This window comes from Acidocella sp. (assembly GCF_027352905.1).
Taxonomy (GTDB): domain Bacteria; phylum Pseudomonadota; class Alphaproteobacteria; order Acetobacterales; family Acetobacteraceae; genus Acidocella.
Genome location: NZ_DAIEIF010000037.1, coordinates 56,054 through 102,424 on the forward strand (window position 1 = coordinate 56,054; position 46,371 = coordinate 102,424).

The window sequence follows — 46,371 nt, forward strand, 5'->3', positions numbered from 1 at the left end:
GCTGGCGCAGCATCGTCAGCAGCGTCTCCGCCGGAGGGGCGGGGTCCAGCCCCGCCATCTCGGCCTGGGAGGGGGTCGGCACATAGTGATCCGTGACGTTCACCTGACTCACCTTGAGCAGGATCGGCGGAAGATAAGAATAATTCAAGGGCTGAAAGGTCTGCGCGGGCGGGGTCGAGCCGCAGGCGGAGAGCGCCAGCAAAGGCAGAGCAAAGACGAGATTTCTTGGTTTCATGTCAGGCTCCTGCCTCGGTCGGGTTGGGCCGCCCGGTCACGTCGTCACGGGCGAACCGGAAATCGAAATTGCAGAATTCACAGGTCATCACGATCTCTCCCTCCACCGCCATATGGTCGAGATCATCCGGGGGGAAACCCTCCAATATGCCACCCAGGCGCTGGCGCGAGCAACGGCAGCCAAAGCTCAGCGCCCGGGGACGCGCCGCCGCCACCCCCTCGCCATGGAACAGGCGGTAGAGCAGCCGCTCGGGCGGCAAGGCATCGTCCAGCAACTCCGCCCGGCTCAAGGTCGCGGCCAACATGCAGGCGGTGCGCCAGGCCTCCTCCTGCCCGGCCTCGGAAAGCTCCGGCGCCACCCCGCCTGCGCCCGCCACCCGCTCCAGCAGCAGGGCGGAGGCGCGCCAGCCCGCGGAGGTTTCCTCCGCCGCGAGAAAAACGCGGGCCGGCATTTGCTCAGAGGTGGCAAAATAAAACTCGGCGATTTCCGCCAGGGTTTCCCCCTCGATGGCGACGATGCCCTGACTGGGCTCCCGCTCCAGACCCTGATCGACGGTAAAGGCGATGAAACCCTTCCCCAGCATCTGGCGCGCGGTTGCGTTTTCCGGGATCTCCGCGTCCCCGGCCACTCTTGCATAGCCGCGCAGCGCCCCGGCCTCGGTGCAATCGGTCAGCAGCGTCGGCACGGGGCCGTCGCCGCGAATTTGGACCGAGAAAGAGCCTTTGAATTTCAGCGCGGTGGAAAGTCCGGCCGTCAGCGCCAGCGCCTCGCCCAGCAAACGGCGCACCGGCGGCGGATGCTCCTCGTGACGGGAAAGCAAGGTGGCGGCGAGCGGCCCGAGCCGCACCAGCCGTCCCCGCACCGGGCGGTCGGGCAGGTAGAAAGGCGTCACGCCGCGCGGCACGGAAAGGTCGGGCACTCGCGGCCGGTTGGAATCGAGAAAAGCCGGCAACTCTGTCATGGTGACTCTCAGATAAGCATGTTTTGCCGCCGTTGCCATAAGCGTTCCGGCGGTCTAGCGGTTTTCCATGCCGCAAACCTCCGCCCGCGCCGCTTTGTCCGATTCCACCGCCGATCTCAGCGCTCATCTGCGCCGGTTCTCCCGCGCCAGCGTGCTGGTGGTCGGGGACGCGATGCTCGACCGTTATGTCTATGGCGAGGTTTCGCGCGTCAGCCCGGAGGCGCCGGTGCCCATCGTCACCGTCACCCGCGAGGTGGCGATGCCGGGCGGTGCCGGCAATGTCGTGCGCAACCTCACCGCGCTGGGCGCCTCGGCCGCCTTCGTCTCGGTGGTGGGAGATGATCAGGCCGGGTCCGACCTCACCGGCCTCATCGGCGGGCAGGCGCGGGTCGAGCCCTGGCTCCTCGTGCAGAACGGCCGTACCACCACGCTGAAAACCCGCTATATCTCCCAAGGCCAGCACCTTATCCGCGCCGACCGGGAGGAAACCCTCTCTCTACCGGAGAAGCTTGGCGAGCGCCTTATCCGCATCGCCTTGGACGCGATGGCCGCCACCACCGTCACCGTGCTCTCCGACTACCGCAAAGGCCTGCTCAGCGAGCATGTTTGCGCGGCGCTGATCGCGGGGGCGCGCCAGCTTGGCCGCCGCCTGGTCGTGGACCCCAAGGGGCGCGATTATACCCGTTATCACGGCGCGGATCTCGTCACGCCCAACCGGCGCGAACTCGCGGAGGCCACCGGCCTGCCGGTGGAGACGGAGGCGGAGATCACCGTGGCCGCGCGCGCTCTGCTCGCCCAGCATGAATTTGGCGCGGTGCTGGTCACCCGCTCCGAGGATGGGATGACCCTCGTCACGCCGGGGGATGTACGGCATTACCCTGGCGAGGCGCGGGAGGTGTACGATGTCTCCGGGGCGGGAGACACGGTGGTGGCAACCCTGGCCGCCGCCCTCGCCGCCGAGACGCCGCTCCCCGAGGCCGCCCGCCTCGCCAACATCGCGGCGGGTATCGTCGTCGGCAAGGTGGGCACCGCCGTGGCCCGCCCGGCGGAAATCCTGGATGCCATCGCCCCCGCCACCGGGGCTTTGCGCAAGGTCGTCTCCCCCGCCGCCGCCGCCGAGGCCGCCGAGCGCTGGCGTCTGCGCGGCTACCGCGTGGGCTTCACCAATGGCTGTTTCGACCTGCTGCACCCAGGCCACGTGCATTTGCTGGAGCAATGCCGCGCCTTGTGCGACCGGCTGATCGTCGGCATCAATTCAGATGCCTCGGTGAAGCGGCTGAAAGGCCCTTCCCGCCCGGCCCAGGGCGAGGCCGCGCGCGCCGCCGTGCTCGCCTCCCTCGCCTCGGTGGATCTCGTCTGCCTGTTCGAGGAGGATACGCCGCTCGATCTGATCCGGCTCATCCGTCCGGACGTGCTGATCAAAGGCGCGGATTACACGCGCGAGACAGTGGTGGGCGCGGATCTGGTGGAAGGCTGGGGCGGCACGGTGGCGCTGGCGGAGCTGTTGCCGGGCCATTCCACCACCGCCACGCTGGCGCGGCTGCGGGGATGAGCGCCTTCCTGCCGATTGGTCCCGAAGTGGATGGCTGGCCCCGGCCCCCGCCCTCACGCCAAAAATTCCAGGGGGGCCGCGTGGTGCTGGAGCCGCTCGCGCGCCGCCACGCTGCTGAGCTGTTTGCCGCGCAAGGCGAGGATGATGCGGGTTTCACCTATCTCTCCTTTGGCCCCTGGCGGAGCGTGGCTGAGGTGGAGGTTTTCATCGCCGAACATTACGCCGACCCGGCCACCGCCTTCTGGGCGGTGCGTCCGCTCGCCACAGGGCGGGCGAGCGGCTTTCTCTCGCTGCTGAACATCGAGCCGCGCCACGCCGCCATCGAGCTCGGCAATATCTGGTTCGGGCCGGAGTTGCGCCGCACCCGCGCCGCGACCGAGGCGATGTATCTGCTCCTGCGCCACGCCGCGGATGATCTCGGCTATCGCCGCCTCGTCTGGAAATGCAATGCGCTGAATGAGCCTTCCCGCCGCGCCGCGCAACGGCTCGGTTTCACCCATGAGGGCACACTGCGCGCGCATATGGTGGTGAAGGGCCGCTCCCGCGACACGGCGATGTTTTCCATCCTCGCCGGGGAATGGCCGCCCCGGCGCGACGCCATCCTCGCCTGGCTGGAAGAGACGAATTTCGACGCGGAGGGGAATTCGGTCAGACCTCTGGCTTCGTTTCGGCCAGGTTGAGGGCGGTGGTCAGACTGCCGCGCCTGACCGCTTGAGGCGCTGTCACCTCACGAAACCACTGTGAATGAAGCGGTTTCTATCGCTGCCGGGCGAACCTCAGCGCCATCGCCCACTCGCCGGAGGATAAGCCTGGCAGGGGATTTTGGCGCTGGTAGAGCAAAGGCATGACAGCCGCTGCCCAGACCACGCTCGCCTGCCCGCGCCGCCAGCCGCGCGCGCACCCGCTCCAATGGGTATCCGTCTTCTACTAAGGGCAGGCACAAGGGCGGAATTTTGGCGTCGGGATAAAATACGGCAATTCCCCGGCATTATGGCACTGCCGCTCATGGCTGCCTTCCCCAATTAATGAAACAGTACCATAATTTTGCCGAAACCGCAAGGAATGGAAGGTGAACTCGCCACCGCATGGCCGCTCCCCCAACCCTTCCACCTCGCGGGGCGCGCCCTATATTAGCCTGTCATGTCCAGTGCCGCTCTCAGCCCCATGCCGCTGACCTTCATCCCCGAGAAACAGCCGCCCCGGAAGCTGCAAAAGCCGTTGCGCGTCGTCTCGGAATACGAGCCGAGCGGCGACCAGCCCAGCGCCATCGCCCAGCTGGTTCAGGGCGTGGAGGCGCGGGAGCGTGACCAGGTGCTGCTCGGCGTCACCGGCTCGGGCAAGACCTTCACCATGGCCAAGATCATCGAGGCGGCGCAGCGCCCGGCGCTGATCCTCGCCCCCAACAAGACGCTGGCCGCCCAGCTCTATGCCGAGATGAAAGGGTTTTTTCCCGATAACGCGGTCGAATATTTCGTCTCCTATTATGATTACTATCAGCCGGAGGCCTATGTCCCGCGCTCGGACACTTACATAGAAAAAGACAGCGCCATCAACGAGACCATAGACCGCATGCGCCACGCCGCCACCCAGGCGCTGCTGGAGCGCGGCGATGTCATCATCGTCGCGTCCGTCTCCTGCATTTATGGTATCGGCTCGGTGGAGACCTATTCCAAGATGGTGGTGCGGCTGGAAACCGGCGGGCGCATCGAGCGCGATGCGCTCGCCCGGGCGCTGGTGGAGCTGCAATACCGGCGCAACGATGCCGGCTTCGCCCGCGGCTGCTTCCGCCTGCGCGGCGAGACGGTGGATATTTTCCCCTCCCAATACGAGGACCGGGCCTGGCGCGTCACCCTGTTCGGGGACGAGATCGAGAAAATCGTGGAGTTCGACCCGCTGACCGGTGAGCAGACGGCGGCGCTCGACACCATCTCCATCTACGCCAACTCCCATTACGTGACACCGCGTCCGACCCTGACCCAGGCCATTGCCCGCATCAAGGTGGAGCTCAAGCAACGGCTTGAGGAGCTCACCGCCAGCGGCAAGCTGCTGGAAGCCGAGCGGCTGCTTCAGCGCACCACCTTCGACATCGAGATGATGGAGACCACCGGGTCCTGCAAAGGAATCGAGAATTATTCCCGCTATCTCTCGGGCCGTAACCCGGGCGAGCCGCCGCCCACCTTGTTTGAATACCTGCCCGAGAACGCCCTGCTCTTCGTGGATGAAAGCCATGTCACGGTTCCGCAGATCGGCGGCATGTTCAAGGGGGATTACAGCCGCAAATCCATCCTCGCCGAATACGGCTTCCGCCTGCCGAGCTGCGTGGATAACCGGCCATTGAAATTCGAGGAATGGGACAGTTTCCGCCCGCAAAGCCTCTTTGTCTCGGCCACGCCCGGCCCGTGGGAGCTGGAGCGCACGGGGGGCGTCTTCGCAGAGCAGGTGATCCGCCCGACCGGGTTGGTCGATCCCATGACCGAGATCCGCCCGGTCGAGCACCAGGTTGACGACCTGCTGGGCGAGGTCCGGCAAGTCGCCCGGCGCGGCGGGCGCGTGCTGGTAACCACCCTGACCAAGCGCATGGCGGAGGATTTGACCGAATATCTCACCGAGCAAGGCGTGCGTGTGCGCTATCTTCATTCTGATGTGGACACGCTGGAGCGGATCGAGATCATCCGCGATTTACGGCTCGGAGCCTATGATGTTCTCGTCGGCATCAATCTGCTGCGCGAGGGGCTGGACATCCCCGAATGCATGCTGGTCGCCATTCTCGACGCGGATAAGGAAGGGTTTCTGCGCTCCGTCACCTCGCTGATTCAGACGATTGGCCGCGCAGCTCGCAATGTGGAAGGCCGCGTGATTCTTTACGCCGACACCATGACCAACTCCCTGCGCCAGGCCATCGAGGAAACCGAGCGGCGCCGCGCCAAGCAAATCGCCTGGAACGAGGCGCACGGCATCACACCGCAATCCGTGCGCAAGAATATCGGCGAGGTGATCCACTCGGTATTCGAGCAGGATTATGTGACCGTGGCCCCCGTGAAACATTCCGGCATCGATGAATTTGTCGGCAAGGATCTGGGCGCGGCGATCGCCACGCTGGAAGCGCGGATGCGGGCGGCGGCGGCGGATCTCGAATTCGAGGAGGCGGCGCGGCTGCGCGACGAGGTCAAGCGGCTGGAAGCGCTGGCCCTGGGCATGGAGCCGCCGCCCGCGCCAAACCGGGCGCCGGCCAAACCCAAGGGGCCCGTGCCGCTCGGCCCTGGCGGCGGCGGATACGATCCCGCCCGGCGCCGGATGAGAGCGCGGCGCTGAAACGAGATCATGATTATCCTTTATTAAAAATAAATTCTGTTTCAAAACACAATCGGAGTTAATCTGGCCGGAACCGGGCCCGTGAATGGTCCGGCGAGGTTAATCAAAGGGGACGTCATGAAAAGGAACACCATGAAACGGCGTTTTTTTGGCCTGGCTCTGGCCTTATTGCTTACATGGGGCGGCGTGGCGGCGGCAGACAGCCCCGCCGCCGAATCGCCGGCCTTGGCCAAACTTCAGCAAATGGTTGAGAATTTGGGCTATAGCGTTACGCCCTCCTCCGATAATCAGAGTTTTAGCATCCAATGGCAGGCGCATTACAATTATACGTTGAATTTCGAGGTGTCCAAGGATAGCACCCTCGCCTATGCTTACGTGAAATTGGGAACCCTGGACGAAGCCCACTTGGCCAAATTGAACTATGCTGGACTTCTGGAAGCCAGCGATACCGGAGATTACTATTTTTCCATGGAAAAACGGGCTGATGGCAAAAGCGAATCCCTCTTCGCGAATACAATCCTGCCCCTCAGCAACCTGACCCCCGAGCAGCTTCGCGGCCTGCTGCAAGCCATGGCCAATAAGCTGGATGGCAGTGCCGCGCTTTGGGATTCCAGCCTGTGGAAATGACCCGGGTTTGACGCCGCCCGAGGAGCGGGCATACTGCGCGGCATGAAGGTTTCCGTACTCGCCCTGCTGGCCGCGCTGGCCCCTCTCCCCGTCGCGGCTGCCGGCAACCTTTCGAGTCAACTCACCGGCCAGCAAGTGGTTTACACGCTCTCCCTCTCCAAATTGCGCACGCATGACATCACCGGCGCCACGGGACAGATGCAGCTTAACGTGGTCGATGGCTGCACCGGCTGGGCGACAAACCAGCATATGACACTCATCATCCGCAACGTGGATGGCTCACTGACGAAATCGGTCACTGATTATGTAATCTGGGAGAGCAAGGACGGCAAAACGATGAGTTTTGCCCTGAAAGAAGGCGATGGCAGCGGTAAAATGAAGCTTGATGACGCCGGAACCGCTTCCCACACCGGGACGGATAATGCCGGAATTGTCCAATATAGCAGCCCGCCGAATACGGAGCTCAAATTGCCGCGCGGCACCTTGTTTCCCACCCAGCATACCGAGGCGCTGCTGCAAGCGGGGCGGGACGGCGAGAAATTCATTTCTCCCCTTTTATTCGACGGCACCTCGACGGATGGCGCCCAGGCAACCTTCATCACCGTGCTCGGGCATCACGGCCCTGGCAAAACTCCGTGGCCCGCGCTCGACAAATACGCCAGCGCGGATGTTGATATCGCATTTTTCGACCGCAAGAACGATGATGAAACGCCGAGTTTCCGCACATCGATGCGTTATTACGAGAATGGCGTGGCGACCGATCTCGTCCTGGATTTCGGGGATTTCGTGATGAGCGGCAAGATCAACTCGCTGACCATTCCTCCGTCCCCCTGCCCCGCCGCCAAGCCCGGCTGACCGGGCCAAGCCGCCGGCCAAGACGTTAGAACGCCGCGATGCCGGTCTGGGCCCGGCCCAGGATCAACGCATGCACGTCATGCGCGCCCTCATAGGTGTTGACCGTTTCCAGATTCACCATGTGGCGCATCACATGGTATTCATCGGCAATGCCGTTGCCGCCCAGCATGTCGCGCGCCTGGCGGGCCACATCCAGAGACTTGCCGCAATTATTGCGCTTGAGCAGAGAGATCATTTCAGGCGCCGCCTCTCCCGCATCCATCAGCCGCCCCAGGCGCAACACGCCATGCAGGCCGAGCGTGATCTCCGTCTGCATATCGGCCAGTTTCTTTTGAATGAGCTGAGTAGCTGCGAGGGGCCTGCCAAACATCTTGCGGTTCAATGTGTAGTCCCGCGCGGTGTGCCAGCAGGTTTCCGCCGCGCCAAGCGCACCCCAGGCGATGCCGTAGCGCGCATTGTTGAGGCAGGAAAACGGACCCCGCATCCCCTTCACACCCGGCAGCATCGCATCCTCGGGCACAAAAACCTCATCGAGCATGATCATGCCGGTGACGGAGGCGCGCAGGCTGAGTTTGCCCTCGATCTTCGGCGTGGCCAGCCCCTTGGCGCCCCGCTCGACGATGAAGCCGCGAATATCCCCCGCATCATCCTTGGCCCAGACCACGCAAACATCCGCGATGGGTGAATTGCTGATCCAAGTTTTGGAGCCGGAAAGCACATAGCCGCCCGCGACCTTGCGAGCCTGGGTGCGCATGGAGCCGGGATCCGACCCGGCATCGGGCTCGGTCAGGCCGAAGCAGCCAACCCATTCGCCGGTGCGTAGTTTCGGCAGGAATTTATCCTTTTGCGCGTCGGAGCCGAAGGCGTAAATCGGGTACATCACCAGGGAAGACTGCACCGAAAAAGCGGAACGGTAGCCGCTATCCACCCGCTCGATCTCGCGGGCGATCAGCCCATAGGCGACATAGGAGACATCCGCGCAGCCATGGCTGGACAGGGTGGCGCCCAGGAAGCCCAGCTCACCAAGTTCGTTCATGATTTCGCGATCAAACCGCTCTTCCCGGAAGGCGGAGAGCACGCGAGGCTGCAATTTTTCCTGGGCGTAGGCGCGGGCCGTATCGCGAATGGCGCACTCCTCTTCGGTAAGATCCGCCTCCAGCCGTAGCGGGTCGGTCCAATCGAAGGATGTCATTTTGCCCTTGGCCATGGTGGCGCTCCTTAAGCTTGAAACGCGCCCCTTCTGCCGCGCCGGAGAGATTTTAGCAATCCGCTTTGGCCGCGGCAGAATTTCAATGCAAAAAGGCCGGAGCGAGGCTCCGGCCTTGGCGATTAGGCTTGGCGCCGGTTAGAACAGCAAGCCACCTTCCAGCGTCCCGATGAACTGGAATTTCTTGTCATTGTGGTTGCCATACCCATAGGTATAAGTCGTGCCATCATAGCTATATTTGTTACGCAACAGATAGAACCCGCCGGCGTTGACGCGGGCATACACGTCCTTGTACTGCCAGGTCGGGGCAATGGCGAAGCCCACGCCCTCGGAACGCGGCCCCACGAACCAAGTATAACCCGTTCCTTGATTATTGGTGCCGCCCTGGGAATTCTCGTACTCGATCCAGCCGCCGAGCGAGTAAGGTGTATTGGCGAAGCTGTACGTGCCGAACACCGCAGCGCCCAAATTCGAGGTGGTCTTGTCGATGCCAAGCTTATGATCGGTCTTGGCATAAACATATTGCACTTCAGGGATCAGGTTCAGATTACCGATGGTATAGCTGTAATAGGCGCCGAACATCTGGGAATTCATGAACCATGGGCCGTAATCGCTAACCCTGGTATCGCCAAAGGTCTTGGTGTTCAAACCAGTACGGCCGAGATTGCCAGCATAGAAAACATTCAGGATGTTGTTTGAGTCGAAATTATAGGTCACCATGGCCTGGAGGAAGTTGAACACCCCCGTATCCCAGCCATCGCCAAACTCGACGGTCAATGTCATCGGCCCCTCGGTCAGCGTGCCTTCCACGCCCCGGGCGCTGCTGTTCGTCACATTCCACAAATCAGTGGTGAGCTGCGAGGGATTGTACCAAGGCAAGGTCGCCTCGTAACCTTCGAGCGAGCCCAGCATACCGGCGGAGATTGTGAAGGGCATATCCTTCGGCGCCACCGTGATATAACCTTGATAGAGCGGGCCGGTGACGAAATTATTCACGGTGGTCTGGCTCAAATGCCCCTGGTCGTTCCAGCTCGGCGCGCCCACGGCGATGCCGCCGCCGGTCGAGCCGACTTCAATGTTGAATTGCAACTCGCCCGTGGTCTTCTGCACTTGGATGATGGCGCTGCCGACATTCATGCCGGTAGTCACCTGGCCGGGCATGCCATAATTATGAAGATCGTCCTTAGTGCCGCTGACATAATAACCGTAGCCATCCACGCCGCCGCTCACCTCGAGCTGGCCGAGCGGGCCACCATCGATCTGAATCGCGGTGGGGCCGTTTAACGCGTGAGCCGCGTTCATCGCCAGAAGAGAAGACGCGGCCAAAAAGCCCAACCCTAAAAGTTGTCGACGCATCGTAATCATTATGCCTCCTCAATGCGCTCCGTGTCGCGCGTGATGCCCAAAACCCTCTCACCCTCGGCGCAAATTCAAGCCAGGAGCTCGAAACAGCGCCAAGGATGGTAATTAATTTGCAATCTATATTCTAAAGGCTTGGGAACATGCCAGACCAAAGCCACTAAGATTGTGCTTTGCAAAAATATTGTGGCTGAAATGACACAATCAGGAGCCAGGCCCTTGAGTTTGTGGTTTTCAGCGTCCGGCGGGGCTGGAAAAGCGGATGGTCAGCCCAGCTCCGCCAGCAGGCTCAGCCGCGGTTCGCCAGCCTCGGAATGGTCAGGAACCGGGATCGGATAATCTCCGGTGAAGCAGGCATCGCAGAAAGCGGGCTGGGCAGCATCCCGCCCCGGCTTGCCTAGCGCCTTGTACAGCCCGTCAATCGAGATAAAGGCGAGTGACTCAACGCCGATGAGCCGCGCCATCTCCTCCACGCTGTTGCGCGCCGCCAGCAGCTTGCCGCGCTCCGGCGTGTCTATGCCGTAAAAACAGGAATGGGTGGTGGGCGGCCCGGCGATGCGCATATGCACCTCTCTCGCCCCGGCCTGGCGCACCATCTCGACGATTTTCTGGCTGGTGGTGCCGCGCACGATCGAATCATCAACCAGCACCACGCGCTTGCCTTCGATTATGGCGCGGTTGGCTGAATGCTTTAGCCGCACCCCCAGATGCCGGATCTGATCCGTCGGCTCGATGAAGGTCCGCCCAACATAATGGTTGCGAATGATGCCCAACTCGAAGCTGATCCGCGCGGCCTCCGCGAAGCCCATGGCGGCGGGCACGCCGGAATCTGGCACCGGCACCACCACATCGGCCTCCACCGGGGTTTCCAGCGCCAGCTGCGCGCCGATCCGCTTGCGGGCATTATAGACGGGGGTACCCTCCATTACCGAATCCGGGCGGGCGAAATAAATGTACTCGAACACGCAGAAGCGCGGTTTTTGCGGCCCAAACGGTTTGACGCTCTGCACCCCGGCATCGTCCACCAGCACGATCTCGCCCGGTTCCACGTCGCGTACGAACTCCGCGCCGACAATATCGAGCGCGCAGGTTTCGGAGGCCAACACCCAGCCCGCCTTGCCATCGGCCCCGGGGAGTCTGCCGAGGATCAAGGGCCGGACCCCCAGCGGGTCGCGCACGCCGATGAGTTGCTCATTGGTCAGAGCAACCAGGGAATAGGCGCCGGTCACCTGTTTGAGCGCGTCGATCAGCCGGTCCACCACGGTGGAATAGAGCGAGATGGCGATGAGATGGACAAACACCTCCGAATCCATGGTGGATTGGAAGAGGCAGCCGCGGCGGGTGAGCGCCCGACGCAGGGTATGGGCATTGGTGAGATTGCCGTTATGGCCGACGGCGAAACCGCCGAACTCGAACTCCGCAAAAAGAGGCTGCACGTTGCGCAGCACGGTATCGCCCGTGGTGGCGTAGCGGTTATGGCCGATGGCGCGCGGCCCCGGCAATCCGGCCATCACCTTGGCATCCCCAAAATTGTCGCCAACCAGCCCCAACCCTTTATGGGAATGAAAGCGCACCCCGTCATGGCTGACGATGCCCGTGGCCTCTTGGCCGCGATGTTGGAGCGCGTGCAGCCCAAGCGCGGCGATCGCGGCGGCGTCCGCCACGTTCCAGGCGCCAAATACGCCGCATTCCTCATGAGGCTTGTCGTCGTCGATCATGCGCTTCCACTACCGAGGCGCCCGGGCCCTGTCGAGCGCGCGCGCCACATGCCACCGGTCCGCGCACCGCGAGGGTCCATAATCTTGCCGGGTTTCGGCGCTTTGGTCACGCAATGTTTCACCAAGCCCCGCCGGACTTGCCTTCCCGTCCGCACCCCGCCAGAGATGCAGCCGCGATGCCCGTTATGCCTTTCTTCCACCGGCTGGACCGCTATATTCTCGCGCAGCTGGTCCTGGCCCTGGCTCTGGTCACGGCCGGTCTGGTGGCGCTGATCTGGCTGACCCAATCGCTCCGCTTTATCCAGATCATCGTCAGCCACGGCTTATCCCCTTTCGTCTTCATCAAACTCACCGGGCTTTTGGTGCCAAGCTTTCTGGCCACTATTCTGCCCATTACCTCCTTCATTGTCGTCCTTTTTATATACATGCGCCTTTCAGGCGACCGGGAGCTCACCATCATGCGCGGGCTCGGCCTGCCGGATGTCAGGCTTGCCCGCCCGGCGCTGGTCCTTGCGGTGACCGTCACCCTGGCCGGTTATCTCCTCAGCCTCGCCGCGGTACCCTTGAGTCTCTCGGCCTTCCGCACCTATCAGTACGAGATCCGCAACCAGATTGCCGCGTTTCTCCTTGAGCCGGGGGTCTTCACCCCGGTTTCGGCCAATATTATGGTCTATGTGCAATCGCGCAGTCCGGATGGGTGGCTGAAAGGGATCATCATCGAGGATAATCGTGACCCAAGCGCTCCCGCCACCATACTCGCTCGCACCGGTGAGCTGATATCCACCCCCTCAGGCCCCGTTGTCGTTCTCAATAACGGCTCACGCCAGCAGATCGACCAAAAGACGGGCGAGCTGGATATGCTGACCTTCCAGCGCAACACCCTTTCCCTTGCGGCCAGTTCGCATGCCGACATGCCCATAGACACCGACGCGGCGGAGGAATCCCTGCCCGCCCTGCTCCATCCGCCTGAAACCCTCTCTCCGGAGAACAGGGCCAAATGGCTGGTCGAGGCTCATCGCCGCCTCACCGCGCCCTTCGCGACTCTGACCTATACGCTCATTGCCTTGGTGGCGGCGCTGGGAGGTACTTTCAGGCGCCATGGCGGGCTGGCGCGGATCATCGGCGCGGTGGTCATCGTCACCGCCTTGGTGGCGCTGGAGCTCGGCATCGACAATCTGGCAGCGCGCGATACCGCCCTGCTGCCCCTCATCTGGGTCTGGGCATTGGGCCCGGCCGTCATCGCCGGCTACATGCTGTTCCGCCAAGGCGCGCCTCGGGCATGAGACTTCCCATCACGCTCTCCTGGTATTTCGGGCGGCAATTCGCCTTCGCGGTGCTGGCGATGGCGGCGGGTCTTACCGCCTTGGTCGCGCTGTTCGATTTTCTGGAGCTTTTGCGGGAATCCGCCACCGCGCCCAATGCCAGCTTCGGCACCGTGGTCGAAATCGAGGCGCTGCGCCTGCCCTGGAGCCTCCTGCAAATCATGCCCTTCGCCGTGTTGCTCGGCGGCATTTATGCATTCTGGCGCCTGGCCCGCTCCTCAGAGCTGGTGGTGGCCCGCGCCGCGGGCGTTTCCGCCTGGCAATTCCTGGCCACTCCGGTTTTCATCGCTGGCCTGCTGGGGTTGTTCTGCACCATGGGCGTCAGCCCGCTTTCCGCCCTGATGTATGGGCGCGGCGAGCAGATTTATAACATGTACATGAAGCGCTCCGGCGGCCCGCTCTCGCTCAATGGCGGCTCGCTCTGGGTGCGTCAGACCGATTCCGGCTTGATCCCGGACGGCATCGCCGTGCTGCACGCCAACGATGTCTGGCTCCACGAAAAAAAGCTGGAGGCCGACCAGGTGAGCATCCTCAGGCTCGATCCGGACATCGTCCTGTTACAACGGCTGGATGCCAGGCACGCGGTGCTGGAACCCGGCACATGGGAGCTGGATGACGTTTCCGTGCTGCGTCCCGGCGCTCCGCCGCGCCATATCCCGCATATGAGCTTTCCCACCGATCTCACGGTGGGCCGGGTGCAGGAAAGCTTCGCCTCGCCCAATTCCCTTTCATTCTGGCAGTTACCCGGCTTCATCCGCCTGCTTCGCAAATCCGGCTTCTCTGCCACCCAGCACGAGCTGGCGTTTCAGTCCCTGCTGGCGTTGCCGCTGCTCTGCGCCACCATGGCTCTGGTGGCGGCGGGGTTTTCCATGCGCCCGTCCCGCCGGGGCGGCACAGGCACCATGATCGTCTCGGGCGTCGGCTTCGGCTTCGCCTTGTTCATGGTCTCCGAGGTCGCCAACCAGTTCGGCACCTCCGGTGCGGTACCGGTGGTGTTGGCCGCGTGGGCGCCCGCTTTGGCGGGATTGTTTTTGGCGCTTGCCTTGTTGCTGCATCTGGAAGATGGCTGAGCCATGACTCGCAACGGCCGATTCCTGCTGCTTCTCGCCTCCACCTGTCTGGGGGGGCCGGTTTTGGCCCAATCCGTAGGCTCCCTGGTCTCAAGCCCCCAGCCCAGCGCCGGGAAGGACGCGCCCGTCAGCTTCACCGCCGATTCGCTCACCTACGAGAAAAACGCCAATCTCATCACCGCCTCCGGCCATGTCGTCGCCATCCAGAATGGCCAGACATTGCATGCCGACAAGGTGACGATCGACCGGACGACCAATGTCGTCACCGCCTCCGGCCATGTCGTGCTGGTTCAGCCCGGCGGCGAGACAGTCTATGCCGACCATATCGTGCTTTCCAATAATATGAAAAACGCGGTGATGCAGGGAGTGGCTGCGCGTTTGCAGCAAAACGCCCGCATCATCGCCAATGGCGGCCAGCGCTACGAGGGCAAGCTCGATGTTCTGGCCAAGCCGGTCTATTCCGCCTGCAATCTCTGCAAGGACGATCCCCGCGCCCCGCCCACCTGGGCCATCCGCGCCGCCAGCGCCACGCATGATCTCGAACATAAGATGATCGAATTCCGCAACGCCACGCTGCTGATGAAAGGCGTGCCGGTATTCTGGCTACCTTATCTCTCCGAGCCGGACCCCTCGGTAAGGCGCAAAACCGGGCTTCTCATCCCCTCGGCGGGCGCATCCTCGCAGCTCGGCGCTTTCGCCATCATTCCCTATTACATCACGCTCGGCAAATCCGCCGATCTTACCCTCGCCCCGGTGCTGGCGACCAAGCAGGGGCCGGCCCTGATGGGCCAATACCGGGAGGATTTCAACCAGGGTGTGCTGGATATAAAGGCGAGCGCCGGTCATGACCGCGGCGATTTCGGCAATTCCGTTTTCGCCAATGGCTCTTTCAACATCAATCAGTACTGGCGCAGCGGCTTTTCCTTCAACCGCGCCTCCAACGCGCAATATCTGGACGATTTCAGCATTCTGCCCAACGCCTCCTATCTGGAGAGCAATGTCTATCTCGAGGGGTTCTCCTCCGGCTCCTATGCGCGGCTGGACGCCGAGACCTATCAGGGTCTCGTTTCCTCGATCAATCAGAGCGAATTGCCGATCGTCGGCCCCTATGGGCAATATCATTTCGTCTCCCAGCCGGACGTGCTGGGCGGCACGTTGCGGGTGGATGCCAACGCCTTCAACGTCATGCGCAATGTAGGGACCAACACCCGGCGGCTTACCTTTCTTCCCGCCTATTCCATTCCCCTTTCACTGCCGGCGGGGCTCATAGGCACGGCGCGGGTGCAGCTGGTCACCGCCTATTACAATGCCGACAAGTTGAACCAGCAGCCCAATTACAGCGCCATCCAGCAGGCGAGCACCATCCGGGCCGAGCCCTATGGCGGGTTGATGCTGCGCTGGCCTTTTCTCCGCCCCACCCGCGACTGGGGCAGCCAGCTGGTCGAGCCGATCGCCCAGCTCGTCGTGGCGCCGGTCACCGGTATTTCGGAAAACGATAAAATCCCCAATGAGGACAGCCTCGACCTTGAATTTTCCGACGCCAATCTTTTTGATTTCAACCGCTATCCAGGCATAGACAGGCTGGAGGGCGGGGCCCGGGTGGATTACGCGCTGCACGCGGCCTGGTATCTGCCCGGCGGTGCCACGCTGGATGGCCTGATCGGCCAATCCTACCGGTTTCATAAGGATTATGTGTACCTGCCCGCCTCCGGCTTGCAGGATAACGTGTCGGACATCGTATCCCGCTTCGTCGTGGCGCCGGTGTCCTGGTTCAACATTGCCTATCGCGGGCGCTTCGCCCACCAAAGCCTCGGCAACCGCATGAGCGACCTCACGGCCAATTTGGCCATCGGCAAGGTCAGTTTGTCGGGGGGCTATCTCTACACCAGCACCAACCCTTACACCCTCTATGACAATCTGACCGGCGCGCAGGTGTTAAATCTTCAGCTGCCCGCGACGTATTATACACCCCGTCAGGAGGCAGTCGTGAACGCCTCGACCCAGTATCAGAATTGGACCTTCTCGGGCGGCGGCCAACGAAACCTGCAGACAGGCAAGCTTGACGAAATCAACGCCTCGGTCGGCTGGCAGAATGACTGTTTCGGGGTGAACCTGCTGTTCTACAAACGCTACACCTCTTTCAATCTCGACAATGGCAGCACGACATTGCTGGTCCAGTTCAATTTCAAAACCCTCGGCAATATCGGATTCAACACCCTATGAAATGTCTGCTCCGCGCCGTTCTTCTTGCCATGGCTTGGGCCGGGCCCGTTCTGGCGCAAAAAGCCGCCCAGCCCCCGGCGCCCTCGGCCGATTCCGTGGGCGTTGCGGCTGTTGTCAACGGCCAGGTTATCACCACGCAGGATGTGGCCAACCGCGCCCGCCTACTCGCCCTTTCCATGGGCATGACTGCCTCGCCAGACGTCATTCAGCATCTCATGCCGCAGGTGACCCAGCAGCTCATCGACCAGGCCTTGCAGCAGCAGGAAATCGACAAGCTCGGCATCACCGTCTCCAATCAGGACATCGCGGACGCCCTCTCTCATATCGAGCAGGGAAACAACATTCCGCCTGGCGGCTTGCAAGCCAAGCTGGAGGCGACGGGCGTGCCCTATTCCGCGTTACTGGCGCAAATCCGCACCGGCCTGGGCTGGCAGCAGGTGCTGCACAGGGTGCTAGGGCCTGGCCTCCAGCCCACGCCGGGAGATATCGCCGCGCAGAAAGCGGCGCTCAAAGCCAGTCTTGGCGCGACCCAATATCACCTCGCGGAAATTTTCATCCGCGTGACCGACCCGAGCGATGAAACCACGGCGCGCAATTTCGCCAACACCGTCATTAACCAGCTGCGCCAGGGCGCCCCCTTCCCCATCGTCGCGGCGCAATTCTCCCAGGCGCAGACGGCGCTCGCGGGCGGCGATCTCGGCTATGTGCAGCTCAGCCAGCTCGATCCCGAGGTGGCGGCGACCGTGAAGGAGATGCCGGTGGGCGCGATCTCCAACCCCATCCGTGTGCCGGGCGGCTACGAGATCGTCCAGCTTCTCGACAAGCATGACGAGGGCAACCAGTTGCAAACCATCCTCGACATGCGCCAAGCTTTCGGCCGCTATCCGCAGCCTGTTACCGGCGGACAGCTTGGCCCGGTGCAGATCAATTTCATCAACCAGTTCATGACCAAGGCGCAGGCGGCGAAAAGCTGCGCGGATATCGAGGCGCTGAACACCGCTTATGGCAATATCCGCCCCGCCAATCCAGGCCCCGTCAATCTCGCCACTGTCACTCCCCCCGCTTTCCAGCAGGTTCTGGCCAGCTTGCCGCTCAACACGCTGAGCCGCCCGCTGGTGCAGGCGGACGGCGTCTCGGTGGTGATGATCTGCAACCGCAGCCAGCAAAAGGCGCAACTGCCGCCGGATGATCAGATCGTCAATATAATCATCGAGCGCCGGGTCGCGCTGGAATCCCAGCAAATGATGGATCAACTCCGCCATCGCTCGGTCATCCTCCAGCCCGGCAGCAGCTAAGAGAAATGTTGCGCCGTCTTTATGCCTGGGTGCTCTCCTTAAGCGCCAGGCCCGCCGCGCCGCTCTGGCTGTTTTTGCTGGCCATGGCGGAGGCGAGCTTTTTCCCGCTGCCTCCGGATATATTATTGATCCCCATGGCGCTGGCCCGGCCCCGCCGCGCCATGGCCTTCGCCGCCCTCGCCACTCTCGGCAGCGTGCTGGGGGGCGCCATCGGCTATGCCATCGGCTATGCCTTGTTCAACCAGCTGGCACAGCCGATCATCCATTTCTATCATTATGAGCAAGGCTTCGCGGCGTTTCAGCGCAAATTCGCCGAATACGGCGCGGCGATCATCCTCATCAAGGGGCTGACGCCCATCCCCTATAAAATCATCACCATCGCCGCCGGCGCGGCCAAATTCAATTTCGCCGTCTTCATGGGGCTCAGCCTGGTCACGCGCGGGGCACGCTTTTTTCTCGAAGCCGTACTGTTGCGCCTGTTTGGAGAACCGGCGCGGGACTTCATCGAACGCCGGCTGGAACTCATCACCGGCCTATTTGCCGTGCTCCTGATCGGCGGCTTTCTGCTGTTGAAATTCGCCTGACTCGCCGGCCTATTGCAGCAGGGTCGGCTGTTCCATCGTCTGCGGCATCAGCATGGTACGCTGGTCGAGGGATTGGAACATCCACACCGTCAGCCCGACGGTGATGATAAAGAGCGGCATGGTCAGCATGAGCGCGACGCTCTTCCATATTTGCGAGCGGGAAATGTCGAGCCCGTAATACAAAACCGCCTGGGAAACCAGCGCCAGCAAGGCCAGCCCCCCCACCAGCCCCAAATAGGTTTCGTAAGGCTGGTCATGACGCAGGGTAACGACCAGCGCAGCGCCCATCAGAGCCGTGGTGCTGATGAAACCGGCGATATAGCGCAAGACGCCGCCCTGCGCGACCTCGGGGTGGGTGAGAGGATCAGAATGAGCGCCGGCCATGATCAGGCTCCAATCATGTAGACATAAACATAGACACAGACCCAGACCGTTGCCTGGAACTGCCAGAACATGCGCAGATTGAGCAGCCGCGCCACCACCATCTCATTGAAACCGAGACGGACGATCTGCGCCAGCATCACCAGCATCCAGAGAATGCCGAACACCATATGGACGGCATGGGTGAGAATCAGCACCCAATAGGCGGAGAGATAGCCGGACCGGCTGATGCCAGCGCCATGAGCCGCAAGGGCCGCGAGATCACCGAAACCGAAGCCGAGGAACACGATGGCCAGGAGGATGGCGCCGAGAATGCCCCAGACCAGCCCGGCGCGATGACCCGACTTCATCGCCACCGTGCCCAGGCTGTAGGAGGTGACGGAGCCTAGAATGACCACCGTCTGCCAGAACCCCTCGATAGGGTTGACAATCTGCGAGGCCACCGGTCCGCCCGCCGCGTTCATCGGCGTGTCCAGCACCGCATAGGCGGCGAAAAGCGCCGTGAACAGCAGCGCATCGCTCAACATATAGAGCCAGAACCCCAGGGTCCGGCCGGAAATCTGGCTATGCCCGGCATAGCCCGGATAAAACAGGCGCGCCTGGGCGCCAGGAGCGGCTTGCTCGGCCATCAATGCGCCTCCGCGGGGATGGAAGAGTGGGAGCGATCCGGCTGCTCGGCGATGATCGCGCCGATGGCAAGGTTGGTCTCCATCGCCTCGATCTCCTCGGGCTGGAGATAATAGCCTTCATTCTTGTCGAAGGAGCGGATGATGACGCAGACGATGATACCCGCGAGGGACAGCCCCGCCAGCCACCAGATGCGCCAGATCATCGCAAAGCCCCACACCCCGGCCAGCGCGCCAATGATGACCGGCAAGGCCGAGTTGCTCGGCATGTGAATCGCCTCGTAGCGGTCCGGCTTGGCCTGGTCCAACCCATGCTCCCGCCGCCAGGCCAGCTCATCTCGCATATTCACCTGGGGCGTGACGGCGAAGTTGTAAAATGGCACCGGCGTATGGGTGAGCCATTCCAGCGTGCGCGCCGTCGGCCAGGGCTGCGCGAGGCGGGTCTTCGCCCGGTCGCGGATGGAGACCGCGAGCATGATGACGAAACAGACGATCGAGACGACATAGAGCATGATGCCGAACTCCTCGACGATCAGCATCGGTTTCCAGGCGGGGTCGAAGGTCCAATCCAGCCGGCGCGTCTCGCCTTCAAAGCCGAGCGCGAACATCGCCGCGAAGGTGATCACCGTGCCGAGCGTGAAGACCCAAAAGAACGCCTTGCCCCAGCCTTCATCCAGCTTGAAGCCGAACAGCTTGGGGAACCAGTAGGTCACCCCCGCGAAGGCGGCGGCGACGACCAGCAGCACCATGCAGTGGAAATGGGCGACGAGGAACACGCTGTCATGGACGGTATAGTTGATCGCCGGAAGTGCCAGCATCATGCCGGTAAGCCCGCCCGCGAGCAGCAGGAACAGACCAAAGAGCGCCCACAGCATCGGCACGCTGAAATGGATGCGTCCCCGATAGAGGGTAAAAGCCCAGTTGAACACTTTCACGCCGGTGGGAATGCCGACCAGCATGGTGGCGACGGAGAAGAAGCCATTGATATCCGGCCCCGCCCCCATGGTGAAGAAATGGTGCAGCCAGACCAGCCAGGAGATGCCCGCGATGGCGAAGGTCGCCGCCACCATGGTCACGTAACCAAAGAGGGGCTTTTCGGAAAATGTCGGTACCACCTCCGAGAGAATGCCGAAGACCGGCAGGATGAGAAAATACACCTCCGGATGGCCCCAGATCCAAAACAAATTGGTGTAGAGCATCAGGTTGCCGCCATTGCCGGCGGTGAAGAAATGGGCGCCGAGATAACGGTCCGCCCCCAGCAGCGCCAGCGCGACGCCCAGCACGGGAAAGGCGGTGAGGGCGATGATGTTGCTGGACAGCGTGGTCCAGCTGAACACGGGCAGGCGGAACCAGGACATGCCGGGAGCGCGCATCTCCACGATGGTGGTGATCATGTTGATCGCGTTCAGCGTGGTGCCGACGGATGAGATCTGGATGGCCCACATCCAGTAATCCACGCCGGTGCCGGGCGAGAAAGGCAGCTCGGTGAGCGGGATCAACCCCACCCAGCCAGCGGCGGAAAAATCACCGACGAAGAGCGAGAGCATCACCAGCGCCGCCCCAGCCGTGGTCAGCCAAAGGCTGAGAGCGTTCATATAAGGAAAGGCCATGTCGCGGGCGCCGATCTGCAACGGAACCACGATATTCTGGAACCCGGTGAGGATGGGTGTCGCCGCGAACAGGATCATGATGGTGCCATGCGCGGAATAGACCTGGTCGAAATGGTAGGGCGGCAGGAACCCATGCTGCGCGCCCATGATGCCTGGCGCGTTCGGCCCGTTGGCCAGCACCTGCTGGGTGCGCATCATTAAGCCGTCGACAAAGCCGCGGAACAGCATGACGAGCCCGACAACGATATACATCACGCCGATTTTCTTATGATCGACCGTCGTCAGCCACTCGCGCCAAAGATAACCGGCCTTCCTGAAGTAAAGGACGCAGAAGACGACCGCGAGCCCGATCACCACCACGCCGGCGAAGGTCCACTGCAAAATAGGGACCTGATAGGGAATCTGGTCGAGGGTGAGGCGGCCAAGGAGCGGCGACCAAGGGCCGGGAAGCTGTGCTTGCATGATCTGACCTTCCTTCGCTTACTTCACGTTCGGCCCAGGGGGCGTGACGAGCTTCGCATGCTCGTTGGAGCCGATGCTTTTGCTCAGCTCGTCAGAGACGGGATAGACGACCCCCGCCTGGGCGGCGGCCACCACCTTCTCGAAGAGGCCCGGCTCAGGATCCGAGAAATATGACACCTTCGCGCCCTCGTTCACCTGAGGCTGGGCAATTTTCTGGAACGCGGCATAGCTCAGCTGGTTGGGGCTGGCAGCGGCCTTTTGCGCCCAGGCCGTGAAATCATCCGGCGTGACGATATGGGTGGCGAACTGCATCCAGGAAAAACCCGCGCCCGAAAAATCCGCGGCAAAGCCGGTGTAATCCCCCAGCTTCGGTGTGTCGAAAGTCGTCATCGTCCGCATGCCCGGCATCACCGCGATCATGGTGACGAGCTGCGGGACGAAGATATCATTGGAAACCGAGGTGGAGGTCAGGCGCAGCCTGACGACGCTTCCCTGCGGCACCACCAGCTCATCGATCGTGGCAAGATGCTGCTGGGGATAGACGAACACCCATTGCCAATCTGTCGCGATCACGTCCACGGTCAGCACATTTTGCGGCCCGGCCTTGGCCTGGGTCAGGCCGGGGTTGTAGGGCTCGACCGCATAGATCGTCTTCACCGAATAATAGCCGAGCCCAGCCACCACCAGGAAGGGAATACCCCAGACCAGAAATTCAAGCACCGTATTGTGAGACCAATGCGGATCGTAGGCGCCGTTCGCTCCCTTGCGGTAACGCCAGATGAAAATCCCCACCGCCAGCAGCACCGGCACGATGATCAGCAGCATTACCACCACATCGACGAGAGTGGCGTGCCATTCCTGGGTCGCCACCATGTTCATGGGATGGAAGAGCCGGTAATCCCCGGTGGAGCAGGCGGCAAGCGCCAGAAGCGGCGGCAGAGTGAGATGCGGTTTCAGTCTCAAAGGCGGCCTCGCATGCAAAAAGACAGTTGGGGGCCCGGCGAACTTGCCGGTTGTTATTGACTTAACTTCGCGGCGTGGCGCGCCTGAGCAAGTTTTGCCCTACCTTTAATGCGATTGCGGCGCGGCGAAAAGTCCCGGCCCGTCATTCCAAGCAAAGCTGTAATGCAAAGCGGCCGTCACTCCCGCCCCCGCTTGGACCAATTAGCTAGAATCGATTAGGATTTTTCGATCAGACGCCGGTAGAGATGCCAGCTGCCATGGCCCAAAATCGGCACGGTGATCGCCAGCCCTAACAAGCCCGGCAGCGCGCCCAGGACGAGCAGCACGATCACTGCCGCCCCCCAGGCCAGGGTTACGCCAGGATTGGCGGTGGCGGTGCGGATGGAGGTGCCGATCACCCGGGCGAGGGACATCCGCCGGTCCAAGGCGAGTTGAAACCCCACCAAGCCGACCGCCAGCGCCAGCAGGGCGAAGCAGGCGCCCACCAGCACGCCGACGATGATCATCTCGTGCCCCGCGGTGGTGGTGAAAACATTATGAAAGAAGCCCTGGCCCGTATCCGGGGCGCTGCCCAGCGTGAGGCCATAAATAATACCGGCGGCCGCGACCCAAAGCAGAAAGAGCAGGATGAGCAGTGCCGCCAGCCCGCGTATGACCGGCAGGCGCTGCGAATCGAAGATCGCGGCGGCGGCGTCGGCGGTGGCGATACCGTCCAGCTCCCTCTGGCGGCTCAAGGCGGCGAACCAGATGGTGGCGACCGGACCGATCAGCGCGACACCGGCGCAAACGGGAAACACGAAGGGCAGCAGGCGCTCGTCGAGAATCACGCCAGCGAGCAGCACGCCCGCCAGGGGATAGATCACCACCATCACCAGCACATCGGTCCGGCAGGCCAGCCAGTCCCGCGCGCCATCGGCCAACGCGCCACTCACATCGCCCAGCGAGGCCTTGCGGATCCGCACCGGCCCCGTGGCCGGCTCGGGATGGGTGGTTCGCGGATATTGCTGGTCACCAGGATAGTTTTTCGTGGAACCGCTCACGGTCGAAGTCACTGCCATTCCCATTCTCCCATCTTACCGCCTGGCGGCGCAGGCGTCCGTCTCTTTTCCTTAGTTAAGCCTGTTTTCGCCAAATCAACCAGAAAAAAACACCCCCGCCCGCCAGCGTCTCTCCGGACTTTGTCGTTCACTCCGATAAACCATATAGTCTAACGCGAACCGGCCGCCTCAACTTCCCGGCTGGCCCGAATAACCGGAAGGACATAATATGGCCGCCGTCACCCCTCCGCAACGCGTCCTGGTCATCGATATTGGCGGGACCGGCATCAAGGCGGCGCTATTGGATGCGGATGGCAACCCTTTGGCGGACCGCCGCCGCTGTCCCACCCCGCCTCAGGCCACCCCTCCCGAATTGCTAAAAAGCGTCGAGACCCTCATCCAACCTTTCGGCGATTTCGACGCCCTCTCTTTCGGTTTTCCCGGCGCCATCAAGAACGGGGTGATCCTCACCGCCCCTAACCTCGGCACCCAGAACTGGGCGGGCACCAGGCTCGCCCAACTGGCCGAGCAACGGTTCCACCGGCCCGCGCGCCTGGTCAACGATGCGACGCTGCATGGGCTCGGCCTCATCGCCGGCCAGGGAATCGAGGTGGCGCTGACCCTGGGCACCGGGATGGGCTTCGCGCTCTTCAGCGATGGCATCCCCGCGCCGCAGATTGAATTGGGCCGTCATCCGGCCAGCCGCGCCCCCACTTATGACGATTTCGTGGGCGACGCCGCGCTGAAACGAGCCGGCGAGGCGGCCTGGAAGGATCATGTGCAGGAGACCCTCAGCCGTATCGCCGCCCTGGTCAATTTCGACCGGCTTTATCTCGGCGGCGGTAATGCGCGGCTATTCAGCCCGGCGGAACTACCGGAAAACGTCCGCCTGGCGAATAATGAAACCGGGCTGACCGGCGGCGCGCGGCTCTGGCGGGTCTAGCGCCGCGCCCGCCTTTCCCTAACCGCCATTGCCGCCGCCGCCGCCCAAGGAAATTCCGACGAAGAGCGCCTGGCCCTGGCGGACGATCCGCAAGGCCACCGCCCCTGCCCCGGCCTTACGGGCGGCGTTGATGGCGGCGATGGCGTCATCCGGGCTGCTCACATCGGTGCCGCCCACGCCCACCAGCAGGTCGCCCGGCTGCAACCCGGCCTGGTCGGCGAGAGAATTGGGCCGCACCCCCACGATCACCGCCCCGCTCGCGTCATCGGGCAGGTTGAGCTGTCTGCGCAAATCCGGGGTCAGCGGCGCCAGGGTAAGGCCCAGCGCGCCTTGCTGCGGCCCGGCTTGCTGGCTGCCGCTGCCCTGCTGAAAACTGGCATCGGGATTGGCCGGCATTTCCACCACCTGGGCGGTGACGCTGCGCTGCTGCCCCCCCCGCAGATATTTGATCTCGGCTTTGCCGTTGGGGTCGATATTGGCGATATCGGCGGCAAGATCGCCAGGGTCCCTGACCGTCTGGCCATTCACCGCGATGATGACATCCCCCGGTTTCAACCCGGCCTTCGCCGCCGGGCTGTTGGGCGCGATGGCGGCCACCAGCGCACCATCCTTATTGGGGTTGGCGCCCGGCAATTTCAGCGCCTGCGCCATTTGCGGAGTGATCTGCTGGGCTGAAACGCCGAGGAAGCCGCGCCTGACCTTGCCGGTCTGGATCAACTGCGTCACGACACGGTTGATCGTATCGGAGGGAATGGCGAACCCGATGCCGACCGACCCGCCAGAAGGTGAAAGGATGGCGGTGTTGATACCGATGACCTGCCCCTTCTGGTTGAAGAGCGGCCCGCCGGAGTTACCCTCGTTGATCGGCGCGTCGGTCTGAATGAAGCGGTCATAGGGGCCATCGCCTATATCCCGCCCCAAGGCCGAGATGACGCCGGTGGTGACCGTGTTGCCGAGGCCGAAGGGATTTCCCATCGCGATCACCCATTGTCCCACGGCCACGTCGTTGGAGGAGCCCAGCTCCACATAGGCCAGCGGGTGCCCGGCCTCGATCTTCAGCACGGCGATATCGGTTTTGGCGTCATGACCGATCACCTTGGCGACATAAATATCGCCGTCATCCAGCGTCACCGTCACCTTTTTGGCGCCCTTCACCACATGGTCATTGGTGACGATCGTGCCGTTGGCATTAATGATGAACCCCGAGCCTTTGGCCTCCACCGCTTGCGGCGTCTGAGGCGGGCCAAAGCCGAAGCCGAAGGGAAACCCTGGCGGAAACCCTGGAATCTGGGGAAAGCCGGGCGGCAGCCCATTCGCGGGTGGACCGCTATCATCGCCACCCGATGTCTGGTCAAGCTTAAGCTTCACATCCACCGAGACCACCGCGGGCGCCACCTGCTTCACCAAGGCGGAAAAATCCGGCACGGGTGTGTAATTTTGCTGCGCCGCCTGGGTGGCATCCAGCGAGCCGTCAGCGGCAGCAGCCGGCAGCGCGGCGGCGCCGGCGAGCGCGGTGGCTCCGAGCAGGGTTAGGGCGAATGCCGCGCGGGCACGTAATGTCGTCATCCTTTTTCTCCTGCGTCAGGGGCGATAATCGCTCAGGGGTTCCGTGGCTTGAATGACACAGGGCGAGCGTATCCTCAATTGTAACAGGCGTGGGGTTACATTTCTTCACCGCCAGCCAAGGCCGTCTATCCTCACCGGTGCATCAGAACGGGTATCCGGGCATGTTCCAGCACATGGCGGGTAATCCCGCCCAGGATCAGCTGACGCAGGCGGGAGGCGGTGGAATAGGCGCCCATCGCCAGGAGATCGGCGCCGAATTCTTCGGCCGCCGCGAGCAGTCCCGCGCCGGTATCCCGGTCCCGCGGCATGAAGGCGGCAATCTCGGCCTCTACGCCATGGTGAAGAATATAATCCCGCACATCCTCAGCGCCGGGACCAGGACGGCTATACTCGTCCGAAACCAAAATCCGCACCGCCCGGGCCTGCCGGATGAAAGGCATGGCCGAGGCCAGGGCGGCGGCGGCATGGGCGGTGCCGTTCCAGCCAACCGCCACACGGCTGCCGATACTGGGCGGCGGCAGCACCGGCGCCAGCAGCACCGGCCGGCCGGAATCGAACAGCACGGCGTGCAGCGCCTCCGCCGCGGCCACGTCTTCTCCTGCCAGCGGGTGCGGCACCACGGTCAGGTCCGCCAGCCGCGCCCGGTGCGCCACGAGCCTCTCCTCCGCGCCGGTCATGATGAGGAAACTGGCGCTCGGCTCATTGGCGCCACGCAAAGGCGGCCCCACCGGAATGCCGGTCTCTTCCGTGGCCCGGGCAAAGAGTTCCAGCAATCCGCCGATGCGCGCATTATCCTCACGCTCCGCCGCGGTCATCATGTCCCCGATCATCACGCTGGAAACGCCTTCGCCCAGATAGGGGGTGATGCCCTGCGGGCCCGGACTGACATGCAGCACTTCGAGATGCGCGTTCCACATACGCGCGAGAAGGAGTCCGGCCCGCAATGCCCCCGCCGCCGATTCAGACCCGCTCACCGGCACGAGAAATTTACGTACAGACATTCAGGCTCCGTCTCGCTCAGGACATGCTGAGCCATTTTTGGCCCGCAACGGCATAAAGGGCAATGATTTTCGCCCTATGCGCCGGGCCTCAAAGCAAATCCCGCAACCGGTACCAGGTGGTGGCGAGGAGCAGCACGGGCGTGCGCAGCAATCTTCCGCCAGGGAAACGCGTATGCGGAATACGGGCGAAGATATCGAACCGCTCCGTCTGCCCCGCCACCACCTCGGCCGCGAGCTTGCCTGCGAGGCCGGTAAGCGCCACGCCATGGCCGGAGAAGCCCTGAAAAAACAGAATATTCGGGGCGAGCCGGCCAAAATGCGGCGCGCGGTTGCGGGTAATGTCCACAAAGCCGCCCCAGGCATATTCGACGCGGCAATCCTCGATCTGGGGAAACACCGCGATGGCGCGGCGGCGCATCGCCTCGGGCAGGTTGGGCGGCGGCAAGGTGGAATAGGAGACCCGCCCGCCGAACAGCAGCCGGTCATCGGCGGAGCGGCGGAAATAATCGAGGACGAAGTTAAGATCCGCCACCGCCTCATTGCCGGGAATCAGCCCCGGCACGTCCGCGCGCGGCTCCGTCGCCATGATATAGGTTCCAACCGGCATGATATAGCCAGCCAGCCGTTTTTCCAGCCCGCCGAGGTAAGCGCCACCCGCGATGATGAGAAATTTGGCCCTGACCCGCCGCGGCCCTAAGTGCAGGGTCACTTTGTCGCCGCGCTCCACCCGGGTGACGCGGCTATGCTGAAAGATGCGCGCTCCCGCGCCCTGGGCCGCGCGCGCCAGGCCGAGCGTGTAATTCAGCGGATGGATGTGACCGGCCAGCCTGTCCTCCAGCGCCGCGAGATAGCGCGGGCTGGCGAGCCGCGCCCGTAATTCCTCGCCCCGCAACAGCCGGCCCACTGGCGCGCCCAGCCGCGCCAGCTCCTCCTGCTCTGCCTGCAATTCCCGCACATGCCTGGGTTTGATCGCCGCGTGCAGATAGCCCCGGTGGGGATCGCACGGAATGCCGTGGCGCTGGATGCGCGCATACAGCGTCTCCACCGCCTCCACCGACATGTCCCAGAGGCGCTTGCTCGCCTCCGGACCCACCAGCCGCGCGAGTTTATGCAGGGAGGCGGCAAAACCGGGCAGCGCCTGGCCGCCATTGCGCCCGGAGGCCCCCCAGCCCACCTCCTCGGCCTCCAGCAGCACCGGCTGGTAACCGCCCTCGGCCAGATGCAGCGCCGCGGAAATACCGGAAAGCCCCCCACCGATGATAGCGACATCCGTCTCGATATCCTGGTCGAGCGCCGGCGCGGCGAATTCCACCCGCCTCGTCGCCTGATAATAATTCTTTTCCATTCCCTAGACGTTCAGCAGCAAATGCTCACGCTCCCAGGAGGAGATGACCCGCAAATAGGTCTCGTATTCCAGCCGCTTCACCGCCACCAGCACATCGACGAGCTTGCCGCCCAGCGCATCGCGAATCGGCTGGGAGGCTTCCATCAGATCCAGCGCATGGGAAAGCTCGCGCGGCAAGGTGTATTCCCCCGCATAGGCGGAGCCAATCTGCTCGGGCGTCGCCTGTAAATCCTGAACCATGCCGAGATAGCCGCACGCCAAAGTCGCCGCGAAGGCGAGATAGGGATTGGCGTCGGCGCCCGGCACCCGGTTTTCCACGCGCATCGCCGCTGGCTCGCCAAAGGGCACGCGCAGGCCGCAGGTACGGTTGTCATATCCCCATTGCAGGTTGATCGGCGCGTTGGAGAAGCGAGTCAGGCGCCGGTAGGAATTCACATTGGGAGCAAAAATCGGCATGACCGCGGGGATGTATCTCTGCAGCCCGGCCAGATAATTTTTGAACAAGGGGCTGGCTTTGCCGTCCGGCCCGGCAAAGAGGTTCTCACCGGTTCCGGGGTCCACCACGCTCTGGTGCACATGCATGGCGCTGCCCGGCTCGCCGCCCATCGGCTTGGCCATGAAGGTGGCATAAATGTTGTGGCGCAGCGCCACCTCCCGCACGGTGCGCTTGAAAAGAAAGACCTGGTCGGCCAGATGCAGCGGATCGCCATGCAGGAAATTAATCTCGACCTGCGCCGCCCCCTCCTCATGGATCAGCGTGTCGAGATCCATCTCCTGCAAATCGCAGAAATCGTACATCTCCTCGAAAAGCGGGTCGAATTCGTTCACCGCGTCGATGGAATAACTCTGCCGGCCGCTCTCCTGCCGGCCCGAGCGCCCGACCGGCGGCACCAGCGGATAATCCGGATCGGTATTGCGGGCGACAAGGTAGAATTCCAGTTCTGGCGCCAGCACCGGCTTCCAGCCTTTCTCCTCGTAAAGTCTCAGAACCCGCTGGAGCACTTGGCGCGGCGCGATCGGCACCGGCTCGCCATTCGCGTATTGGCAATCATGGATGATCTGGGCCGTCGGCTCGTGTGCCCAGGGCACCAGCCGCACGGTTGAGACATCGGGGATCAGCTTGATGTCGATGATGGCGGGGTCGGTCAGCTTATCCTGCGGATCGTCCGGATACTCCCCGGTCACCGATTGGATGAAGATCGCCTCCGGCAGGCGGGGGGCGCCGCCCTTGGCGAATTTCTCGGCGGGCATGATCTTGCCGCGCGGGATGCCGGTGATATCAGGCACCAGGCACTCGACTTCCGTGATGCGGTGTTCGTCGAACCATTCCTTGAGATTGATCTGCTCGCTCATGCTATCCTCGCTGGGCCCGGACCCGCCGCTGCCGGCCTCCCTCGACCCGGCGGCCTATCCGTGACTTGTCATTGAAATCGTTTGCTCCCTCGCCTAAAGGCGAATGGCTGGGGCGGGGATTAAATGTCCCGCCGTCTCGCGATCACGATGAATCAATTCTGAATGGCCCAGCCTTCCAAAGCACGCAAATCCTCGGTTCTCTGCCGCGGCCAGTCTCGCCCACCGCTCCATACCCGTCAAGAATATTCGTATGGGCGCGGTGCGCGTTGGCCCTTCTTGTTGCCAGGCCGCGAGAACCCTCATAAATTTGTTGAATATACTAAACGCTAGGATGAAGCCCATGTCATTGGCCTTGCAGGATGAGGCTCCGCCCGAGGATATCGGCGCCAGGCTGAAACTGGTCCGCCAAATTTTCGGCCTTACCCAGCGGGAATTGGCGCGCCGCGCCGGGGTGACCAACGGGGCGATTTCACTGATCGAGCAGAATCGCGTCAGCCCTTCAATCTCCTCGCTCAAAAAAATCCTGGACGGGGTCCCCCTCTCCCTCGCCGATTTTTTCACTTTGAATTTCGCGCCTACCGATGAGGTCTTCTTCTCAGGAGATGAGCTGACGGAGATCGCCCACCAGCCGGAAATTTCCATGCGGCTCGTCGGGCGGCGGGCCAAGGGAAGGGCGCTCGGCATGTTACGGGAGGTCTATCAGCCCGGCGCAGATACGGGCGACACCATGCTGCGCCATGAGGGGGAGGAATGCGGCATCGTCGTCTCCGGCAGGTTGACGGTGACGGTGGGCCCGCAGGAGCGCACCCTTTTCCCCGGAGATGCCTATTATTTCCGCTCGGATATCCCGCACCGTTTTCGCAATGCCGGTACGGAGCCCTGCGTGCTGATCAGTGCCAACACGCCCCCGACCTTTTGACATGGGCATTCATCCCACCGGGGCTGCCTTTTGCGGTGGCATCACCTATTCCTTCGATCACGAACCCGGCGATGTGGCGGATATCTGTTTCTGCCGGGCGTGCCGCAAGGCCAGCGGCGCGGCGGCGCTGCCCTGCACATCCGCCCGATCATCCAGGGCTGTATGACATCTGATGCAACGCCTATCGCGGAAGCCGACAGTCTCCGCCCTTATTAATGATTTCCTTATATTTTAATCTTCCGCTCATGTTGTCGGGCGAGAGGGGTGATATAGGCTCGGCCTTAGAAGCCTTACTGATCCCGACCAATAAAGGACCATCCGATGACCAGCCTTGCTTCCCACGGCATTATCCTGTGGGCGGTTCCGCGTTTCCGCCGGTCGGGGTCATGGCAGGCAAAACCAGGTGAAGCGGATACACTCCTGGCTTCATCATCAGTCGCCCCCGCGCCCGTGGCCGTTCAACCCCAGCCTCCGGTGGTTTCCGGCGCGGCGGAGCCTGTTATCGCCACCCTCGCATGGCCCGCCGCCTGAAACGCAAATCAGGCCGGGCTGGCGTCCAGCTCCGGCCTGAAATCAGCCGCGTCAAGCGGGTCCGGCTAATGGGCCACCCAACCGCCATCGATGGAGATGGGCGCGCCGGTCATCGTCGCCGCGCCGTCTGAACAGAGAAAGACCGTCAGCGCGCCGATCTCCTCCGGCGTCGAAAATGTCAGCATGGGCTGGGTTTCCTGGAGCATCTTCTTCTTCTCCGTCTCCACGTCGGTTCCCGCTTCCTTGGCGCGGTCCTGCAGCTGCCTTTCCACCAGCGGCGTCAGCACCCAGCCCGGGCAAATGGCATTGACGGTGATCCCGTCATTGGCGGTCTCGATGGCGGCCACCTTGGTGGCTCCCACCACGCCGTGCTTGGCCGCGACATAGGCCACCTTGTGCGGGCTGGCGACAAGCCCATGCGCGGAGGCGATGTTGATGATGCGGCCCCATTTCTTCTTCTTCATCACGGGAATCGCCGCCTTCATGCCATAAAACACCGCGGAGAGGTTGATGGAAATGATGGCTTCCCATTTTGCGTCGGGGAACTCCTCCACCGGGGCGGTAAACTGGATTCCGGCATTATTGACCAATATGTCCAGACCGCCCAGCGCCTCCTGGGTTTTCTGCACCAGCGCCGCCACCTGGTCCGGCTTGCTGAGATCGGCGCCGTCATAAGCGGCCTTGATGGTGAATTCCTTTTCCATGCCGGCCCGCAATTTTTCAATATCATCCGCATCGCCAAAACCATTCAGCATGATATCCGCCCCCTCGGCCGCCAGAGCCCTGGCGATCCCCAGGCCGATGCCGCTGGTGGAGCCGGTGACCAACGCAACCTTACCCTTCAAGGCCATGTCTTTCTCCTCTGCTAGTCTGGTTCAGCGAGATAATCATGCAACACCCGGCCATAGGGGAGTGTCAAATCAGCACAGAGATGCATGCCGTAGTGAATTTTCTTGACCGGTAAATCGGCCAGACGGCAATTGGCGTGCGGCACCAGATGCAGCCGCGCCAGTCCGGTATAGGCGAATTTCAGGTCGATATTTTCAAGATAATAGCCGACCAGCTGCGCGACCTTGGGGCTACCGTCGACATCCGGAACCCATTTGAGGTTCACGTTGAGCTTCTTCATGCCGGTGATGGCCTCGGCGGGGTCGACGCGCTTCTGCTTGTAGACCATCGTGCCCAACGCCACCCGCTCTTCATCGTAATGGAGTGTTCCGGTCAGCGTTTCGTGGATCGTCTTCAACCGGGGAATGCCGTATTTCTTGGGAAACCCCCAAATCTCGCGGCCGCCGGTGGTCGGCGATTCATCGTCGAGATACATCATGACGCTATAATTGCAGGGAACGCCGTCATAAAGCGCGGAGATGCCGCAGCCGCTCTCCTCGTAATCCCCGAACCCCGTAGAATCCGGCATCTTCATCCACTCGAAGAAAACATCGTTTCCATCCGGCTCCAAAGGCTCGGGCAGCAGCGCCCGCAGCATGTCGGGGTCGGTTTCATAATGGATCAAAAGATATTCGCGATTGGAAAACCGGTAGGGACCCTTGGGATAGCTGGGCGAGGCCAGCGGCATCGAGGTGGCATTTAGAATCTCGTCTCGCGTCATTGAAAACCCCCTCTGAAACAAGGCGATATGTAGGCTGGAATGGCCGGAAACCACATGACCTTTCCGTAACATAGGGGTTTGGACCGGCTCGCCCCAGAGCGCCCACGCCCGAAAATGTCATCCAATTGCAACGCAAATCCCGTCGCCATTATCAGGGCGGTGAATTATTGCGGGGGCAAGCCGGTCACCCCGCGCTGGCCTAAACCAACGTATTTTAAGCCCAACAGAAGGAACGCGAACGTGAAGATGATGTCTTTCCTCCGCGCCGGCGCCGCCGCTCTCGCCATCACCGCCATGGCCGGCCTCCCCGCGGCTCAGGCCGACACGACGGCCGTGCCATTGATCGAGAGCGGCTCCAGCCTGCTCTACCCGCTCTTCAACATCTGGGTCGCCGCCTACGGCGCCACCCACCCGGGGGCCGACATCACCACCACCTCCACCGGCTCCGGCGCTGGCATCGCCCAGGCGATCAAGGGTCTGGTCAATATCGGCGCGTCCGACGCCTATATGTCCGATGCGATGATGAAAAAGAATCCCGGGATGCTCAACATCCCGCTGGCCATTTCCAGCCAGGCCGTCAACTATAATTTGCCGGGGGTTACCGGGCTCAAGCTGTCCGGGCCTATCCTCGCCGGCATTTATTCCGGCAAGATCACCAAGTGGAACGACCCCGCCATCGCCCAAGCCAATCCCGGCGTGAGCCTGCCAGACCATGTCATCATCCCCATCCACCGCCTTGATGGATCGGGCGACACCTTCATCTTCACTCAATATCTTTCCGAATCCGACCCGCAATGGGGTTCGACCATAAAATACGGCACGGCGGTCTCCTGGCCGGCTGTTTCCGGCGCGCTGGGGGCCAAGGGTAATTCCGGCATGCTGGCCGCCGCCAAGGCCAACCCGTATTCGATCGCCTATATCGGCATCTCCTTCGCCAGCCAGGCGGCTGAGGCCGGGCTCGGCCAGGCCGCGCTGCTCAACAAGGCCGGCAATTACCTCTTGCCCACGCCCGAGACGATCGGCGCCGCGGCCCAGAGCGTGGCCGATCATACCCCACCTGATGAACGTATCAGCATGATCTTCGCGGACGGCCCCCAATCCTACCCGATCGTCAATTACGAGTACGCCATCGTCAACAGCCATCAGCCCGCCGCCGCCATCGCCGCCGCGGTGCGGGATTTTCTGACCTGGGCGATCACCGAGGGCAACAGCCCGCAATACCTCAACAAGGTCCATTTCCTGCCTCTGCCGTCCGCCGTGGTGGAACTTTCCAAGGCCCAGATCGCCAAAATTCAGTAACGGATAAAAACCCGCCCTCTTCTGGTCGTTCCGGGAGGGCGGGACCGCTCATAGGTGAGCCATGACCCTCCGCCCCTTCCGCCTCGCCGTGCTCGGCCTCAGCCTGCTGATTCCCGCCGCGCTCTGCGCGGTCGTTTTGTTTCTGATTCTCTATTCCGGTCCGGCCATGATTTTCAATGGCCTGCATTTTCTGACGCAGGTTAACTGGAATCTGGGTGATTTATATGACGATCCGGTCGTGGTGCGGGGCATCCAGGTTCCCGCCGGGGCCAATTACGGCATCCTCGTTTTCGTCGTCGGCACGCTGGCCTCCTCCGCCATCGCCATTCTCATCGCCGTGCCCCTGGCCATGGGAGCCGCCATCTTCCTGGCCGAGATCATCCCGCCGCGCATCCGCCCGGTCCTCTCCATGCTGGTGGAACTGATCGCGGTGGTGCCCTCCGTCGTGTTCGGCCTGTGGGGCATCGCGGTGCTCATCCCGTTCATCGGCAGCCATCTTTCGCCGGATGGCAATGGGTACGGGCTGCTCGCGGCCAGCATCGTCCTTGCCCTGATGATTACGCCTATCATCGCCTCCACCCTGCTGGACGCGCTGATGCAGGTGCCGCGTGAAAACCGCGAATCCGCCTTCGCCCTGGGGGCCACGCATTTCGAGGTGGTCGGCAAGGTCATGCTGCCCATGGTGCGACCCACGTTAATCGGCGGCATCGTGCTGGCGCTTGGCCGGGCGCTCGGGGAGACGATGGCGGTGTTGATGGTCTCGGGCGGGGGCGTCAATATACTGCCCACCTCCCTCTTCTCGCCCATTTCCACCATCGCCTCCTTCGTCGCCGGGCAGCTGGACAGCGCGGAGGCCGATCCCACCAACATGTCGGTCCGCGCCTTGGCTGAAATCGCGCTCGTCCTGTTCATCATCACCCTGTTGGTGAATGCCGCCGCCAAACTTCTCACCTCCGGAGCTTTGCATGTCCGCAAGCGCGCTTAACGCCCCCCGCTCGGCCCTGGAAACGCGCCGGCTCATAACCAGCCGGATCGGCTGGGTTTTGTGCGGTATCGGTCTCGCTCTGGTGATCGCGCCCCTGCTGGATATCGTCGCCGTCGTGGCGTGGCGCGGCCTCTCGGCCTTCTCCCCCCATTTGTTCACGGAAAATACCACCGGTCCCAATGGCGGGCTGCTCAACGCCATAGAGGGCACGCTGCTCATCACGATCTTCGCCATGGTCATCGCCGTCCCGCTGGGGGTGGGGGCGGGCATCCATCTCTCAGAATACGGGAAAAACCGCCTGGGCAGCGCCATCCGCTTCATGTCGGACACGCTGACCGGCACGCCCTCCATCATCCTCGGCTATTTTTCCTATATCGTGCTGATCATCGGTTTCGGCTGGGGGTTCTCGCTCGCCGCCGCGGCGATCACCATCGCCATTCTCATCGTCCCCTATCTCGCCCGCATTACCGAGCTTGCCTTGCAGCAGGTTCCCAATTCTATGCGCGAGGCGGCCTATGCCCTAGGCGCGGGAGATGCGGCCGTGATTTTCAAGGTGGTGCTGCCGGCGGCCTCGTCCGGGGTGCTCACCGGCGCCCTGCTCGCTTTGGCCATCTCGGTAGGGGAAACCGCGCCGCTGATCTATACCGCCGGCTGGTCCAATTATGGCTGGGACGGGCGGTTCACCCATGAGCCGGTCGCCTATCTCACTTATGTGATCTGGACCTTCATCGACCAGCCGGACGCCAAATCCCATGCCCTCGCCTTCGCGGCGGCGTTCCTGGTCATGCTGGTGGTTCTGGCCATCAATATCGGCGTCAGGCTCACCCTGCGCCGGCGCGATCACGGTTAAATCCGGGGCCGTGCGCGCCATTGCCCGTAGAAACGCCGCCGCGCCGAGATCATGGCCCGTATTCTCGATTGAGGTGCCGCGCCCGCGAAAAATCAGGTTTCAGAGGCGGTCGATTTTCTCTATTGCTCGCCCATGCTCACCGATAAAGACAATTTGCTGCGCCGGCTCCACGCGTTGCGCAGCGAGCATCGCGATCTCGACACCGTGATTTCCCGCATCGGCGAGCAAGCGCCGGCCGACCAGCTGCACCTGCAACGGCTGAAGAAACGCAAGCTGGCGCTAAAAGACGAAATCTCGCGGCTGGAAAGCCGGCTGATCCCGGATTGGACGGCATGACCCAGCCTCTCGTCGGGATTATCATGGGCAGCCGCTCGGACTGGCCGGTCATGGAGCACGCCGCCCGGATTCTGGAAACGCTCGGCATCGCCCATGAGGCCAAGGTGGTATCGGCCCACCGCACCCCGGCGCGGCTCTACGCTTACGCCACCTCCGCCGAGGCCAGGGGACTCAAGCTCATCATCGCCGGCGCGGGGGGGGCCGCGCATCTGCCGGGCATGGCGGCGGCCATGACCAATCTGCCCGTGCTCGGCGTGCCGGTGGCCGCCACGGTATTGCAGGGGCAGGACAGCCTGCTCTCCATCGTGCAAATGCCGGGCGGGGTGCCGGTGGCCACCTTCGCCATCGGCAAGCCCGGCGCTGTCAATGCCGGGCTATTCGCCGCGTCCGTCCTGGCCCTCGCCGACCCGGCCCTGGCGGCGCGGGTGGCGGCGCTGCGGGCCGAGCAGAGCGCGAGCGTGCCGGAAGACCCGGCATGATCCAGCCGGGCGGGGTGATCGGCATCATCGGCGGCGGGCAGCTTGGCCGGATGTCCGCGATGGCGGCGGCGCGGCTCGGCTTTCTCGTCCATATCTACTCGCCGGAGTCCGGCTCGCCCGCCGCCCAGGTGGCGGCGCGGCACAGCATCGCCCCCTATGAGGATCTGGAGGCGTTGCGGCGCTTCGCCGAGGCGGTGGACGTCATCACCTTCGAGTTCGAGAACCTGCCTGCCCAGGCCCTGGCCCTGCTGGACAGCCTTAAGCCCGTGCGCCCGGGGCCACGCATCCTGGCCATCAGCCAGGACCGCCTCCTGGAAAAAAGCTTTCTCAACGAGGCGGGACTTGCCACCGCCCCCTGGGCGAGGGTCGAGAGCCTGGAGGATTTGCGCGAGGCCGCCGCGCGCTTCGGCCTTCCCGCCGTGCTGAAGACCACGCGGCTCGGCTATGACGGCAAAGGCCAGGCGGTGCTGCGCTCAGAGACGGATCTAGCGCCCGCCTTCGCCCGGTTGTCTCCCAAGCCCCTGGTGCTGGAAGGCTTCGTGGATTTCGCGGCCGAGATTTCCGTAATGGCCGCGCGCGGGCTGGACGGAACGATCCGCTGCTTCGATACGGTGGAGAACCGCCACCGCCACCATATCCTGGACATGACGCTCGCCCCGGCCCCGTTGCCGCCGGACTGCCTCGCCATGGCGGAGGAGATGGCCCGCAAGCTGGCGGCGCGGCTGGAGTTGGTGGGCATCCTCGGCCTGGAGATGTTCGTGACGGCGGATGGCCGGGTGCTGGCCAATGAAATCGCCCCCCGCCCGCATAATTCCGGCCATTGGAGCATGGATGCCTGTCCCTGCGGCCAGTTCGAGATGCATATCCGCGCCGTCGCCGGGCTGCCCCTGCCGCCCGCCACCCGCCATTCCGACGCGGTGATGAAAAACCTCATCGGACCGGAGGATATGGCCCTCTGGCCGCGCATCCTCGCCACGCCGGGGCTCATTCCCCATCATTACGGCAAGCGCGAGGCCCGGCCCGGCCGCAAGATGGGGCATTACAACCGGCTCTTTCCCAAAGGGGGGCTGCCGGGAGAATTCGGCATCGAAGCCGCGCTAATCTTAAAGGAGATCTAAATGGACCAGGAGACCGTCTCGCTCCAACCCCGCATGGATGTGGCGGAACTCACCGCCTTTCTTGACGCGGCCTTTCCAATGCACACGCGGCAGACCCTGGGCGAGGTCGTCAGCATCGCACCGGAAGGGCTGCGGATGCGGCTCGACCCTACCCCCAGCATGGCGCGGCCCGGCAATATCGTCTCCGGACCAACCCTCATGGCCCTGGCCGATTGCGCCGCCTATCTGGTGATCGCCGCGTTCAACGGGCCGGAAGCGATGGCGGTGACCAACGCGCTCTCCATTTCCTTTTTGCGCGCCTGCCGGTTCGAGCCGATTTTCGTGGATGCCCGCCTACTCAAGCTGGGCCGCCGCCTCGCCAGCGCCGAGATCAGAATCTGGCAGCGAAGCGAGGACCGGCTGATTGCCCATTCCACCGTCGGCTATGCCCTTCCCTGAGTCCGGGAAGCCGGGCGGGGCCTGCCAGCGCGGCACCGCCAGATAGGCGAGCCGCTTGGTCTCCCGCCGCCCGCGCGCGACGGAATCGAGGATCAGCCCGCAGGTGAAGGAAAGCATCGCCACCATCACCAGCCCGGTGGCGAGCACCGCCGTGGGCAGGCGCGGCACCAGCCCGGTTTGAAAGAAGGTCACCAGCACCGGCAGGGCGATGAGCAGCGCCAGCACCAGCAGTACCAGCCCGGCGAGGGAGAAGAATTGCAAGGGCCGTTCCTCTTTCACCAGCTTGATGATGGTGTTGAGAATCCGCCAGCCATCCGAATAGGTGCGCAGCTTGGAGACCGAGCCGGGCGGGCGCTCGCGGTAGCGCGTCGGCATTTCCGCCACCGGCATCAGCATGTCGAGGGCATGGATCGTGAACTCCGTCTCGGTCTCGAACCCCGAGGCGAGAGCCGGAAAGGTCTTCACGAAGCGGCGCGAGAACACGCGGTAGCCGGAGAGCATGTCCTGCACACGGTCGCCAAACACCATGCGCATCAGCCCGGAGAGCACGCGGTTACCGGCGCGGTGGCCGCGCCGGTAGGCGGCCATGCCCCGTCCGGCCTCCTCAACCCTGAGGCCGTTGACCATATCGAGCTGCTCTTCCAGCAGGCGGCGGACCATGGCGGGCGCGGCGGCGGCCTCGTAGGTGCCATCGCCATCCACCAGCACATAGGCATCCGCCTCCACATCCGCGAACATGCGCCGCACGACATGGCCCTTGCCTTGCAGGGTCTCGCCGCGCACCACCGCCCCGGCCGCCGCGGCGATGGCGCGGGTCCCATCGGTGGAATTATTATCATAGACGTGGATGACGGCGCCGGGCAGCGCCGCCCGGAACTCCCGCACCACCCCGGCGATGGTGGCCGCCTCGTTGAAGCAGGGAATCAGCACGGCGATGCGGGGCGAGGGATCAGGCGATTCGGTCAAGGGCGGCTCCGGCGCGAGCCTAGTCGCGATCCCCAGCGGCTGGCAATAACGCTATTCGATGGCGGCGCGAATGCCGGCCAGCACCGAGGCGCCGGGAATCATCAGCCCGTTCGGCGATTCGAAATGCGAGTTGAGAATGTTCCGGCCGCTGACGAACAAGGTAAAATGCCGGTCCAGCCGGTATTGCACATTCATGTTCACCACCGTGCCCGGGTCGGAGCTGCCGGTACCGGCGGGAAAGCCGCTATCGTCATAGAGGTAATCCGCGAAGCGCCCGGTATATTGCACTTGCGGGGTAAGGGAGAGAGCCGGGACCGGCCGGATGGTGGCGGAGACGCTGCCGGTATTCTGCGGCCGGCGCAGCAAAGCCGGGCCGTTATCATTCTGCACCGCCCTGGTATAGGTATAGGTGAATTCGGCGTTCAGCCATGAAGCGGGGTGGAAGATGAAATCGGTCTCCACGCCGTTCAGCGTCGCGCGGCCGATATTCTCCTCCATATAGCTGTAATCGGGCTGCTGCACGAATTGGATCAGGTCGCGCGCCTTCGTCCAGAAATAGGTGGCGGAAAGATCCGCGAAATCGGATTGCCCGAAGCCGGGGATGACGAATTCGGGGCCGATCTCCCAGCTCGTCGAATATTCCGGGCGAAGATTGGGATTGCCGCGATCGCCATAGCTGTCAACGTAATAGAGATCGAACAGAGACGGGGCATGAAAACCGGTGCCCACGGCGGCCTTCAGGCTGGCGTCGATCTCCGGCAGGGCCAGCACCGCGCCCGCCCGCCAGGTGATGGCGTGGCCAAAACTGGAAACCGAATCATCGCGCAGCGCGCCGGTGAGGGTGAGGCGGCCAAGCCAGGTGGTCTGCACGCCCAGATGCCCGGACCAGCTATGCTGGGAGCCGTGCGCCGTCTCAAGAAACGGATAGCCGAAGCTCGTCTCATTCACGGTGTCATCCGCCGTGTCGTTCATGTATTCCGCCCCGAACAGCAGATCGGACTGGGTGAGCGTGGCGGTGTCGGGCAGGCGGAGCGTGTTGTTCCACTGCGTATCCGCGCGGGTGCCATGATAGGTGTCGTGCGCGCTGGCCTGGTTGGGATCTTCCGCATCCAGCAGGTTGCTGTTGAACAGACGGTTTTGCTGCCAGGAGACGAAGAGATCGCTATGGAGACGGCCGTTCAGCCGGGTGGTGGTGACCCCGAATTTGGAAAAGAAATTATCATTATAGTCGTAATCATTGGGATCATCGTAAAGCGGGTAGGCCAGGTTGGGAAAGGCGGAATCCGTCGCCTGGGCGCGCAGGATGCCATAAACGCGCGTATCGTCGGGAAAGGTGTAGCCGAGCTGCAGCGAGCCCAGCCGCGTGCGGTACGGGTCCTGAACATTCTGGCGCAGCCCCTGCATGCGGGTCGGCACCGCGTCCCAGCCCGCCTCCTCGTCCACCGCACCGGTCAGCGCGTAATCCAGCGCCCCCCTCGTGCCGGAGAGGCTGGCGCTGCTCTGGCCCTGGGCGGGCCAGCCGCCCGCCGCCGTCACGCTGGCCTGGGTGCCGGCGGTGCCGCGCCGGGTGATGATATCGATGACGCCGCCAATGGCGCCGGAGCCGTAAAGCCCGGACATCGCGCCGCGAATCACCTCGATCCGCTGCACATCCTGCACGGACAGCGTGCCGAAATTGAACGCTCCGTTGGCATTGGAGGGGTCGTTCACCGGCACGCCGTCCAGCAGCACCAGAACATCCTCTGAATTCGTGCCGCGGATGAATACGCTGGCGGCATTGCCCGGCCCGGCCGATTGCACAACATTGAGCCCCGGCACACCTTGCAACGCATCCACCAGCGTGACATCGCCGCGCTCCTGCATCTGCCGGGCGGTCAACACGGTGACCCCCGCCGCCACCTGGTCCACCGGGGTGGCGACCCGCGTGGCCGAGACCGTGATCGGCACGCTGTTAACGGGAACGGGAACGGTCTGGGCCAGAGCGCAAGGCGCCAGAACGCTGGCGCAGACAGCACCTAGGGAAATGGATTTGAACATGGGATAAACCCCCATCGCATGACGTAACCGGCGACAGTGGCTCGGGGACTTTCAACCCCTTCATTGCCGGTTCACCCCGCCCGGAAACGCGCGAATGTCTCGATGCCGGCCGGTCTCCTGGCTCGCGGCGCCGCGCCGCCCCGCCTTCTCGCCGGTCCCGGCAATGGCCTGTGGGGCGGGCTTGCCGCTTACAGTTGCGGGGGCAGCCGCGGCGTTCCACCGCGTTCCCGTTTCAATCCGGTCACCCGGATCACCTGCATCTGCCCGTCACGTAACCGGATGGTTCCGTTCAGGCAAGGGGCAAAGCCGGGCGCGGCTGCAACAACACCAGATCATCGCGGTGAATCACCTCGTCCCGCCCGCGAAAGCCGAGCAGCGCCTCGAAATCCTCCGAGCGGTGCCCGGCGATGATGGCGGCATCGGCGCTGGAATAGGCGGCGAGCCCCCGGGCGATGCGCCGCCCATCCAGCGTCATCACATCCACCGGGTCCCCGCGCTCGAACACGCCTTGCACCTGCCTTATCCCCGCAGGCAGCAGCGATGAGCCCTTGGCGAGGGCAAGGGCCGCCCCCTCATCCACCACGAGCGCTCCCGCCGGCGCCAAATGCCCGGCGATCCAGTTCTTGCGGGCGGAGCGGCCTTCCGGCGCCGGCATGAACCAGGTGCATTTCACCCCGGCCAGCATGGCCGCGAGCGGTCGCTCCCGCCTGCCCAGGGCAATGGCCATGGCGCAGCCCGCCTGGGTGGCGATACGCGCCGCCTCCAGCTTGGTGCGCATGCCGCCGGAGGAATAGCCGGGCGGCGGCTCGCCCCCCATGGCCATGATCTCGGGCGTCAGCGTCTCCACCACGGGAATATGGGTGGAATGCGGATCCTTGCGCGGATCGGCGGTGTAAAGCCCGTCGATATCGGAGAGCAGCACCAGCGCGTCCGCCTGCATCATCTCCGCCACGCGCGCGGCCAGGCGGTCATTATCGCCATAGCGGATCTCGGCGGTGGCCACCGAATCGTTCTCATTGATCACCGGCACGCACCCCAGCGAGAGCAGGGTGGAGAGAGTGGCGCGGGCGTTGAGATAGCGGCGGCGGTTCTCCGTATCCCCCAGGGTGATCAGCAATTGCGCGGCGACCAGCCCTCGTTCCGCCAGGGTTTGCGCCCAGGCCTGGGCGAGCCTGATCTGGCCGACGGCGGCGGCGGCCTGTTTTTCATCCAGGCGTAATCTGGTTCCGCTCAGGCCAAGCTGACGGCGGGCGAGGGCGATGGCGCCGGAGGAGACGATGATCACCTCCTTCCCCTGCCCTGCCAGCTCCGCGATATCCTGGGCGACGCCGCGCAGCCAGGCCTCGCGCGGCCCAGCCGTCTGCGGATCGACGATGAGGGCGCTGCCGATTTTCACGACGACGCGCCGGGCCGTTTTAAGCGAGGGCGTCATGCCCGGCCCGCGCGGCTTTGGTCTCGTTGATGACATCCTGAAGAGCGCGCAGCACTTCCGGCACGCCGGCACCGGTGACCGCGGAGATCGCCATCACCTTGGCCCCGGAGGCTTTGGCCAGCGCCGCCTTGCGGCTCGCCAATTCGCGCGGGGTCATCGCATCGGCCTTGTTCAGCACCACGATCTCGGGTTTCTCGGCCAGCCCGCCTCCATAGGCTTCCAGCTCGGCGCGGATGGTACGCCAAGCCTCCACCACATGGCCCGCCGCGCCATCTATGAGATGCAGCAGCACCGCGCAGCGCTCGACATGGCCAAGAAACCGGTCGCCCAGCCCCGTGCCCTCATGCGCGCCCTCGATCAGGCCGGGAATATCCGCCAGCACGAAGGATTCGGCCATATTCAGCCGCACCATGCCCAGCTGGGGGTGGAGCGTGGTGAAGGGGTAGTCCGCGATCTTCGGGTTGGCCCCGGAGACGGATTTGAGAAACGTGGATTTCCCCGCATTGGGCAGGCCCACCAGCCCGGCATCGGCGATGAGCTTGAGCCGCAGCCAGACCCAGCGCTCCTCGCCCGGCCACCCTTTATCGGAACGGCGCGGGGCGCGGTTCGTCGAGGTTTTATATCTGGCATTGCCAAACCCGCCATCCCCGCCCTTCAGCAGCACGATGCGCATGCCCGGCTTGTCCAGATCCGCGAGCATGGTCTCGCGGTCTTCATCGAAAATCTGCGTGCCGACCGGCACCTTGATGACAAGGGTTGGCGCGGCAGCCCCGGTGCGGTCCGACCCCGCGCCATTGCCGCCCTTTTTGGCGCGAAAATGCTGGGTGTAACGGAAATCGATCAGCGTGTTGAGATTCTCCACCGATTCGAAGACGATATCTCCGCCGCGCCCGCCGTCACCACCATCCGGCCCGCCGAATTCGACATATTTTTCCCGGCGGAAGGCGGTAACGCCATCGCCGCCATCGCCCGATTTCAGATAGATTTTCGCTTGATCCAGAAACTTCATGTCGCAAGGCTCGCAATAAAAAAGCCGGCACGCGCCGGCTTCTTAAGGGGCGGCGCCCGTCCGCGTGTTATTCGGCGGCCTGAGCCACCGGCTGCACGGAGACATGCACGCGGTCATCCGCCTTACGCTGAAACACGACCTTGCCATCCACCAGCGCGAACAGCGTGTGGTCGCGGCCCACTCCGACATTGGAGCCCGGCTTCACCTTGGTGCCACGCTGGCGAACGAGGATGTTGCCGGCGGTGACCGCCTGGCCGCCCGCCTTCTTCAGGCCCAGACGCCGGCCCTCGGTATCGCGGCCGTTGCGGGACGAACCGCCTGCTTTCTTATGTGCCATGGGTGTGCTGCTCCTTTAAGCCGCGTTGATGGCGGAAACGCGCAGCACTGTCACATGCTGGCGATGGCCGTTTTTGCGGCGGCTATTCTGCCGGCGGCGTTTCTTGAAAATGATGACCTTGTCCAGACGGTCCTGAGCGATGACGGTGGCGGTAACGGTCGCCCCCGCCACCACGGGCGCGCCAAGCTTGAGCCCGCCCTCGCCGCCGACGGCGAGAACATCGGTGAACGTGACCGTGCTGCCGGCTTCCGCCTCCAGCTTCTCAACCTTCAGCACCGCGTCTGGCGTGACACGGTATTGCTTGCCGCCGGTGCGGATGACTGCGAACATGGTTTAATCCAATCAATATCGACACATAACCAAAAGCGCGGCCGGGAATTCCCAGCCACGTGAGTGGCGCGTTATAGCCCGGCCCTCGCGGCTGTCAATGCCGCCATCCCAGGATGAGGGCGGCGTTTTGGGATGGCTGGTTGCTATGGGACGAAGCCTTGCCTATAAGCCGCCAACCTCCGGAGAGGTGCCAGAGTGGCCGATTGGGGCAGTCTCGAAAACTGTTGTGCGTGCAAGCGTACCGTGGGTTCGAATCCCACCCTCTCCGCCACTTCAGTCCCTGAGTGGGCACTGCGTTTACGCTACCGTTCGCCACAAGCGCCTGGAGTAGCCGGGACTTCGATCCCACGATGCGGACCTCGCCTTCGGCGACCTCGACGCGCTGGGCCAGCGCACGAAGATGGTCACGGCGGTAGCCGCCGCCTTCAAGGCGGATGCGTTGGCGCGCGGTGCGAGCGAACTTGCTCAACATTTGCGGCGTGACTGCTGCCTCCTGCTGGTCCTTTCTGACGGCTTCAGAGACCGGACAGAGCAACGATTCATTGTTGTGCAAGAGGGATTTGGGTGTCGTAGTAGTGTGGGGTACAGGGGGCGGTAAAAAGGACGGTTCTACACTCCGATGCTGCGGCCTCTGCCAAGGTCGATGCCGTGATTGAAAGCGAGTTCAAGCCCGAGTCGGCGGCCTGATTCGATCCCGATGCCGAGGTCTTTCTTGCGATTGGCGAGGATCGATTCAAGCTGCGGGTCGCGTTCGAGGCTTTTCGCCATGTCGCCCATCGCCGACCGCGTGACCTTGTAGCCGGCCATGTCGCCCGCCTGATACTGGCGCTGACTAGCCTGGCCGAGTTCGCGCCAGCGGTCCACGAAGCGGTCGGCGCGGCGCTGGGGATCGGTGCGCATCTCGGTTTCGAGCTGGAGGGCGCGGACGGCGCGGTTGACCCGACCCGTTGCCGCTTCCTGGGCCAGTTCCGGGTTCTTCTTGTAGGCGGCTTCGGCGTCGTGCGAGCCGTAGGGACGCACCTCCTCGAAGACCTTGCGGGCCTCCTGCAATTCTTTCACCTGCTCCGGGCTGGCCCTGCCGCCTTGCTCCTGCGTCTCGAAGATTGCATTGACGGCGCGGGCATGGCGGACGAGCGCCCGCGTGCGGGCGCGGCGCAACGCTTCCTCGGGGTCTTCCGCCACCTTCCTTTCCGGCGCCGCCCGTTCCAGCCCCAGTGTGCCATTGGCGGGCAGGCGCAGGCCGTCGAAGATGCCGCGCACCTTCTCCGGCGCCTGCTTGACGATCTCGACAACCCGCTCCACCCGCTCGCGGAAGGTGATGCCGCGCCGCTCGGCGTAATCCCGCGCCGGATCGAGCCGCTCGTAATCCGACGCCATATCCTTGGCCCGATCGCGCGACAGGGTGCGGACAAGCCGGGCCTCGTCCTTGAAGTCGTCACGGCCGTAATGAAGCTCGGCGCCGTCGCGATGACGGGACAGGCCGACATAGGCGCCGTGGCTGTCCATGCCGGGCGTCGCCAGTACATGCACCCGGTCCACGGTCATGCCCTGCGCCTTGTGGAGCGTGGCCGCGTAACCATGATCGACATGGGCATAGTCCTTGAGGTCGAACGACACGGCGCGGCCGGCATCGGTGCGGACGGTCATGCTCCGTTCGTTCACCTGCTCGATGGCGCCGAGCGTGCCATTCTTGACGCCAAGCCCGCGCTCGTTCTTCAGGAACATGAGACGGTCGCCAGTGGCGAAGGCGCGAGTTCCGCGCTCGACTTTCACCCGCATGTCATCGCCAAGCTCTCCCGCCGCGCGCATCCGGTCGCGCGCGGCCTCGTTCAGTTCGCGCACCTCGTCATTGGTGTGGGTGAGCATGATGTACAATAGCTCAGATTTAATCTGACATTTGGTTTTGGTTTTCGTAGGCTGGAGCCGGTGGGCGGGCGCGGTTTTCACCCAAGGCAGGAACCGCGTCCGCTCACCGGCGGAGACGGAGAACCAAGATGACGAAGGAACAGAAGATTATCCGCGCCAAGGTCGGCCTGCTGGAATTGGCCAAGCAGCTCGGCAATGTCAGCCAGGCGTGCAAGATGCTCGG

General features: G+C 63.3%; 42 protein-coding genes, 1 tRNA gene and 1 riboswitch (1 of these 44 running past the window's edge). Of the genes, 20 read left to right on the forward strand and 23 right to left on the reverse strand.

Going from position 1 to position 46,371, the window contains the following annotated elements; genetic code table 11:
- Both M7H45_RS06780 and M7H45_RS06785 read right to left on the reverse strand, forming a co-directional pair.
- A protein-coding gene (locus M7H45_RS06780; protein ID WP_298215507.1) for a hypothetical protein crosses the window boundary here: on the reverse strand, positions 1-235 show its 5' portion. The gene continues 449 nt to the left of window position 1, outside the view; 235 of the gene's 684 nt are visible here — the first part of the coding sequence; the start codon lies at positions 233-235; the stop codon falls past the left edge of the window.
- A gap of 1 nt (position 236) precedes the next feature.
- Positions 237-1,196, reverse strand: coding sequence for an Hsp33 family molecular chaperone HslO (locus M7H45_RS06785; protein ID WP_298215508.1), 960 nt, complete (start codon positions 1,194-1,196; stop codon positions 237-239).
- Positions 1,197-1,263: 67 nt separating this feature from the next.
- On the opposite strand from M7H45_RS06785, the gene rfaE1 reads away from it, so the two are divergent.
- The 5 genes from rfaE1 to M7H45_RS06810 all read left to right on the forward strand — a co-directional run bounded on the left by rfaE1 (position 1,264) and on the right by M7H45_RS06810 (position 7,542).
- A complete protein-coding gene (gene rfaE1, locus M7H45_RS06790; protein WP_298215509.1) occupies positions 1,264-2,748 on the forward strand; it encodes a D-glycero-beta-D-manno-heptose-7-phosphate kinase in 1,485 nt (494 codons plus the stop codon).
- On the forward strand, positions 2,745-3,428 hold the full coding sequence (locus M7H45_RS06795) for a GNAT family N-acetyltransferase (protein ID WP_298215510.1): 684 nt from the start codon (positions 2,745-2,747) through the stop codon (positions 3,426-3,428). Before rfaE1 ends, M7H45_RS06795 begins: the two co-directional genes overlap by 4 nt.
- Before the next feature lie 460 nt (positions 3,429-3,888).
- Positions 3,889-6,060: an excinuclease ABC subunit UvrB gene (gene uvrB, locus M7H45_RS06800; RefSeq protein ID WP_298215511.1), complete on the forward strand. Its 2,172-nt coding sequence runs from the start codon at positions 3,889-3,891 to the stop codon at positions 6,058-6,060.
- Between the two features lie 117 nt (positions 6,061-6,177).
- On the forward strand, positions 6,178-6,687 hold the full coding sequence (locus tag M7H45_RS06805) for a type III secretion system chaperone (RefSeq protein ID WP_298215512.1): 510 nt from the start codon (positions 6,178-6,180) through the stop codon (positions 6,685-6,687).
- Positions 6,688-6,729: 42 nt separating this feature from the next.
- Positions 6,730-7,542 (forward strand): EipB family protein, encoded by an 813-nt coding sequence (locus tag M7H45_RS06810; protein ID WP_298215513.1) that lies wholly within the window; start codon positions 6,730-6,732, stop codon positions 7,540-7,542.
- A 25-nt stretch (positions 7,543-7,567) separates the two neighbouring features.
- On the opposite strand, the gene M7H45_RS06815 is transcribed toward M7H45_RS06810, so the two are convergent.
- From M7H45_RS06815 to purF, 3 genes are all read right to left on the reverse strand, one after another.
- Positions 7,568-8,749, reverse strand: a complete 1,182-nt coding sequence (locus M7H45_RS06815; protein ID WP_298215514.1) for an acyl-CoA dehydrogenase — start codon at positions 8,747-8,749, stop codon at positions 7,568-7,570.
- A gap of 138 nt (positions 8,750-8,887) precedes the next feature.
- Positions 8,888-10,114: a hypothetical protein gene (locus M7H45_RS06820; protein ID WP_298215515.1), complete on the reverse strand. Its 1,227-nt coding sequence runs from the start codon at positions 10,112-10,114 to the stop codon at positions 8,888-8,890.
- 260 nt (positions 10,115-10,374) lie between these two features.
- Complete coding sequence (purF, locus tag M7H45_RS06825; protein ID WP_298215517.1) at positions 10,375-11,826, reverse strand: amidophosphoribosyltransferase; 1,452 nt, start codon at positions 11,824-11,826, stop codon at positions 10,375-10,377.
- A gap of 176 nt (positions 11,827-12,002) precedes the next feature.
- Here purF and lptF point away from each other — a divergent pair, with 176 nt between their 5' ends.
- Genes lptF through M7H45_RS06850 form a run of 5 tightly spaced genes read left to right on the forward strand, consistent with a single transcriptional unit; the run spans position 12,003 to position 18,320 of the window.
- Entirely contained in the window at positions 12,003-13,109 is a 1,107-nt protein-coding gene (lptF, locus tag M7H45_RS06830; protein WP_298215518.1) for an LPS export ABC transporter permease LptF, read from the forward strand.
- Positions 13,106-14,218 carry an LPS export ABC transporter permease LptG gene (lptG, locus tag M7H45_RS06835; protein WP_298215519.1) on the forward strand — a complete coding sequence of 371 codons (1,113 nt, stop codon included), beginning with the start codon at positions 13,106-13,108 and terminating at the stop codon, positions 14,216-14,218. The genes lptF and lptG overlap by 4 nt, the downstream gene beginning before the upstream one ends.
- Positions 14,219-14,221: 3 nt before the next feature.
- Positions 14,222-16,441: an LPS-assembly protein LptD gene (locus M7H45_RS06840; RefSeq protein WP_298215520.1), complete on the forward strand. Its 2,220-nt coding sequence runs from the start codon at positions 14,222-14,224 to the stop codon at positions 16,439-16,441.
- On the forward strand, positions 16,438-17,736 hold the full coding sequence (locus M7H45_RS06845; RefSeq protein WP_298215522.1) for a peptidylprolyl isomerase: 1,299 nt from the start codon (positions 16,438-16,440) through the stop codon (positions 17,734-17,736). The genes M7H45_RS06840 and M7H45_RS06845 overlap by 4 nt, the downstream gene beginning before the upstream one ends.
- A gap of 5 nt (positions 17,737-17,741) precedes the next feature.
- Entirely contained in the window at positions 17,742-18,320 is a 579-nt protein-coding gene (locus M7H45_RS06850; RefSeq protein ID WP_298215524.1) for a YqaA family protein, read from the forward strand.
- Between the two features lie 9 nt (positions 18,321-18,329).
- Here the strand turns inward: M7H45_RS06850 and M7H45_RS06855 are convergent, their stop codons facing one another.
- The 5 genes from M7H45_RS06855 to M7H45_RS06875 form a co-directional block, all read right to left on the reverse strand.
- A complete protein-coding gene (locus tag M7H45_RS06855; RefSeq protein ID WP_298215525.1) occupies positions 18,330-18,704 on the reverse strand; it encodes a hypothetical protein in 375 nt (124 codons plus the stop codon).
- Between the two features lie 2 nt (positions 18,705-18,706).
- Positions 18,707-19,330: a cytochrome c oxidase subunit 3 gene (locus tag M7H45_RS06860; protein WP_298215527.1), complete on the reverse strand. Its 624-nt coding sequence runs from the start codon at positions 19,328-19,330 to the stop codon at positions 18,707-18,709.
- Positions 19,330-21,399, reverse strand: coding sequence for a cbb3-type cytochrome c oxidase subunit I (locus M7H45_RS06865; RefSeq protein WP_298215528.1), 2,070 nt, complete (start codon positions 21,397-21,399; stop codon positions 19,330-19,332). Before M7H45_RS06865 ends, M7H45_RS06860 begins: the two co-directional genes overlap by 1 nt.
- 18 nt (positions 21,400-21,417) lie before the next feature.
- On the reverse strand, positions 21,418-22,362 hold the full coding sequence (locus tag M7H45_RS06870; protein WP_298215529.1) for a ubiquinol oxidase subunit II: 945 nt from the start codon (positions 22,360-22,362) through the stop codon (positions 21,418-21,420).
- 215 nt (positions 22,363-22,577) lie between these two features.
- The gene (locus M7H45_RS06875) at positions 22,578-23,420 is read right to left on the reverse strand and encodes a DUF2189 domain-containing protein (RefSeq protein ID WP_298215531.1); all 843 of its coding nucleotides are present in this window, start codon (positions 23,418-23,420) and stop codon (positions 22,578-22,580) included.
- Positions 23,421-23,628: 208 nt separating this feature from the next.
- Between M7H45_RS06875 and M7H45_RS06880 the strand changes: the two genes are divergently transcribed.
- The gene (locus tag M7H45_RS06880; RefSeq protein ID WP_298215533.1) at positions 23,629-24,342 is read left to right on the forward strand and encodes an ROK family protein; all 714 of its coding nucleotides are present in this window, start codon (positions 23,629-23,631) and stop codon (positions 24,340-24,342) included.
- A gap of 18 nt (positions 24,343-24,360) precedes the next feature.
- Here the strand turns inward: M7H45_RS06880 and M7H45_RS06885 are convergent, their stop codons facing one another.
- From M7H45_RS06885 to M7H45_RS06900, 4 genes are all read right to left on the reverse strand, one after another.
- Positions 24,361-25,908, reverse strand: a complete 1,548-nt coding sequence (locus tag M7H45_RS06885) for a Do family serine endopeptidase (protein WP_298215535.1) — start codon at positions 25,906-25,908, stop codon at positions 24,361-24,363.
- A gap of 131 nt (positions 25,909-26,039) precedes the next feature.
- Positions 26,040-26,909 (reverse strand): universal stress protein, encoded by an 870-nt coding sequence (locus M7H45_RS06890; RefSeq protein ID WP_298215536.1) that lies wholly within the window; start codon positions 26,907-26,909, stop codon positions 26,040-26,042.
- 88 nt (positions 26,910-26,997) lie between these two features.
- Entirely contained in the window at positions 26,998-28,254 is a 1,257-nt protein-coding gene (locus M7H45_RS06895; protein WP_298215538.1) for an FAD-binding oxidoreductase, read from the reverse strand.
- A gap of 3 nt (positions 28,255-28,257) precedes the next feature.
- The gene (locus tag M7H45_RS06900; protein WP_298215539.1) at positions 28,258-29,607 is read right to left on the reverse strand and encodes a glutamine synthetase family protein; all 1,350 of its coding nucleotides are present in this window, start codon (positions 29,605-29,607) and stop codon (positions 28,258-28,260) included.
- Between the two features lie 340 nt (positions 29,608-29,947).
- Between M7H45_RS06900 and M7H45_RS06905 the strand changes: the two genes are divergently transcribed.
- Positions 29,948-30,526 (forward strand): cupin domain-containing protein, encoded by a 579-nt coding sequence (locus M7H45_RS06905; RefSeq protein ID WP_298215540.1) that lies wholly within the window; start codon positions 29,948-29,950, stop codon positions 30,524-30,526.
- Between the two features lie 596 nt (positions 30,527-31,122).
- On the opposite strand, the gene M7H45_RS06910 is transcribed toward M7H45_RS06905, so the two are convergent.
- Both M7H45_RS06910 and M7H45_RS06915 read right to left on the reverse strand, forming a co-directional pair.
- Entirely contained in the window at positions 31,123-31,908 is a 786-nt protein-coding gene (locus tag M7H45_RS06910) for a 3-hydroxybutyrate dehydrogenase (RefSeq protein WP_298215541.1), read from the reverse strand.
- Between the two features lie 14 nt (positions 31,909-31,922).
- On the reverse strand, positions 31,923-32,666 hold the full coding sequence (locus M7H45_RS06915) for an acetoacetate decarboxylase (protein WP_298215543.1): 744 nt from the start codon (positions 32,664-32,666) through the stop codon (positions 31,923-31,925).
- A gap of 246 nt (positions 32,667-32,912) precedes the next feature.
- Here M7H45_RS06915 and pstS point away from each other — a divergent pair, with 246 nt between their 5' ends.
- The 7 genes from pstS (at position 32,913) to M7H45_RS06950 (ending at position 38,171) form a co-directional block, all read left to right on the forward strand.
- Positions 32,913-33,965, forward strand: a complete 1,053-nt coding sequence (gene pstS / locus M7H45_RS06920; RefSeq protein ID WP_298215570.1) for a phosphate ABC transporter substrate-binding protein PstS — start codon at positions 32,913-32,915, stop codon at positions 33,963-33,965.
- A gap of 61 nt (positions 33,966-34,026) precedes the next feature.
- Entirely contained in the window at positions 34,027-34,950 is a 924-nt protein-coding gene (gene pstC, locus M7H45_RS06925) for a phosphate ABC transporter permease subunit PstC (RefSeq protein WP_298215545.1), read from the forward strand.
- On the forward strand, positions 34,931-35,800 hold the full coding sequence (gene pstA, locus M7H45_RS06930; RefSeq protein WP_298215547.1) for a phosphate ABC transporter permease PstA: 870 nt from the start codon (positions 34,931-34,933) through the stop codon (positions 35,798-35,800). The genes pstC and pstA overlap by 20 nt, the downstream gene beginning before the upstream one ends.
- Before the next feature lie 132 nt (positions 35,801-35,932).
- A complete protein-coding gene (locus tag M7H45_RS06935) occupies positions 35,933-36,136 on the forward strand; it encodes a YdcH family protein (RefSeq protein WP_298215548.1) in 204 nt (67 codons plus the stop codon).
- Positions 36,133-36,615: a 5-(carboxyamino)imidazole ribonucleotide mutase gene (gene purE, locus M7H45_RS06940; RefSeq protein ID WP_298215549.1), complete on the forward strand. Its 483-nt coding sequence runs from the start codon at positions 36,133-36,135 to the stop codon at positions 36,613-36,615. The genes M7H45_RS06935 and purE overlap by 4 nt, the downstream gene beginning before the upstream one ends.
- Positions 36,612-37,733, forward strand: coding sequence for a 5-(carboxyamino)imidazole ribonucleotide synthase (locus M7H45_RS06945; RefSeq protein ID WP_298215550.1), 1,122 nt, complete (start codon positions 36,612-36,614; stop codon positions 37,731-37,733). Before purE ends, M7H45_RS06945 begins: the two co-directional genes overlap by 4 nt.
- Positions 37,734-38,171 (forward strand): PaaI family thioesterase, encoded by a 438-nt coding sequence (locus M7H45_RS06950; RefSeq protein WP_298215551.1) that lies wholly within the window; start codon positions 37,734-37,736, stop codon positions 38,169-38,171.
- Here M7H45_RS06950 and M7H45_RS06955 read toward each other — a convergent pair.
- The 6 genes from M7H45_RS06955 to rplU all read right to left on the reverse strand — a co-directional run bounded on the left by M7H45_RS06955 (position 38,067) and on the right by rplU (position 44,282).
- Entirely contained in the window at positions 38,067-39,137 is a 1,071-nt protein-coding gene (locus M7H45_RS06955) for a glycosyltransferase (RefSeq protein ID WP_298215553.1), read from the reverse strand. The genes M7H45_RS06950 and M7H45_RS06955 overlap by 105 nt on opposite strands.
- Before the next feature lie 51 nt (positions 39,138-39,188).
- The gene (locus M7H45_RS06960) at positions 39,189-41,174 is read right to left on the reverse strand and encodes a TonB-dependent siderophore receptor (protein WP_298215555.1); all 1,986 of its coding nucleotides are present in this window, start codon (positions 41,172-41,174) and stop codon (positions 39,189-39,191) included.
- A gap of 89 nt (positions 41,175-41,263) precedes the next feature.
- Positions 41,264-41,447: riboswitch (cobalamin riboswitch) on the reverse strand.
- A 16-nt stretch (positions 41,448-41,463) separates the two neighbouring features.
- Positions 41,464-42,606 carry a glutamate 5-kinase gene (gene proB / locus M7H45_RS06965; protein WP_298215557.1) on the reverse strand — a complete coding sequence of 381 codons (1,143 nt, stop codon included), beginning with the start codon at positions 42,604-42,606 and terminating at the stop codon, positions 41,464-41,466.
- The gene (gene obgE / locus M7H45_RS06970) at positions 42,590-43,615 is read right to left on the reverse strand and encodes a GTPase ObgE (RefSeq protein ID WP_298215558.1); all 1,026 of its coding nucleotides are present in this window, start codon (positions 43,613-43,615) and stop codon (positions 42,590-42,592) included. The genes proB and obgE overlap by 17 nt, the downstream gene beginning before the upstream one ends.
- A gap of 67 nt (positions 43,616-43,682) precedes the next feature.
- Positions 43,683-43,952 carry a 50S ribosomal protein L27 gene (gene rpmA / locus M7H45_RS06975; RefSeq protein ID WP_298215559.1) on the reverse strand — a complete coding sequence of 90 codons (270 nt, stop codon included), beginning with the start codon at positions 43,950-43,952 and terminating at the stop codon, positions 43,683-43,685.
- Positions 43,953-43,967: 15 nt separating this feature from the next.
- Entirely contained in the window at positions 43,968-44,282 is a 315-nt protein-coding gene (gene rplU, locus M7H45_RS06980) for a 50S ribosomal protein L21 (protein WP_298215561.1), read from the reverse strand.
- 181 nt (positions 44,283-44,463) lie between these two features.
- On the opposite strand from rplU, the gene M7H45_RS06985 reads away from it, so the two are divergent.
- A tRNA-Ser gene (locus M7H45_RS06985) sits at positions 44,464-44,553 on the forward strand.
- 338 nt (positions 44,554-44,891) lie between these two features.
- Here M7H45_RS06985 and M7H45_RS06990 read toward each other — a convergent pair.
- Positions 44,892-46,148 carry a hypothetical protein gene (locus tag M7H45_RS06990; RefSeq protein WP_298215563.1) on the reverse strand — a complete coding sequence of 419 codons (1,257 nt, stop codon included), beginning with the start codon at positions 46,146-46,148 and terminating at the stop codon, positions 44,892-44,894.
- Between the last annotated feature and the right edge of the window lie 223 nt (positions 46,149-46,371).

What these genes read in the sequence shown, in the direction of transcription:
- M7H45_RS06785 (WP_298215508.1), bottom strand. Translation starts at nt 1,196, where the DNA reads ATGACAGAGTTGCCGGCTTTTCTCGATTCCAACCGGCCGCGAGTGCCC.
- lptF (WP_298215518.1), top strand. Translation starts at nt 12,003, where the DNA reads ATGCCCGTTATGCCTTTCTTCCACCGGCTGGACCGCTATATTCTCGCG.
- M7H45_RS06960 (WP_298215555.1), bottom strand. Translation starts at nt 41,174, where the DNA reads ATGTTCAAATCCATTTCCCTAGGTGCTGTCTGCGCCAGCGTTCTGGCG.
- purF (WP_298215517.1), bottom strand. Translation starts at nt 11,826, where the DNA reads ATGATCGACGACGACAAGCCTCATGAGGAATGCGGCGTATTTGGCGCC.
- rplU (WP_298215561.1), bottom strand. Translation starts at nt 44,282, where the DNA reads ATGTTCGCAGTCATCCGCACCGGCGGCAAGCAATACCGTGTCACGCCA.
- M7H45_RS06795 (WP_298215510.1), top strand. Translation starts at nt 2,745, where the DNA reads ATGAGCGCCTTCCTGCCGATTGGTCCCGAAGTGGATGGCTGGCCCCGG.
- M7H45_RS06815 (WP_298215514.1), bottom strand. Translation starts at nt 8,749, where the DNA reads ATGGCCAAGGGCAAAATGACATCCTTCGATTGGACCGACCCGCTACGG.
- purE (WP_298215549.1), top strand. Translation starts at nt 36,133, where the DNA reads ATGACCCAGCCTCTCGTCGGGATTATCATGGGCAGCCGCTCGGACTGG.
- M7H45_RS06890 (WP_298215536.1), bottom strand. Translation starts at nt 26,909, where the DNA reads ATGTCTGTACGTAAATTTCTCGTGCCGGTGAGCGGGTCTGAATCGGCG.
- M7H45_RS06900 (WP_298215539.1), bottom strand. Translation starts at nt 29,607, where the DNA reads ATGAGCGAGCAGATCAATCTCAAGGAATGGTTCGACGAACACCGCATC.
- M7H45_RS06845 (WP_298215522.1), top strand. Translation starts at nt 16,438, where the DNA reads ATGAAATGTCTGCTCCGCGCCGTTCTTCTTGCCATGGCTTGGGCCGGG.
- M7H45_RS06875 (WP_298215531.1), bottom strand. Translation starts at nt 23,420, where the DNA reads ATGGCAGTGACTTCGACCGTGAGCGGTTCCACGAAAAACTATCCTGGT.
- pstA (WP_298215547.1), top strand. Translation starts at nt 34,931, where the DNA reads ATGTCCGCAAGCGCGCTTAACGCCCCCCGCTCGGCCCTGGAAACGCGC.
- M7H45_RS06855 (WP_298215525.1), bottom strand. Translation starts at nt 18,704, where the DNA reads ATGGCCGGCGCTCATTCTGATCCTCTCACCCACCCCGAGGTCGCGCAG.
- M7H45_RS06880 (WP_298215533.1), top strand. Translation starts at nt 23,629, where the DNA reads ATGGCCGCCGTCACCCCTCCGCAACGCGTCCTGGTCATCGATATTGGC.
- M7H45_RS06865 (WP_298215528.1), bottom strand. Translation starts at nt 21,399, where the DNA reads ATGCAAGCACAGCTTCCCGGCCCTTGGTCGCCGCTCCTTGGCCGCCTC.
- M7H45_RS06950 (WP_298215551.1), top strand. Translation starts at nt 37,734, where the DNA reads ATGGACCAGGAGACCGTCTCGCTCCAACCCCGCATGGATGTGGCGGAA.
- M7H45_RS06915 (WP_298215543.1), bottom strand. Translation starts at nt 32,666, where the DNA reads ATGACGCGAGACGAGATTCTAAATGCCACCTCGATGCCGCTGGCCTCG.
- pstS (WP_298215570.1), top strand. Translation starts at nt 32,913, where the DNA reads ATGATGTCTTTCCTCCGCGCCGGCGCCGCCGCTCTCGCCATCACCGCC.
- M7H45_RS06805 (WP_298215512.1), top strand. Translation starts at nt 6,178, where the DNA reads ATGAAAAGGAACACCATGAAACGGCGTTTTTTTGGCCTGGCTCTGGCC.
- M7H45_RS06990 (WP_298215563.1), bottom strand. Translation starts at nt 46,148, where the DNA reads ATGCTCACCCACACCAATGACGAGGTGCGCGAACTGAACGAGGCCGCG.
- M7H45_RS06945 (WP_298215550.1), top strand. Translation starts at nt 36,612, where the DNA reads ATGATCCAGCCGGGCGGGGTGATCGGCATCATCGGCGGCGGGCAGCTT.
- rpmA (WP_298215559.1), bottom strand. Translation starts at nt 43,952, where the DNA reads ATGGCACATAAGAAAGCAGGCGGTTCGTCCCGCAACGGCCGCGATACC.
- M7H45_RS06820 (WP_298215515.1), bottom strand. Translation starts at nt 10,114, where the DNA reads ATGATTACGATGCGTCGACAACTTTTAGGGTTGGGCTTTTTGGCCGCG.
- proB (WP_298215557.1), bottom strand. Translation starts at nt 42,606, where the DNA reads ATGACGCCCTCGCTTAAAACGGCCCGGCGCGTCGTCGTGAAAATCGGC.
- M7H45_RS06885 (WP_298215535.1), bottom strand. Translation starts at nt 25,908, where the DNA reads ATGACGACATTACGTGCCCGCGCGGCATTCGCCCTAACCCTGCTCGGA.
- M7H45_RS06935 (WP_298215548.1), top strand. Translation starts at nt 35,933, where the DNA reads ATGCTCACCGATAAAGACAATTTGCTGCGCCGGCTCCACGCGTTGCGC.
- M7H45_RS06810 (WP_298215513.1), top strand. Translation starts at nt 6,730, where the DNA reads ATGAAGGTTTCCGTACTCGCCCTGCTGGCCGCGCTGGCCCCTCTCCCC.
- M7H45_RS06910 (WP_298215541.1), bottom strand. Translation starts at nt 31,908, where the DNA reads ATGGCCTTGAAGGGTAAGGTTGCGTTGGTCACCGGCTCCACCAGCGGC.
- lptG (WP_298215519.1), top strand. Translation starts at nt 13,106, where the DNA reads ATGAGACTTCCCATCACGCTCTCCTGGTATTTCGGGCGGCAATTCGCC.
- M7H45_RS06895 (WP_298215538.1), bottom strand. Translation starts at nt 28,254, where the DNA reads ATGGAAAAGAATTATTATCAGGCGACGAGGCGGGTGGAATTCGCCGCG.
- M7H45_RS06860 (WP_298215527.1), bottom strand. Translation starts at nt 19,330, where the DNA reads ATGGCCGAGCAAGCCGCTCCTGGCGCCCAGGCGCGCCTGTTTTATCCG.
- M7H45_RS06850 (WP_298215524.1), top strand. Translation starts at nt 17,742, where the DNA reads ATGTTGCGCCGTCTTTATGCCTGGGTGCTCTCCTTAAGCGCCAGGCCC.
- pstC (WP_298215545.1), top strand. Translation starts at nt 34,027, where the DNA reads ATGACCCTCCGCCCCTTCCGCCTCGCCGTGCTCGGCCTCAGCCTGCTG.
- uvrB (WP_298215511.1), top strand. Translation starts at nt 3,889, where the DNA reads ATGTCCAGTGCCGCTCTCAGCCCCATGCCGCTGACCTTCATCCCCGAG.
- obgE (WP_298215558.1), bottom strand. Translation starts at nt 43,615, where the DNA reads ATGAAGTTTCTGGATCAAGCGAAAATCTATCTGAAATCGGGCGATGGC.
- M7H45_RS06840 (WP_298215520.1), top strand. Translation starts at nt 14,222, where the DNA reads ATGACTCGCAACGGCCGATTCCTGCTGCTTCTCGCCTCCACCTGTCTG.
- M7H45_RS06905 (WP_298215540.1), top strand. Translation starts at nt 29,948, where the DNA reads ATGTCATTGGCCTTGCAGGATGAGGCTCCGCCCGAGGATATCGGCGCC.
- rfaE1 (WP_298215509.1), top strand. Translation starts at nt 1,264, where the DNA reads ATGCCGCAAACCTCCGCCCGCGCCGCTTTGTCCGATTCCACCGCCGAT.